Origin of the sequence: Phreatobacter sp., from assembly GCF_016793595.1 — a bacterium.
Lineage (GTDB): Bacteria > Pseudomonadota > Alphaproteobacteria > Rhizobiales > Phreatobacteraceae > Phreatobacter.
Genome location: NZ_JAEULY010000015.1, coordinates 392,153 through 447,380, shown reverse-complemented (window position 1 = coordinate 447,380; position 55,228 = coordinate 392,153). Strand labels below are relative to the sequence as shown.

General features: G+C 68.1%; 55 protein-coding genes, 1 pseudogene and 1 riboswitch (2 of these 57 cut by a window edge). Of the genes and pseudogenes, 23 read left to right on the top strand and 33 right to left on the bottom strand.

Translation table 11 applies throughout. The features are described 5' to 3' along the window. Positions 1-281, top strand: partial view of an extensin-like domain-containing protein gene (locus JNK84_RS17125; RefSeq protein WP_293425889.1) — the final stretch only. 433 nt of this gene lie to the left of the window's left edge; only the last 281 of its 714 coding nucleotides appear in the window; the start codon falls outside the window, past its left edge; its stop codon occupies positions 279-281. A 76-nt stretch (positions 282-357) separates the two neighbouring features. Here the strand turns inward: JNK84_RS17125 and hemW are convergent, their stop codons facing one another. The 3 genes from hemW to rph are packed head-to-tail and all read right to left on the bottom strand — an operon-like array spanning position 358 to position 2,909. Further along, positions 358-1,521, bottom strand: coding sequence for a radical SAM family heme chaperone HemW (gene hemW, locus JNK84_RS17120; RefSeq protein WP_441343266.1), 1,164 nt, complete (start codon positions 1,519-1,521; stop codon positions 358-360). Between the two features lie 30 nt (positions 1,522-1,551). Then, positions 1,552-2,199: a non-canonical purine NTP pyrophosphatase gene (locus tag JNK84_RS17115; RefSeq protein ID WP_293425887.1), complete on the bottom strand. Its 648-nt coding sequence runs from the start codon at positions 2,197-2,199 to the stop codon at positions 1,552-1,554. Next, entirely contained in the window at positions 2,196-2,909 is a 714-nt protein-coding gene (rph, locus tag JNK84_RS17110; protein ID WP_293425886.1) for a ribonuclease PH, read from the bottom strand. The genes JNK84_RS17115 and rph overlap by 4 nt, the downstream gene beginning before the upstream one ends. Positions 2,910-3,044: 135 nt before the next feature. Between rph and JNK84_RS17105 the strand changes: the two genes are divergently transcribed. From JNK84_RS17105 to JNK84_RS17095, 3 genes are all read left to right on the top strand, one after another. Beyond that, positions 3,045-3,851 (top strand): DUF1353 domain-containing protein, encoded by an 807-nt coding sequence (locus JNK84_RS17105; protein ID WP_293425885.1) that lies wholly within the window; start codon positions 3,045-3,047, stop codon positions 3,849-3,851. Positions 3,852-3,939: 88 nt separating this feature from the next. Beyond that, positions 3,940-5,022 carry a heat-inducible transcriptional repressor HrcA gene (gene hrcA, locus JNK84_RS17100; protein WP_293425884.1) on the top strand — a complete coding sequence of 361 codons (1,083 nt, stop codon included), beginning with the start codon at positions 3,940-3,942 and terminating at the stop codon, positions 5,020-5,022. A gap of 112 nt (positions 5,023-5,134) precedes the next feature. Next, complete coding sequence (locus JNK84_RS17095; RefSeq protein WP_293425883.1) at positions 5,135-5,518, top strand: VOC family protein; 384 nt, start codon at positions 5,135-5,137, stop codon at positions 5,516-5,518. Between the two features lie 82 nt (positions 5,519-5,600). Here JNK84_RS17095 and JNK84_RS17090 read toward each other — a convergent pair whose 3' ends face one another. Together JNK84_RS17090 and JNK84_RS17085 are read right to left on the bottom strand one after the other, a co-directional pair. After that, a complete protein-coding gene (locus tag JNK84_RS17090) occupies positions 5,601-6,224 on the bottom strand; it encodes an alpha-ketoglutarate-dependent dioxygenase AlkB family protein (protein ID WP_293425882.1) in 624 nt (207 codons plus the stop codon). Beyond that, positions 6,221-7,144, bottom strand: coding sequence for a hypothetical protein (locus JNK84_RS17085; RefSeq protein WP_293425881.1), 924 nt, complete (start codon positions 7,142-7,144; stop codon positions 6,221-6,223). Before JNK84_RS17085 ends, JNK84_RS17090 begins: the two co-directional genes overlap by 4 nt. Before the next feature lie 409 nt (positions 7,145-7,553). Between JNK84_RS17085 and dnaK the strand changes: the two genes are divergently transcribed. Together dnaK and dnaJ are read left to right on the top strand one after the other, a co-directional pair. Further along, a complete protein-coding gene (dnaK, locus tag JNK84_RS17080) occupies positions 7,554-9,452 on the top strand; it encodes a molecular chaperone DnaK (protein WP_293425880.1) in 1,899 nt (632 codons plus the stop codon). 77 nt (positions 9,453-9,529) lie between these two features. After that, positions 9,530-10,663, top strand: a complete 1,134-nt coding sequence (gene dnaJ / locus JNK84_RS17075) for a molecular chaperone DnaJ (protein ID WP_293425879.1) — start codon at positions 9,530-9,532, stop codon at positions 10,661-10,663. 9 nt (positions 10,664-10,672) lie between these two features. On the opposite strand, the gene JNK84_RS17070 is transcribed toward dnaJ, so the two are convergent. From JNK84_RS17070 to argB, 3 genes are read right to left on the bottom strand one after another with little or no spacing between them, the layout of a single operon-like run. Further along, positions 10,673-11,389 (bottom strand): pyrimidine 5'-nucleotidase, encoded by a 717-nt coding sequence (locus JNK84_RS17070; protein ID WP_293425878.1) that lies wholly within the window; start codon positions 11,387-11,389, stop codon positions 10,673-10,675. A 2-nt stretch (positions 11,390-11,391) separates the two neighbouring features. Continuing rightward, positions 11,392-12,417: a DUF1036 domain-containing protein gene (locus tag JNK84_RS17065; RefSeq protein ID WP_293425877.1), complete on the bottom strand. Its 1,026-nt coding sequence runs from the start codon at positions 12,415-12,417 to the stop codon at positions 11,392-11,394. Next, entirely contained in the window at positions 12,386-13,279 is an 894-nt protein-coding gene (argB, locus tag JNK84_RS17060) for an acetylglutamate kinase (RefSeq protein WP_293425876.1), read from the bottom strand. The genes JNK84_RS17065 and argB overlap by 32 nt, the downstream gene beginning before the upstream one ends. A 299-nt stretch (positions 13,280-13,578) precedes the next feature. On the opposite strand from argB, the gene JNK84_RS17055 reads away from it, so the two are divergent. The 5 genes and pseudogenes from JNK84_RS17055 (at position 13,579) to thiC (ending at position 18,711) form a co-directional block, all read left to right on the top strand. After that, the gene (locus JNK84_RS17055; RefSeq protein ID WP_293425875.1) at positions 13,579-13,935 is read left to right on the top strand and encodes a hypothetical protein; all 357 of its coding nucleotides are present in this window, start codon (positions 13,579-13,581) and stop codon (positions 13,933-13,935) included. A 1,001-nt stretch (positions 13,936-14,936) separates the two neighbouring features. Further along, positions 14,937-15,419, top strand: a pseudogene (locus JNK84_RS23570) (methyl-accepting chemotaxis protein); the annotation flags it as partial. Positions 15,420-15,554: 135 nt separating this feature from the next. Further along, positions 15,555-16,163, top strand: coding sequence for a thiamine phosphate synthase (locus JNK84_RS17045; protein ID WP_293425873.1), 609 nt, complete (start codon positions 15,555-15,557; stop codon positions 16,161-16,163). A gap of 95 nt (positions 16,164-16,258) precedes the next feature. Further along, positions 16,259-16,382: riboswitch (TPP riboswitch) on the top strand. Continuing rightward, on the top strand, positions 16,374-16,775 hold the full coding sequence (locus tag JNK84_RS17040) for a hypothetical protein (RefSeq protein ID WP_293425872.1): 402 nt from the start codon (positions 16,374-16,376) through the stop codon (positions 16,773-16,775). It overlaps the preceding riboswitch by 9 nt. A 40-nt stretch (positions 16,776-16,815) precedes the next feature. Then, positions 16,816-18,711, top strand: a complete 1,896-nt coding sequence (gene thiC, locus JNK84_RS17035; protein ID WP_293425871.1) for a phosphomethylpyrimidine synthase ThiC — start codon at positions 16,816-16,818, stop codon at positions 18,709-18,711. A 107-nt stretch (positions 18,712-18,818) separates the two neighbouring features. On the opposite strand, the gene JNK84_RS17030 is transcribed toward thiC, so the two are convergent. Both JNK84_RS17030 and JNK84_RS17025 read right to left on the bottom strand, forming a co-directional pair. After that, on the bottom strand, positions 18,819-19,034 hold the full coding sequence (locus JNK84_RS17030; protein ID WP_293425870.1) for a hypothetical protein: 216 nt from the start codon (positions 19,032-19,034) through the stop codon (positions 18,819-18,821). A 35-nt stretch (positions 19,035-19,069) separates the two neighbouring features. After that, positions 19,070-19,498, bottom strand: coding sequence for a hypothetical protein (locus JNK84_RS17025; protein ID WP_293425869.1), 429 nt, complete (start codon positions 19,496-19,498; stop codon positions 19,070-19,072). 255 nt (positions 19,499-19,753) lie between these two features. Between JNK84_RS17025 and JNK84_RS17020 the strand changes: the two genes are divergently transcribed. After that, positions 19,754-20,764, top strand: coding sequence for an NADP-dependent oxidoreductase (locus JNK84_RS17020; protein ID WP_293425868.1), 1,011 nt, complete (start codon positions 19,754-19,756; stop codon positions 20,762-20,764). Between the two features lie 7 nt (positions 20,765-20,771). Here the strand turns inward: JNK84_RS17020 and JNK84_RS17015 are convergent, their stop codons facing one another. From JNK84_RS17015 to JNK84_RS17005, 3 genes are all read right to left on the bottom strand, one after another. Continuing rightward, a complete protein-coding gene (locus JNK84_RS17015; protein WP_293425867.1) occupies positions 20,772-20,984 on the bottom strand; it encodes a DUF1059 domain-containing protein in 213 nt (70 codons plus the stop codon). Between the two features lie 111 nt (positions 20,985-21,095). Then, positions 21,096-21,665 carry a VOC family protein gene (locus JNK84_RS17010; protein ID WP_293425866.1) on the bottom strand — a complete coding sequence of 190 codons (570 nt, stop codon included), beginning with the start codon at positions 21,663-21,665 and terminating at the stop codon, positions 21,096-21,098. Between the two features lie 127 nt (positions 21,666-21,792). Further along, on the bottom strand, positions 21,793-23,070 hold the full coding sequence (locus JNK84_RS17005) for a hemolysin family protein (RefSeq protein ID WP_293425865.1): 1,278 nt from the start codon (positions 23,068-23,070) through the stop codon (positions 21,793-21,795). A 222-nt stretch (positions 23,071-23,292) separates the two neighbouring features. On the opposite strand from JNK84_RS17005, the gene dapD reads away from it, so the two are divergent. The 4 genes from dapD (at position 23,293) to dapE (ending at position 26,312) form a co-directional block, all read left to right on the top strand. After that, a complete protein-coding gene (gene dapD, locus JNK84_RS17000; protein ID WP_293425864.1) occupies positions 23,293-24,135 on the top strand; it encodes a 2,3,4,5-tetrahydropyridine-2,6-dicarboxylate N-succinyltransferase in 843 nt (280 codons plus the stop codon). A gap of 27 nt (positions 24,136-24,162) precedes the next feature. After that, positions 24,163-24,630, top strand: coding sequence for a DUF805 domain-containing protein (locus tag JNK84_RS16995; protein ID WP_293425863.1), 468 nt, complete (start codon positions 24,163-24,165; stop codon positions 24,628-24,630). Between the two features lie 84 nt (positions 24,631-24,714). After that, positions 24,715-25,155, top strand: a complete 441-nt coding sequence (locus tag JNK84_RS16990; protein WP_293425862.1) for a DUF805 domain-containing protein — start codon at positions 24,715-24,717, stop codon at positions 25,153-25,155. Further along, positions 25,152-26,312 carry a succinyl-diaminopimelate desuccinylase gene (dapE, locus tag JNK84_RS16985; protein WP_293425861.1) on the top strand — a complete coding sequence of 387 codons (1,161 nt, stop codon included), beginning with the start codon at positions 25,152-25,154 and terminating at the stop codon, positions 26,310-26,312. The genes JNK84_RS16990 and dapE overlap by 4 nt, the downstream gene beginning before the upstream one ends. Here the strand turns inward: dapE and truA are convergent. The 4 genes from truA to JNK84_RS16965 are packed head-to-tail and all read right to left on the bottom strand — an operon-like array spanning position 26,297 to position 29,102. Continuing rightward, entirely contained in the window at positions 26,297-27,094 is a 798-nt protein-coding gene (gene truA / locus JNK84_RS16980; protein ID WP_293425860.1) for a tRNA pseudouridine(38-40) synthase TruA, read from the bottom strand. The two genes, dapE and truA, sit on opposite strands and share 16 nt — an antisense overlap. 15 nt (positions 27,095-27,109) lie before the next feature. Next, positions 27,110-28,042, bottom strand: coding sequence for a methionyl-tRNA formyltransferase (gene fmt, locus JNK84_RS16975; protein WP_293425859.1), 933 nt, complete (start codon positions 28,040-28,042; stop codon positions 27,110-27,112). Beyond that, complete coding sequence (gene def / locus JNK84_RS16970; protein WP_293425858.1) at positions 28,039-28,557, bottom strand: peptide deformylase; 519 nt, start codon at positions 28,555-28,557, stop codon at positions 28,039-28,041. Before def ends, fmt begins: the two co-directional genes overlap by 4 nt. A gap of 59 nt (positions 28,558-28,616) precedes the next feature. After that, positions 28,617-29,102 carry a MarR family winged helix-turn-helix transcriptional regulator gene (locus tag JNK84_RS16965; RefSeq protein WP_441343259.1) on the bottom strand — a complete coding sequence of 162 codons (486 nt, stop codon included), beginning with the start codon at positions 29,100-29,102 and terminating at the stop codon, positions 28,617-28,619. Between the two features lie 207 nt (positions 29,103-29,309). Here JNK84_RS16965 and JNK84_RS16960 point away from each other — a divergent pair, with 207 nt between their 5' ends. Genes JNK84_RS16960 through JNK84_RS16950 form a run of 3 tightly spaced genes read left to right on the top strand, consistent with a single transcriptional unit; the run spans position 29,310 to position 32,820 of the window. Then, complete coding sequence (locus tag JNK84_RS16960; protein ID WP_293425857.1) at positions 29,310-30,350, top strand: branched-chain amino acid ABC transporter permease; 1,041 nt, start codon at positions 29,310-29,312, stop codon at positions 30,348-30,350. Then, a complete protein-coding gene (locus JNK84_RS16955; protein WP_441343258.1) occupies positions 30,347-32,110 on the top strand; it encodes a branched-chain amino acid ABC transporter ATP-binding protein/permease in 1,764 nt (587 codons plus the stop codon). Before JNK84_RS16960 ends, JNK84_RS16955 begins: the two co-directional genes overlap by 4 nt. Then, positions 32,107-32,820, top strand: a complete 714-nt coding sequence (locus JNK84_RS16950) for an ABC transporter ATP-binding protein (RefSeq protein WP_293425855.1) — start codon at positions 32,107-32,109, stop codon at positions 32,818-32,820. The genes JNK84_RS16955 and JNK84_RS16950 overlap by 4 nt, the downstream gene beginning before the upstream one ends. Before the next feature lie 564 nt (positions 32,821-33,384). Here JNK84_RS16950 and pobA read toward each other — a convergent pair. The 14 genes from pobA to JNK84_RS16880 form a co-directional block, all read right to left on the bottom strand. Continuing rightward, positions 33,385-34,557 carry a 4-hydroxybenzoate 3-monooxygenase gene (pobA, locus tag JNK84_RS16945; protein ID WP_293425854.1) on the bottom strand — a complete coding sequence of 391 codons (1,173 nt, stop codon included), beginning with the start codon at positions 34,555-34,557 and terminating at the stop codon, positions 33,385-33,387. A gap of 61 nt (positions 34,558-34,618) precedes the next feature. Then, a complete protein-coding gene (locus tag JNK84_RS16940) occupies positions 34,619-35,779 on the bottom strand; it encodes an ABC transporter substrate-binding protein (RefSeq protein WP_293425853.1) in 1,161 nt (386 codons plus the stop codon). 86 nt (positions 35,780-35,865) lie between these two features. Beyond that, positions 35,866-37,725 (bottom strand): feruloyl-CoA synthase, encoded by a 1,860-nt coding sequence (locus JNK84_RS16935; RefSeq protein ID WP_293425852.1) that lies wholly within the window; start codon positions 37,723-37,725, stop codon positions 35,866-35,868. Between the two features lie 61 nt (positions 37,726-37,786). Next, complete coding sequence (locus tag JNK84_RS16930; RefSeq protein ID WP_293425851.1) at positions 37,787-38,584, bottom strand: crotonase/enoyl-CoA hydratase family protein; 798 nt, start codon at positions 38,582-38,584, stop codon at positions 37,787-37,789. Between the two features lie 192 nt (positions 38,585-38,776). After that, positions 38,777-39,568, bottom strand: a complete 792-nt coding sequence (locus JNK84_RS16925) for an ABC transporter ATP-binding protein (RefSeq protein WP_293425850.1) — start codon at positions 39,566-39,568, stop codon at positions 38,777-38,779. 62 nt (positions 39,569-39,630) lie between these two features. Next, complete coding sequence (locus JNK84_RS16920) at positions 39,631-40,896, bottom strand: ABC transporter substrate-binding protein (protein WP_293425849.1); 1,266 nt, start codon at positions 40,894-40,896, stop codon at positions 39,631-39,633. A 40-nt stretch (positions 40,897-40,936) separates the two neighbouring features. Continuing rightward, a complete protein-coding gene (locus JNK84_RS16915; RefSeq protein WP_293425848.1) occupies positions 40,937-42,010 on the bottom strand; it encodes a branched-chain amino acid ABC transporter permease in 1,074 nt (357 codons plus the stop codon). Positions 42,011-42,017: 7 nt separating this feature from the next. Next, a complete protein-coding gene (locus JNK84_RS16910; protein WP_293425847.1) occupies positions 42,018-42,905 on the bottom strand; it encodes a branched-chain amino acid ABC transporter permease in 888 nt (295 codons plus the stop codon). Continuing rightward, positions 42,905-44,854 carry an AMP-dependent synthetase/ligase gene (locus JNK84_RS16905; protein ID WP_293425846.1) on the bottom strand — a complete coding sequence of 650 codons (1,950 nt, stop codon included), beginning with the start codon at positions 44,852-44,854 and terminating at the stop codon, positions 42,905-42,907. Before JNK84_RS16905 ends, JNK84_RS16910 begins: the two co-directional genes overlap by 1 nt. Further along, complete coding sequence (locus JNK84_RS16900) at positions 44,851-45,696, bottom strand: ABC transporter ATP-binding protein (RefSeq protein WP_293425845.1); 846 nt, start codon at positions 45,694-45,696, stop codon at positions 44,851-44,853. The genes JNK84_RS16905 and JNK84_RS16900 overlap by 4 nt, the downstream gene beginning before the upstream one ends. Before the next feature lie 7 nt (positions 45,697-45,703). Continuing rightward, positions 45,704-47,311 carry an acyl-CoA carboxylase subunit beta gene (locus JNK84_RS16895; RefSeq protein WP_293425844.1) on the bottom strand — a complete coding sequence of 536 codons (1,608 nt, stop codon included), beginning with the start codon at positions 47,309-47,311 and terminating at the stop codon, positions 45,704-45,706. Position 47,312: 1 nt separating this feature from the next. Next, positions 47,313-47,810, bottom strand: coding sequence for an acetyl-CoA carboxylase biotin carboxyl carrier protein subunit (locus tag JNK84_RS16890; RefSeq protein WP_293425843.1), 498 nt, complete (start codon positions 47,808-47,810; stop codon positions 47,313-47,315). After that, positions 47,810-49,291: an acetyl-CoA carboxylase biotin carboxylase subunit gene (locus JNK84_RS16885; protein WP_293425842.1), complete on the bottom strand. Its 1,482-nt coding sequence runs from the start codon at positions 49,289-49,291 to the stop codon at positions 47,810-47,812. The genes JNK84_RS16890 and JNK84_RS16885 overlap by 1 nt, the downstream gene beginning before the upstream one ends. Next, positions 49,288-49,896: a TetR/AcrR family transcriptional regulator gene (locus tag JNK84_RS16880; protein WP_293425841.1), complete on the bottom strand. Its 609-nt coding sequence runs from the start codon at positions 49,894-49,896 to the stop codon at positions 49,288-49,290. The genes JNK84_RS16885 and JNK84_RS16880 overlap by 4 nt, the downstream gene beginning before the upstream one ends. Before the next feature lie 191 nt (positions 49,897-50,087). Here JNK84_RS16880 and JNK84_RS16875 point away from each other — a divergent pair, with 191 nt between their 5' ends. Then, positions 50,088-51,293: an acyl-CoA dehydrogenase family protein gene (locus tag JNK84_RS16875; protein ID WP_293425840.1), complete on the top strand. Its 1,206-nt coding sequence runs from the start codon at positions 50,088-50,090 to the stop codon at positions 51,291-51,293. A 6-nt stretch (positions 51,294-51,299) separates the two neighbouring features. On the opposite strand, the gene JNK84_RS16870 is transcribed toward JNK84_RS16875, so the two are convergent. Together JNK84_RS16870 and JNK84_RS16865 are read right to left on the bottom strand one after the other, a co-directional pair. Continuing rightward, positions 51,300-51,533: an enoyl-CoA hydratase-related protein gene (locus tag JNK84_RS16870; protein ID WP_293425839.1), complete on the bottom strand. Its 234-nt coding sequence runs from the start codon at positions 51,531-51,533 to the stop codon at positions 51,300-51,302. Positions 51,534-51,589: 56 nt separating this feature from the next. After that, the gene (locus JNK84_RS16865) at positions 51,590-52,096 is read right to left on the bottom strand and encodes an enoyl-CoA hydratase/isomerase family protein (protein WP_293425838.1); all 507 of its coding nucleotides are present in this window, start codon (positions 52,094-52,096) and stop codon (positions 51,590-51,592) included. Positions 52,097-52,203: 107 nt separating this feature from the next. Here JNK84_RS16865 and JNK84_RS16860 point away from each other — a divergent pair, with 107 nt between their 5' ends. The 3 genes in view from JNK84_RS16860 to JNK84_RS16850 are tightly spaced (at most 4 nt apart) and all read left to right on the top strand, a layout consistent with a single transcriptional unit that may run on beyond the window. Then, positions 52,204-52,983 carry an enoyl-CoA hydratase-related protein gene (locus JNK84_RS16860; RefSeq protein WP_293425837.1) on the top strand — a complete coding sequence of 260 codons (780 nt, stop codon included), beginning with the start codon at positions 52,204-52,206 and terminating at the stop codon, positions 52,981-52,983. Next, on the top strand, positions 52,980-54,773 hold the full coding sequence (locus JNK84_RS16855) for an acyclic terpene utilization AtuA family protein (protein ID WP_293425836.1): 1,794 nt from the start codon (positions 52,980-52,982) through the stop codon (positions 54,771-54,773). Before JNK84_RS16860 ends, JNK84_RS16855 begins: the two co-directional genes overlap by 4 nt. A gap of 4 nt (positions 54,774-54,777) precedes the next feature. Continuing rightward, positions 54,778-55,228: the 5' portion of an SDR family oxidoreductase gene (locus JNK84_RS16850; RefSeq protein ID WP_293425835.1), read on the top strand. The gene runs 395 nt beyond the window's last position; the window shows 451 of its 846 coding nt (coding positions 1-451); its start codon is at positions 54,778-54,780; the stop codon falls past the right edge of the window.

The window sequence follows — 55,228 nt, the reverse complement described above, 5'->3', positions numbered from 1 at the left end:
GCACCTATTCCTGCCGAAACATCAACCACGCGCCGGCCGGCCGGCGCAGCCGCCACGCGACCGCCGACGCCATCGACATCGGCGGCTTCGTGCTGGCGGACGGGCGGCGGCTGACGCTGCTCGGCGACTGGTCGTCGGAGGATGCGGCCCGCGTCGCCTTCATGCGCCATGCCCGCGATGCCGCATGCCGATGGTTCGACGTAACGCTCTCGCCCGTCTTCAACGCCCTGCACCGCGACCATTTCCACCTCGACATGGGAGGCGGGCGGGCCTGCCGCTAATCGGCCATAGCGCTTCTGAGCGAAGTGGGTACCGGTTCGCGTGAAGAGAAGCGCGCGATCAGCGTGCAAAACGCGTTCAGTCCAATCGCGCGAGGTCAGCGACGACAGCGTCGAGCACGGGAAAGCCGAGCGGCGTCACCTTGAGCCGCTCGCCGGGCAGGCGCTGCACCAGACCCTCGCCTTCGAGGAAATCGATGCGCTCGGGATCGAGCGACTGGCCCGACAACGCCTCGTAGCGGGCAAGGTCGATGCCCTCGGCGAGCCTCAAGCCCATCACGAGGAATTCGTCGGCATTCTCGATCTGGACGAGATGCTCTTCCGCAATCATCCCCGAACCCTGCCGCTCCACCAGGTCCAGCCAGGTCTCCGGATGTCGCTCGGTCGAGGTCGCGACACGGCCGTTGCCGAGTGTCAGGCGGCCATGCGCGCCGGGGCCGGCGCCGACGAAATCGCCGGAACGCCAGTAGATCAGATTGTGCCGGCACTCCGCGCCCGGCCGGGCGTGGTTGGAGATCTCGTAGGCCGGCAGTCCCTCCGCCGCGCAGATGCCCTGTGTCAGGTCGTAGAGCACGCGCCCTGTCTCCGGGTCGGGCATGGCGAGCTTGCCGGCCTTGTGCAGCGCCTCGAACACAGTGCCGGCCTCGATGGTCAGCTGGTAGAGCGACAGGTGTTCGGCGGCCTCCGATATGGCGCGCCGGAGCTCTGCCTCCCACGCCTGCGCCGTCTGGCCGGGCCGGGCATAGATCAGGTCGAAGGAATAGCGGTCGAAGTGGCTCCGGGCGACATCGACCGCGCGCAGCGCCTCGTCCACCGAATGCATGCGGCCGAGGCTCTTGAGATCCTTGTCGTCGAGCGCCTGCACGCCGAGCGAGACGCGGTTGACGCCGGCCGCGCGGAAGCCCTTGAAGCGCTCGGCCTCGACGCTGGTCGGGTTGGCCTCCAGCGTCACTTCGCAATCGGCGGCGACCGGCCAGAGCCGCGCGATCTCGTCCAGCACCGCGCCGACGGTCGCCGGCTCCATCAGCGAGGGCGTACCGCCGCCGAGGAAGATGGAGGACACCGTGCGCCCCGGCGTCCGTCGCGCGTTGGTCGCCAGTTCCCGGGCGAAGGCCGCGACGAAGCGCTGCTGGTCCGGCGCGACATGCCGCACGTGGCTGTTGAAGTCGCAATAGGGGCATTTGGAGGCGCAGAACGGCCAGTGGACATAGATCCCGAAGCCGGGATCGCCCTTGGTGCCCATGCCCGGAAGGTCGGTCGTCATCGGCTGTATCTAGGCTTTGCCCGCCGCGTCACCAAGCACCGAATCCGCCAGCTTCATGAAGGCGCGCGCCCGGTGCGACAGGCCCTCGCCCTTCAGCGGCAGGCCGTGTTTGGCCTCGGGACCCATCTCGCCGAAGGTCAGGGCGTGGCCGTCGGGAAGGAACATCGGGTCGTAGCCGAAGCCCTTGTCGCCGCGCGGCGGCCAGACGAGCGTGCCGAACACCCGGCCTTCGAAGATCTGCTCGGTGCCGTCGGGCCATGTCAGGCACAGCGCCGAGACGAAATGCGCCTTCGCGCCGGTGGTCGCGACGCCGCGCAGCGACAGCTCGCGATCGACCCGCGCCATGGCGGCGGCGAAATCGCGGGGATTGCCGGCCCAGTCGGCGGTGAACAGGCCCGGCGCGCCGTCGAGCGCGTCGATGGCGAGCCCGGAATCGTCGGAGATCGCTGGCAGGCCGGTGGCCGTGGTCGCCGCCCGCGCCTTGATCGCGGCGTTCTCGGCATAGAGCGTGCCGGTTTCGGCCGGCTCCGGCAGGCCGAGTTCGCCCGCCGAGGTCAGCGCGATGCCGTGAGGGCCCAGAAGGTCGCGGAACTCGGCGAGCTTGCCCTTGTTGTGGGTCGCGACGACGAGCTTCAGGCCGGGGCCGAGACGGGTCATGCCACCGCCGTCTTCTGGAGGTCGACGAGCCTGGCGCAGCCGTCCTTGGCGAGCGCCAGCAGCCGCAGCAGTTCCTCGTCGGTGAACGGCGTCTTCTCGGCCGTGCCCTGAATCTCGACGATGCCGCCCTTGCCGGTAATGACGAAATTGGCGTCGGTATCGGCCTCCGAGTCCTCGGCATAGTCGAGGTCGAGCACCGGCGTGCCCTCGTAGATGCCGCAGGACACTGCCGCCAGATGGTCGCGGATCGGGTTCGCCTTCAGCATGGAACGCGCCGTCATCCAGGCGATGCAGTCATGCAGCGCCACCCAGGCGCCGGTGATCGAGGCCGTGCGCGTGCCGCCATCGGCCTGGATCACGTCGCAGTCGATGGTGATCTGCCGCTCGCCCAGAAGCTGGAGATCGACCACGGTGCGCAGCGAGCGGCCGATCAGGCGCTGGATTTCCTGCGTGCGTCCCGAGGGTTTGCCGGAGGTTGATTCGCGGCGGGTACGCTCCAGCGTCGCGCGCGGCAGCATCGAATATTCAGCCGTGACCCAGCCGCGACCCTGACCGCGCAGCCACGGCGGCGGCTTTTCCTCGAGCGAGGCCGTGCAGAGCACGTGGGTATTGCCGAACTTCACGAAGCACGAGCCTTCGGCGTAGCGGGCGACCGCACGTTCCAGCGAGACGGGGCGCAGCGCGTCGGGCGCGCGTTTGGAGGGTCGCATCGGGGTGTCCGGCATTCGTTGAGATCGCGGGGTCATAGGGCGGGACGGCTCGCGCGGCAAGGACATGCCGGTTCGGGCGCTGCCGGTCGATCCGTATTCCCACCAGTAGATGAAGAGGCGAAGAAGCCATAGGAAATGGTGCAATTCGCCGGTTCTGCTCGTTCACGTTGCGCGGGGTATGTCATGAGGCGAGGTTTTCGAATTGCATGCTGGCTATTGCTTGCGGCGCTTGGGGGGCCCCTCTTCGCGCCCGCATCGGCATGGGCGCAGGCCCGCTTCGTCGGCGTGCTGAAGCTCGTGCCGGACGGGTGCGCCGCTTCCGGAAAGTGCCGCCTCGACGAGAATTTCGGCTTCATCGATGCCAACGGGCTGGGCTGGGAGGCGAGGAAGGGTCTTGAGACCGATGGCGCCTCGATCCCGTCCTGGGCGCAGCCATTCGTCGGCGCGCCCTTCGACGAGGCCTTCATCCGGGCGGCCGTGATCCACGATCACTATTGCATCCGGCAGGTCCGGGAATGGCGCGTCACCCATCGGGCCTTCTACGAGGGGCTGCGCGCGAGCGGTGTTCCCGAGGGCAGGGCCAGCCTGATGTACTATGCGGTCCTTGTCGGTGGCCCGAAGTGGATCGAGCTGATACCGGGAGCGCCCTGCGGCACTGGCGGAGCCTGCATCAATCAGGTCGATGTCAGCACACAGGTGCGGGGCTCGTTCATCGCCATGAATGACGAGGGACAGGCTCTGGTGAGGCGGCCCGCCCTTTACGCGACGCCTGGCTTCTCCGCCGCGATGGAGAGATTCCAGGCGGAACACGCGGCCAATCCGGCCGGACCGACCCGGGAGCAGGCAGAGGCCGCCGCCGCGCGCGATATGAGCGGAGACTTCTTCTTCCGGAATGGCCGGTCCATCGGGACCAGCCTGCGGGTCCGGATCGAGGTTCGGTAGGCTTGATCGTGGTTATGCGGCCGGGCAGGTCTGCTCGCGCTTGATCTAATGTCCCGGCCGAACCAAATTCGGTGGCGGAGGTTACCCCTTGTCTGCCGAAGTTCCGCGTCCGCCGACGAACGTTTCCGCCCTCGCCCAGCTGGACGAGCGTTCGCGCGAGATATTCCGCCAGATCGTCGAGAGCTACCTTGCCACCGGGGAGCCGGTCGGCTCGCGCAATCTGTCGCGCATCATCCCGATGCAGCTGTCGCCGGCCTCGGTCCGCAATGTCATGCAGGACCTGGAGGAAGCCGGGCTCATCTATGCGCCGCACACTTCGGCCGGTCGCCTGCCGACCGAAACGGGCCTGCGCTTCTTCGTCGATGCGCTGATGCAGTTCGGCGACCTCGCCGAATCCGAGCGCAACGCCATCGAGGCGCAGGTGGCGGCCTCGGCGCGCCAGCAATCCATGGAAAGCGTGCTGTCGGACGCCTCCCAGCTCCTGTCCGGCATGTCGCGCGGCGCGGGCGTCGTGCTGACGTCGAAGTCGAACGTCCGGCTGAAACATATCGAATTCGTCCGCATCGAGCCGGAGCGGGCGCTGGTCGTGCTGGTCTCCGAGGACGGGCAGGTCGAGAACCGCATCGTGCCGATTCCGGCGGGCATGCCGCCCTCGGCGCTGGTGGAAGCTTCGAACTTCCTCAACGCCCATATCCGCGGCCGCACCCTTGCCGATGCGCGCATCGAGCTGCAGAAGTCGCTGGCGACCGCCAAGGCCGAACTGGACGGGCTGACGCAGAAGCTGGTCGAGGCGGGTCTCGCCTCCTGGTCGGGCGGCGAGCCCGACGAGCGCCGCCTGATCGTGCGCGGCCAGGCGAACCTGCTCGACGACCTCCGGGCCATGGAGGACCTCGAGCGGATCCGTCTGCTGTTCGACGATTTCGAATCCAAGCGCGAGCTGGTCGACCTGCTGGGGCGGGCGGAGACCGCCGAAGGCGTCCGCATCTTCATCGGTTCGGAGAACAAGCTGTTCTCGCTGTCCGGCTCCTCGATGATCGTCGCGCCCTATCGCGATGCCCAGAGCCGGATCGTCGGCGTGCTCGGCGTCATTGGCCCGACCCGGCTGAACTATGCGCGCATCGTGCCGATGGTCGACTACACGGCGCGGGTGCTGTCGCGGCTGATCAAATAGGGCCGACCGGGGAGGCATCGCGCCTCATTGTCGCCCGCCTGCAATCGGACCATGCTGCAATGCCGTTGACGGTGGGGAATGCTCCCTCCGCGCGCATCTGAGGGAGGACCGCATGAGCGGCAAGTTCAACTGGAACGAGTTGATGACCGATGACATCAACCGGGCCAAGGCCTTCTACGGGCAGGCGCTCGGCTGGACCTTCGAGCTCTTCCCCATGCCGGACGGCGAGTACTGGATCGCCAAGGCCGCCGACGGCACGCCGACAGCGGGCCTCATGCCGATGGACCCGGAAGACAAGGAATCGCAGCCCGGCTGGCTCTCCTACGTGCAGGTGGAGGATCTCGACGGCCGCCTCAACGCGGTACGCTCGGGTGGTGGCAATGTCCTGCAGGAGCCGCTCGACATCCCCAATGTCGGCCGTATCGCCGTGGTCGAGGATTCCTCCGGCGCGGTTCTCGGCTTCATGATGACGGCGACCGCTCCGCCGACGGCGTGACGGCGCCTGAAGACTCAAGCCGTGGATGGCCGGGCCAGGCCCGGCCATGACGCGGAAGCGGTATCGATACGCGGTTGTTCCCTCAGGCGGCCGGTTTGGTCACGCGCCGAAGCGTGAGGTTGATCCGGCCGCCATCCTTCAGGAGCGCGCTCGATCCCGGCACCAGCCGGTCGACGCCGTGAAAGGCGAGGCGCGCCGCGCCGCCGAAGGTCAGCACGTCGCCCGAGGCGAGCTTCACCGATTGCGTCCCGCCGCCGCGCGTCGTTCCGCCGATGCGGAAGATGCCGGTTTCGCCGAGCGATACCGAGACCACCGGCGCGTCGAAATCCTCCTCGTCGCGGTCCTGGTGCAGACCCATTTTGGCGCCGGGCGCATACCAGTTGACGAGGCAGGCCTCCGGCGGGTGCGGATAGCCGGAGACGCGATCCCAGATCGCCACGATCTCGGCCGGGATCGGCGGCCAGGGCCGGCCGGTCTCGGGATGCAGCGGCTGGTAGCGGTAACCCTTGATGTCCGACACCCAGCCGAGACCGCCGAGATTGGTCATCCTGACCGAGAAGGGTTTGCCCGTTCGCGGCATGACCGGCTGGAACAGCGGCGCCCCGGCGATGAGCTCCCGCAACATGGCGACCATGGCCTGCTGCGCGCTCGCGTCGAGATAGCCGGGATACCAGGTGCAGCCCGGGACGACGGGCAGCGGCGTCATCGGAGCGGCAGTGGTGCCGAGGCGGGTGCCGGCGCGGGCGGCCGCGGCTGGGCCGGTCGGGGCGCGGCGGGGCGCCGGGCGGCCGGCGGCGGGGCATCGGTGGAAATGCCGAGCCGCGAGGCCAGCGTTTCCGCGCGCGCCTCGGTATATTTGAGCTGGCAATAGCCGGGGCCGATATCGGACGTGCCGTAGTTGCGGCAGACCCGCTCGCGATTGGCCGGGAAGCCCGCTTGTTCCTGCAGGAAGGTGCGGCCTTCCGGCGTCGTGCGCAGGCGCTGCTGAAGCGCGCGGCGGGCATCGTTCAGCCGCCGCTCGGCAACACCGCGCGCGCGCTCGATCTCGCGGTCGGCGGGAATTTCGCGGTCGCCTGGCCCCCAGATGCCGGTCGGGTCGACCACGCATTCGTCGGCGAAGCGGCAGGCGCCCTCGGGAGCGGAGACGAAGGCGACCTCGGAAAGGACGTCGATCATCATCGTGCAGCCGGGGAACGCGGCCTCGAACCGCGCCATGCCCTGTGGCCGGCCGACGGGCTTCAGCGTCACCGTCTGGCCGTTGTTCAGGTCGGGCGTGCAGACGTTGCGGATATCGTTGCCGCGCCGGCCGACGCCGGTGGCGGTGATCGTATAGCCCGTGCCCGCCCGCGTGATCACCATCGAGCCCTGCTGCCCTAGGAAGCGCAGCGTGCGGCCGGGCAGGACATCCTCCCAGCGCCTGAGGCCGGAGGCGCCGATGCTGCGTGGCACCGCGCCTCCCGGCTGCTCGGCCCCGGGAGCGCGGGGCCCCGCCGGCCGCGAGCTCGGCGCGGAAGCGCCCTGCGGCGTCGGCGCGACCGCTCCGGGAAGCTGGAGCTGCGCGCGCGCCCCGTCTGCTCCGCCGAAGGCGAAGGCGAGGGTGGCGACCAGGGCGACGGCAGGCAGCATCGATGATTCCGAACAGCAGACAGGGGACGACACATAGCCCGGCCGGCGGGCCGGGTCATCCCCGCCTGCCCATTCGTCATGCATGGCCCGCCCGATGTTGCGCCGGGGCCGCACTGCGGGCTCATGAGACCGGTGGCAGGACAGGTCGCGGCGCCACGCGCGCAATGCAGTCCGGCGGGCATTTACTTCACAGCGACGTGACAAGGATGCTTGCGGCGACAAATCGCCCCCCCTATATCCGGCCCAACCGGCGGAACACCGAATTTTCGGGCCGTTCCGCCGAACCCAACCCCAGAGATGCTAGGAGGGGTCGGCGCAAGCGGTCTTGAGGGGAAATCGTCTTCCCTCCGGGCACGTGAGCCCCGCGGGTGCTTCGGGCCCGGCCGATCCGCTTGAAAAGGAGAAGACCATGGGCAAGGTCATCGGTATCGACCTCGGCACGACCAATTCTTGCGTGGCTGTCATGGAAGGCAGCACGCCGAAAGTCATCATCAATTCGGAAGGCGCCAACACGACGCCGTCCATCGTCGCTTTCACCGACGAGGAGCGCCTCGTCGGCCAGCCGGCCAAGCGCCAGGCGGTGACCAATCCCGAGCGCACCATCTTCGCGGTGAAGCGCCTTATCGGCCGTCGCTACGACGACCCGACCGTCGCCAAGGACCAGAAGCTCGTCCCCTACAAGATCGCCCGCGCCGGCAACGGTGACGCCTGGGTCGAGGTCGAAGGCAAGAGCTACTCGCCCTCGCAGATCTCCGCCTTCACGCTGATGAAGATGAAGGAGACGGCGGAGGCCTATCTCGGCCAGAGCGTCGATCAGGCGGTCATCACCGTTCCCGCCTATTTCAACGACGCCCAGCGCCAGGCCACCAAGGATGCCGGCAAGATCGCCGGTCTCGAAGTGCTGCGCATCATCAACGAGCCCACCGCGGCGGCGCTCGCCTACGGCCTCGACAAGAAGTCGGCCGGCACGATCGCGGTCTATGACCTCGGCGGCGGCACGTTCGACGTCTCGATCCTCGAGATCGGCGACGGCGTCTTCGAGGTGAAGTCGACCAACGGCGATACGTTCCTCGGCGGCGAGGACTTCGACATGCGCCTCGTCGACTATCTGGCGGCCGAGTTCCAGAAGGAGCAGGGCATCGACCTGCGCAAGGACAAGCTCGCGCTCCAGCGTCTGAAGGAAGCCGCCGAGAAGGCCAAGATCGAGCTGTCGTCCTCGACGCAGACCGAGATCAACCTGCCCTTCATCACGGCCGATGCCTCGGGTCCGAAGCATCTGCAGCTGAAGCTCACCCGCGCCAAGTTCGAGGCGCTGGTGGACGACCTGATCCAGCGCACCATGGAGCCCTGCAAGAAGGCTCTGAAGGACGCCGGCATCTCCGCGGGCCAGATCGACGAGGTCGTTCTCGTCGGCGGCATGACCCGCATGCCGAAGGTGCAGGAAGTCGTGAAGCAGTTCTTCGGCAAGGAACCGCACAAGGGCGTCAACCCGGATGAGGTCGTCGCCATCGGCGCGGCCATCCAGGCCGGCGTTCTGCAAGGCGACGTCAAGGACGTGCTGCTGCTCGACGTCACCCCGCTGTCGCTCGGCATCGAGACGCTGGGCGGTGTCTTCACGCGCCTCATCGACCGCAACACCACGATCCCCACCAAGAAGAGCCAGGTCTTCTCCACCGCCGACGACAGCCAGTCGGCCGTGACGATCCGGGTCTTCCAGGGCGAGCGCGAAATGGCGGCCGACAACAAGATGCTGGGCCAGTTCGACCTGATGGGCATTCCGCCGGCTCCGCGCGGCATCCCGCAGATCGAGGTGACCTTCGACATCGACGCCAACGGCATCGTCAATGTCCAGGCCAAGGACAAGGGCACCGGCAAGGAGCAGCAGATCCGCATCCAGGCCTCCGGCGGCCTCTCGGACTCCGACATCGAGAAGATGGTCAAGGACGCCGAGGCTCACGCCGCCGAGGACAAGGGCCGCCGCGAGCTCGCCGAGGCGAAGAACCAGGCCGATGGCCTCGTTCACTCGACCGAGAAGGCGCTGGCCGAGCATGGCTCCAAGGTTGCCGAAGGCGATCGCAAGGCCATCGAGGACGCGCTCGCCGCGGTCAAGGAAGCCGTCAAGGCCGAGGATGTCGAGGCTCTGAAGGAGAAGACCAACGCACTGGCTCAGGCCTCCATGAAGCTCGGCGAGGCCATGTATGCGGCCCAGCAGGCGGAGGCCGGCGCCGAAGGCGATGCTCCGAAGAAGGACGATGTCGTCGATGCCGACTTCACCGAGGTGAAGGACGACAAGAAGAAGAGCGCGTAAGGCCCATCCGGCTTTACCATCGAGCCCCCGGATCACATCCGGGGGCTGTCGCTTGAACAGGGGCGAAAGCGCGGTCGATGTCCAAGCGCGACTATTACGAAACTCTGGGGGTCGGCCGCGATGCCGATGACGGTGCGCTGAAATCCGCCTTCCGCAAGAAGGCGATGCAGTGCCACCCCGACCGCAATCCCGGCGATGCCAAGGCCGAGGCCGAGTTCAAGGAACTGAACGAGGCCTATCAGGTTCTCTCGGACGGCCAGAAGCGCGCGGCCTATGACCGGTTCGGCCACCAGGCCTTCGAGAATGGCGGCGGTGGCGGCCATCCCGGCTTCGGTGGCGACTTCTCCTCCTCCATGTCCGACATTTTCGAGGAGCTGTTCGGCATGGGCGGCCGCCGGCGCGGACCGGGTGGGCGCGAGCGCGGCGCGGACCTGCGCTACAACATGGACGTCACGCTGGAGGAAGCCTTCAACGGCAAGGCCGCCCAGGTGCGCATCCCGACCACCGTCTCCTGCGAAGCCTGTTCGGGCACCGGCGCCAAGCCCGGTTCCAAGCCCAAGACCTGCGGCACCTGCGGCGGCCACGGCCGGGTGCGCGCCAGCCAGGGCTTCTTCTCGGTCGAGCGCACCTGCCCGACCTGCCAGGGCCGTGGCCAGGTGATCGAGGACCCCTGCGGCAATTGTTCGGGCGCTGGCCGCATCACCAAGGAGCGCGTGCTCTCGGTGAACATCCCGGCCGGCGTCGAGGACGGCACCCGCATCCGCCTCGCCAATGAGGGCGAGGCCGGCTTCCGTGGCGGCCCGCCGGGCGACCTCTACATCTTCCTCTCGATCCAGCCGCATTCCTTCTTCCAGCGCGACGGGCAGGACCTCTACTGCCGCGCGCCGGTCTCGATGGTGACGGCCGCGATCGGCGGCTCCTTCGAGGTGCCGACCATCGACGGCGGCCGGGCGCAGGTGAAGGTCCCCGAGGGCACGCAGTCGGGCAAGCGGTTCCGCCTCGGTGGCAAGGGCATGCCGGTGCTGCGCTCGAAATCCGTCGGCGACCTCTACGTGCAGGTCGATGTCGAGACGCCGCGCGCGCTGACCAAGCGCCAGAAGGAACTGCTCGCCGAGTTCGACAAGGAAAGCTCCGGCGCGACCCAGCCGGAGACGGCCGGCTTCTTCGCCAAGGCCAAGGCCTTCTGGGAAGGGCTCGCCAAGGAGGGCTGACCCCCTCCTTCAGAGCCGCAGCGTCACCAGAAAGGCGGTCAGGTCGTCGGTGACGAAATCGACATGGTCGTCGTCGCGCCCCTCGAATTCCCAGGCCTCGCGGAACACCTCGCGGGTGCGTTCCGGCACCACCAGCACCGTCTTCATGCCGAGCGCGTGCGGCGCTTCGAGATTGCGCGGCAGGTCCTCGAACATGGCCGCGCGGGCGGCATCGACGCCGTGGTCGGCGAGGAACTTCTCGTAGGTGACGCGATGCGGCTTCGGCAGCAGCCCGGCATCGACGATGTCGAACACGCCGTCGAAATGGTTCTCGATGCCGAGCCTGCGCGTCACCGCCTGAACATGGCTGTGCGTGCCGGAGGTGAACACGAATTTCCGGCCGGGCAGGGCCGCGATCGCCGCGCCAAGCTCGGGATTGGCCTGCAGCGGCGAATGATCGATGTCGTGGACATAGGACAGGAAATCGTCCGGGCTCATGCCGTGCTCGATCATCAGCCCGCGCAGCGATGTGCCGTAGCGCTTGTAATAGTCCTTCTGGAGCCGGAAGGCCTCGTCGGTCGAGATGTTCAGGAGCTTCGCCACATAGCCCTTGATGCGCGCGTCGATCTGCTCCCAGAGCGACAGGTGCGCGGGATAGAGCGTGTTGTCGAGGTCGAAGATCCAGGCCTCGACATGGGCGAAGGCGGCGCGGGCTGCCTGGGGATGGGCCTCTTGCGGATCGGTCATCATCACTCCCGGAAGCGGACGGAGGCGCGGCGGCGGCCGTCGAAGGTGACGGCAAGGAACTGCACGCGCGTCGCGCCGTGGACGGCGCAGTCGTCCGCCCCGGCAATCTCGAACTCGGCGGGCCTGACGCAGCCCGGCACGTCGCCGCCGAAGGTGATGGGGCGGCCGTCCTTTTGTACTGGCTGACCCTCGGCATCCACGGCCTCGGCGAAGGAATAGACGCGAGCGGGCGTGCCCTCCAGCGGAGGTTTCAGGCAGGCGCCGGCCTCGATGCGGAACCAGCCGCGCGTCACGATCCGTCCGTCCTGATCGATGCCGAGCGCCGCCATGACCCGCCGCCCCGTATCGTTGCACCAGGCAAATCCCGGTCCCTCGCCCGCGCGCATGGCGGCGAGCAGCAGATCGAAGAAATCCGCCTGCATATTGGCCTCGGCCGGCAGGTTGCGGTCGGCGATGAAGGCGCGCAGCGCGGCCTCCGTCTTCGGTCCGTCGAGGCCGTCGATGGGACCTGGATCGTAGCCCATGCGGGTCAGAAGGCGCTGGATGCCGGCCCGCCGCGCCTGCGGCAGGTCGTAGTCGGCCTCCTCGGACAGGAACAGCACGGCGATGCCTTCGGCCACCGTCGGCCGCACCTCGGCGAAGGCGGCGAGGCGCGCGTTCGGCTGGTTGCAGGCGCGCGCGCCGGCGATCAGGAAGTCGCCCTCGCCGACGCAAAGGGAAAGCTGCGCCGGCTGGCCGAGATCGGTTCCCGCCGGCTCGCCCATCGGGTGCGAATGCAGGAACAGCCTGCCCGGCATGTCGGCGGTCTGGAGGATCGCCCGGCACTGGCCGGGATCGAGCCGGAACCAGCCGCGCGTCGCGGCGGCGTCCTCGACGATCAGTCCGATGGCGGCTTCGGTCACGACGCTCGTGCGGTTGCACAGGCGCGTCTCGGCGGAGGCCGGGGTGGCGAGGGCGGCGGCCGCGCAGGCCGCTGCCGCAAGCCCCGTCAGCACTTCACGCGTGAATGAGCGTGCCGGCACCGCCATCGGTGAGTAGCTCCACCAGAACCGCATGGGGGGTCTTGCCGTCGAGGATCACGACGCCCTCGACGCCGCGCTCGATGGCGTAGATGCAGGTCTCGATCTTCGGGATCATGCCGCCGGTGGCCGTGCCGTCGGCGATCAGCCGCCGGCAGTCCTCGACCGACAGCGACTTGATCAGGTTCTTGTCCTTGTCGAGCACGCCGGGCACGTCGGTCAGCAGCAGCAGGCGCTTGGCCTTCAACGCGCCGGCGATGGCGCCCGCGAACGTGTCGGCGTTGACGTTGTAGGTGTCGCCCTCGACCGAGGTCGCCACCGGCGCCAGTACCGGCACGAGATCCTTGCCGAGCACCGTGTCCAGCACCTTGGTGTCGACCTTGTCGGGCTCGCCGACGAAGCCGAGATCGACGGCCTTCTCGATATTCGAATCCGGATCGCGGGTGGTGCGGGTGACCTTGGCCGCCTTGACCATGTCGCCGTCCTTGCCGCAGAGGCCGATAGCCTTGCCGCCGGCGGCGTTGATGAAGCCGACGATCTGCTTGTTGATCGAGCCGGCGAGGATCATCTCGACGATTTCCACCGTCTGCTTGTCGGTGACGCGCAGGCCGTCGATGAATTCGCTCTTGATGCCGAGCTTGGTTAGCATCTGGCCGATCTGCGGCCCGCCGCCATGGACGACCACCGGATTGATGCCGGACTGTTCCAGCATGACGATGTCGCGGGCGAAGGAGCGCGCTCCGCTCTCGTCGCCCATGGCATGGCCGCCATATTTCACCACGACGATCTCTTCGTCGTATTTCTGCATGTAGGGCAGCGCCTCGTTGAGAACGCGGCCGATATCCTGGGCATCGAGGGGCGTATGCGACATGGGCGGCTCCGGCCGCCGCGTCTTCCCGCGCGGCGTGGCCGGGTCTTAGCCGATTTGGCCTGCGCGGTGAAGGCAGCGCAGGCGCTGGGCGCCGATGCATGGGAGCGCCGCACGGCCGGGTGGTGCGAGGCTTTGCCGGTAGTCCGAGCCGCCGTCGCATTGCCGCGGTCGAGCACTTTTCGGCGCCCGCGTGCCGACGGCCGCCTTAACCGAAATGCAACCATGCGACGGTACTTGGTTACGCAGGGCCGTTTCCGCATTGGTCGCCCGCATCAACCTCCAGAGCGACCTGCCTACCCTTGCCCCGCGCCTTCCTGCAATCTCGACCCGACGGCCGGGCACGCCGCCTGCTCCCGCTCATCATCCTTGCGAGCCTGATGCTTCCGGCGCTGGTTGTGGTCATGCCGCGCGAGGGGCGGCCGGTGGCGGTATTCGCCTGGTCGGCTGAGCCCGGCGGCGCTGCCGCCATCGCCGCCCGCGCCAACGGTGAGCTGCGCGCGGCGAACCGGGGTAACCGCATCGTCATAGCCTCGTCCGGAACCCCCGGCTTCGTCGCCCGCCTCTATGGCGCGGGCGCTGCCCTTGTGCTCGACGCGTCGCTGGCTGTCGCCTGTCTGTCTCCCTTCCTCGCCCTTGCCAAGGACCCCGCCCGATGATTGCCGCCGTGGCCGCCGCATCGATCATGCCGTCATCGACCCTCGACCGGCTGCGCTTCGCCGTCGCCCCGGTCATGCAGGGGGCCGTCCTGGGCATTGCGACCGTCATCCTGGCTGTCGCCTGTCTGCGCGGCCCGAACGCCAATGTCATCGTCGCGCTCTGCGCGGTGGCGGTCGCCGGCCTCGGCCTGCTGGCGATTGGCAGGCGCCGGATCGACATCGCCGCGCGCGCCGGATCCGCCGTTTCGGCGGCGGCTCTCGTCGCCCTGCTGACCTTCGCGCTCGAAGGCTCGGTCTATCAGATCGACATGCACATGATGTTCTTCGCCGGCCTCGCCATCGTCGCGCTGTGGTGTTGCTGGCGTGCGATCGCGGCCTTCACGGCGGTGGTCGCGGTTCACCACCTCGGCCTGAACCTCCTCTATCCCCTGGCTGTCTTCCCGCAGGGCGGCGATTTCGGCCGTGTCGTCATCCACGCCGTGATCCTGGTTGCCCAGGCCGCGGCGCTTGCCTGGCTTTGCAACCGCCTTGCCACTTCGTTCGCCGTGTCCGATGCGGCCGTCGTCGAGGCCAACCTCGCCACCGAGCGGATGGAGGCGGCGGCCTCCAGCGAGCGGGCGCTCGCCTCGGCGCGTGACGATCAGCGGGCCCGCCTCGACGGCGCCATCGCCGATTTTCGCAGCCATGTCGCCGGCGTGCTTGGCGCGGTCCGTGCCGGCATGGGCGAACTCGGCCGGTCGTCGGGCACCCTGCGCGCCGCGGCCGACAGCACCGCCGGGATGACCGGTCAGGCCGCCCGGTCCTCGCGCGCAGCGGTCGAGACCATCGGCGCGGTTGCCGCCGCCAGCGACCAGCTCTCGACCTCGGTCGACGACCTCGCGGGCAAGGTCCACGAGACGGCGTCGGTGTTGCGCGAACTGGCGGGAGAGGCGGCGGCCGCCAATGGCAGCATCAGCGAACTGTCGGGCGCCGCCGAGCGCATCGGCACCGTCGTGGCGCTCATCCAGTCGATCGCGGAACAGACCAACCTGCTCGCGCTGAACGCGACGATCGAGGCGGCGCGCGCCGGAGAGGCCGGCAAGGGCTTTGCGGTGGTGGCCAGCGAGGTGAAGTCGCTGGCGGTGCAGACGTCCCGGGCGACCGGCGACATCGCCCAGCAGATCGCTTCCGTGCAGCGGCTCACCAGGGGCGCGGTCGGCGCCATCGACGGCATCTCCACCCGCATGGACCAGATCGATCGGAATGCCGGCGCGCTGGCCGCCGGCATCGAGGAACAGGCCATGGCCGTGCGCGAGATCAATCGCAGCATCGGCGAGATGCGCGAGCTCGCCGGAGTGATCGAGACGACCGTCGACGACATCGCGGAGAAGGCTCACGCCAGCGCGGCTTCCTCCGAGGCGATGACCCGCACCACGGCTTCGGTCGAGGCCTCCGCCGGCGGCCTCGGCGCGGCCGTGGAGGATTTTCTGGGCAAGGTCGCCTGACGCCTCGGCCAAGAGGGCGCCGAGCGAGCGCTGGTCTGCCGTTCGACCGCCGGTTCGTTCTTGACTTCGCCGCGCGGGGGCACAGGTTAGTGGGCCGGCCCATCCGGCGCCGGGCTTTCCCGAGGGCAGCCCGCCATGCCTTATCCCGACCGCTTCTATCCCGTCGTCGACAGCATCCGCTCGCTGATCGAACTGTCGAACCTCGGCGTCGGCACGATCCAGCTCCGGGTGAAGAATCTGGAGGAGCACCAGGCCGAGGCGCTCGCGCGCGAAGCCGTGGAATCGGTCGCCGGAACAGCGACGAAACTGGTGATCAACGACTACTGGAAGGCCGCCATCGCGGCCGGTGCCGCCCATCTCCATCTCGGCCAGGAGGATCTCGCCACGGCCGACGTGGCGGCGATCCGCCGCGCGGGCCTCACCCTCGGCCTGTCGACCCACGACGAGGCCGAGCTTGAAACAGCGCTCGCCCACAAGCCCGACTACATCGCGCTCGGCCCGATCTATCCGACTACCGTCAAGACGATGCGCTTCGGCCCGCAGGGTCTCGACCGCATCACCGCATGGAAGAAGCGCATCGGCGCCATCCCGCTGGTCGCCATCGGCGGCATCACGCTTGAGCGGGCGCCTCAGGTCTATGCGGCGGGGGCCGATTCCATCGCGGTCGTCTCCGACATCGCCAATGCCGATGACCCCGAGACGCGGGTGCGCGACTGGCTGGCGCACGAGCCGTCCGGGGAATAGCCACCGTCCCAAAAGACCTCCGCGAGGATTGCGGTTTTCCCGCACGCGCCCTGCGCGCGCCGCCTTGCGCTTCGCCTGCCAAAGGTCCAGATTGGACCTCGTCCAAGGGGGGCCCCGACGAAGGGGCTGAGAGGCTGCAACGTTCCGAAGGGAACCCCGTAGCGACCCTTGAACCTGATCCGGGTCATGCCGGCGGAGGGATGGGACGCAATGCTGACTTCGGTCTATCTGGCCAGACTTATCGGCCCCGTCATGCTGGCGGTGGGCATCGGCGCGCTGATCAACGCCGCGACCTTCCGCGCCATCGTCGCCGAATTTCTGAAGAGCCCGGCGCTGATGTACCTGTCCGGGCTCATGATCATGCCGGCGGGCCTCGCCATCGTGCTCGCGCACCGGGTGATCGCACCTGACTGGCGGCTGCTGGTCACGCTGCTGGGCTGGCTCATGCTGATCGGCGGCGCCATTCGCATCGCGCTGCCCGACACGGTCATCCGCATCGGCAGCCGCTTCAACGACATACCGGGCGCGCTGACCGTCGCGGCCGCCATCTGGCTGATCATCGGCGCGATCCTGACGATCGCCGGTTACTGGCCGCAGACGCCAACCCCCTGATTCTCACCCCTTCACGTCGCCCTCACGCGAGGATTCACCCATGAACGCCCCGGTCAAGGACATCAAGGCCGCCGTCACCACCGGCGCACTGCCGGCTTCCCGCAAGGTCTTCGCGACCCCGGACAGCGCGCCGTACATTCGCGTGCCGCTGCGCGAGATCGTGCTGACGGAAGGCTCTGGCGAGCCGCCGCTGCCCGTCTACGACACGTCCGGCCCCTATACCGACCCGAACGTCGTCATCGACGTGGAGAAGGGCCTCTCCCGCGTGCGGCAGGCCTGGGTGATCGAGCGCGGCGGCGTCGAGGCCTATGAGGGCCGCGAGATCAAGCCGGAGGACAACGGCAATGCCGGGCGGCACCTCGCCCGCGCCTTCCCCGTCGCCAATCAGCCCCTGCGCGGCGTCGGCAATGCGCCGATCACCCAGTACGAGTTCGCGCGCGCCGGCATCATCACCAAGGAGATGATCTACGTCGCGGAGCGCGAGAATCTCGGCCGCAAGGCGATGCTGGAACAGGCCGAGGCGAAGCTCGCCGACGGCGAGAGCTTCGGCGCCGCCGTGCCCGCCTTCATCACCCCGGAATTCGTCCGCGACGAGATCGCCCGCGGCCGCGCCATCATCCCCGCCAACATCAACCACGCCGAACTCGAGCCGATGATCATCGGCCGCAACTTCCTCGTGAAGATCAACGCGAATATCGGCAATTCCGCCGTCTCGTCCTCCATCGAGGAGGAGGTGGACAAGCTGGTCTGGTCGATCCGCTGGGGCGCCGACACGGTCATGGACCTCTCGACCGGCCGCAACATCCACAACACTCGCGAATGGATCATCCGCAACTCGCCGGTGCCGATCGGCACGGTGCCGATCTATCAGGCGCTGGAGAAGGTCGGTGGCGATCCCGTGAAGCTGACATGGGAGCTCTATCGCGACACGCTGATCGAGCAGTGCGAACAGGGCGTCGACTATTTCACCATCCATGCCGGCGTTCGGCTTCCTTACGTTCCCCTCACGGCCAAACGCGTCACCGGCATCGTCTCGCGCGGCGGCTCGATCATGGCCAAGTGGTGCCTTGCCCACCACAAGGAGAGCTTCCTCTACGAGCGGTTCGACGAGATCTGCGACATCATGCGCCGCTACGACGTGTCGTTCTCGCTCGGCGACGGGCTGCGCCCCGGCTCCATCGCCGACGCCAACGACGCCGCGCAGTTCGCCGAGCTTGAGACCCTCGGGGAGCTCACCAAAATTGCCTGGGAAAAAGGCTGTCAGGTGATGATCGAGGGCCCCGGCCACGTGCCGATGCACAAGATCAAGATCAACATGGACAAGCAGCTGAAGGAGTGCGGCGAGGCGCCGTTCTACACGCTCGGACCGCTGACCACCGACATCGCGCCGGGCTACGATCACATCACGTCGGGCATCGGCGCGGCGATGATCGGCTGGTTCGGCTGCGCCATGCTCTGCTACGTCACCCCGAAGGAGCATCTGGGGCTGCCGAACCGCGACGACGTGAAGACCGGCGTCATCACCTACAAGATCGCCGCCCACGCCGCCGATCTCGCCAAGGGCCATCCGGCGGCGCAGCTCCGCGACGACGCGCTGTCACGCGCGCGGTTCGAGTTCCGCTGGGAGGACCAGTTCAATCTCGGCCTCGACCCCGATACGGCCCGCGCGTTCCACGACGAGACCCTGCCGAAGGAGGCGCACAAGGTCGCGCATTTCTGCTCCATGTGCGGGCCGAAATTCTGCTCGATGAAGATCACGCAGGACGTGCGCGACTATGCGGCGACGCTGAACGATCCGGCCTTGCGCGCGACCGCCGGCGGCGACGCGCTCACCGCCGAGGCCGGCATGGCCGAGATGAGCCAGCGCTTTCTCAAGATGGGCGGCGAAGTCTATGTCGAGGCTGATGCGGTGAAGGCGAGCAATCGGGGGCTGTAGGCGGCGATCCGCTCACGCACAGACGTTGCAGGTCTCGACCGTCTGCCGTTCGATATTGCAGACGAAGACGAGCGTGACCTGCTCGCCGCCGCCGCTTCCCCACAGGCTCAGACCAATGGTGGCGGGCGGCGGCAGCCCGGACAATCCTGGAATATGGCGCCGCCGAGCTTTCCGATGAGGTGCAGCGGCGCGGGATCGTAGGGAACACCGGCAATCTCGTGCTGTAGCGGTCCGCCGAAGTGAGATGAGCCGAACTCCTGCACGGCGGCGAAGGAATACTTCATCCCATCCCGATGGACATGGACAAGTCCCTCCTGCGCCACAGGGCCCTCCTTCCCCGCGCCCTGCCGGATTCAGATCAGGCCGCCCTGGGCAAATCCGCCTCGAACTTCCTTGCCAATTCAGCGGTCGCGTCAGGCGTCATCGCCTCGCCGGACTCGCAGTCGAACACCCAGCCGCCGGTTGCGCGGGCATAGGCGCTGGCGGCCGCAAAGACGCCGAACAGTTCGTGCTCACTGCCACCCCAGCGGAAGGCGAGCAGATGAACCTCGTCCTTCACGAAGTCGACATATTCCGGATCGTCGCGCTTCATCGCCTGAGGGTCCCAGTGATTGACCTCGAAGCCGGCCAGTGCCGCGCCGAAATGGGCGGGTAGATAGCCATCCAGCGCGGTGAACGCGGCCCCTTCGTCCAGCTTCAGTCGAAAGCCTTCCTGATCGATAGCCGCCTGCCACTCCGCAATCGATGTAAGCTGCCGATCTGACAGCACATAGAGCTCCATCGACATGCCAAAGTCCTCCCCCGGCCGCGCGGCGCATCGCCCACGGCTTTCCCATCCTCTGTCTGACTGTCATGCAGATGCTGCCCCGGGCCTCCGCGCGAACTTGGATTGCGCGGGAAAGGCATTGCCGAGTGCATTGATGTTCTATTTTTGTTCTTGATCGCAAGTCAAGACATGGCCTGAGAATTTCGGGTCCGGACAATGCCCAATGGGGTTGTGACGTGCTTTGCTGTGCGGCCGAACCAGCAGGGACCAATCGCCATGCCCACATCCCGCCGCGTCGTCCTCGCCGCCCGCCCCGACGGCATTCCGCAGGCTGAGCACTTCCGCATCGAGACCGCCGACACGCCCGCGCTGAAGCCCGGCGACATCCTCGTGCGCAACCAGTTCCTCTCGGTCGAGCCGGCCATGCGCGGCTGGGTCTCGGCGGTGGCGAACTATGCGCAGCCGGTCGGTATCGGCGAGGTCATGCGCTCCTTCGCCTCCGGCGAGATCGTGGCCTCGGAGCATCCGGGGTTCTCACCCGGCGACAAGGTGACCGGCATGTTCGGCTGGCAGGAGCTGGCCGTCGTCCCCGCTTCCGCCGTCCAGCGCAAGGTGACGGAAACGGACCTGCCGCTCTCCACCTCGCTCGGCATCATGGGCATCAACGGACTGACCGCCTATTTCGGCCTTCTCGACATCGGCCTGCCCAAGCCCGGCGACACCGTGGTCGTCTCCATCGCCGCCGGCGCGGTCGGCTCGGCGGTCGGGCAGATCGCGAAAATCATGGGCTGCCGCACGGTCGGCATTGCCGGCGGCGCGGCAAAGGTCCGCCAGTGCCTTCAGGATTTCGGCTTCGACGCCGCCATCGACTACAAGGCGACCAACGACATCGCGGGCGCCGTGGCCGCTGCCTGTCCGAACGGCGTCGACGTCTATTTCGACAACACGTCAGGCGCGATTTCCGACGCCGTCATGCGCCATCTCGCCGTGAAGGCGCGCGTCGTCGTCTGCGGCACCGCCTCGGTGCCGAGCTGGGACCCGTGGCCCACGGGCCCGCGCCCCGAGCGTCACCTGCTGGTCAAGCGGGCGCGCATGGAGAGCTTCGTCATCTTCGACTTTGCCCACCGCTTCGGCGAGGCGCTGCCGCGTCTCGCGCAGTGGGTCCGCGAAGGCAGGCTCCGCTATGCCGAGGACGTACTGGAGGGCATCGAGGCGGCGCCCGACGCCATCGCCTCGCTCTATCGCGGCGAGAACCGGGGGAAAAGGCTGATCCGCCTGCACGCCTAGCAGGGAATCAGGCGGCGCGCGGCCGCTCCACCGGCGGCGTGCCGACATGCATCGAGCCCATGATCGCTTTCCGGAGGTCCGGCGTGTCCTGGTATTTGTGAACGGTCACCGCATGCTGGACGGCGGCCTCCAGCAGTTCCTTGTCGCTGTCGGCGCTGATCGCGATCGTGCAGGCCATCTCGCCGGGCATTTCGCGGCAGTCGATGAATTTGCGTGACATGGTTCCCTCCCGTCTGAGCCGGAACCAGCGGAAGCTAGTCCCGGCGCAGGCGGGGGCCAATGCGGAGCAACCCTGAAACAGGGGCGCGGGAAAAGCGCACCTGTTGCGTCATCACGCCTTCCGCGGGGCGTCCGCCAGCAACGCCTGAAGGTCGAGGCGGCGCGTCACCATGGCGAGCGTGCCATCGGCATTCTTCGGCCAGTCGGCGGGCTCGCGGTCCCAGTAGAGCTCGACGCCGTTGCCGTCGGGGTCGGTGAGGTAGAGCGCCTCGGAGACGCCGTGGTCGCTCGCCCCGTCCAGCCGGATGCCCGCCTCCACCAGCCGGCGCAGCGCGTCGGCGAGCGCCGCGCGATCGGGGTAGAGGATGGCGGTGTGGAACAGGCCGGTCGTGCCGGGCGCCGGCGGACGACCACCCTTGCTCTCCCAGGTGTTGAGGCCGAGATGGTGATGATAGCCGCCGGCGGAGAGGAACACCGCCTGATCGCCGTAGCGCTGGGTCACCTCGAAGCCGAGCACGTCGCGGTAGAAGCCGAGCGCGCGGTCGAGATCGGCGACCTTGAGATGGACATGGCCGATCCGGACGCCGGCCGTGATCGGGTCGCGGGGCGTCTCGGCGGAGACGATGGCGCGATCATTCTTCTCGGCGGACTTTTCAGAGACGGCAGCTTCAGAAACGGACATGGCAGGCCTCCTCGGCGCGGGGGATCGGCGGACCGATGTCCGCCCTCGCCGGTGAACATGCGCCGCGATGGGTCGCGGCGCGAGTCCAGCAATCCGATTCTTGCAAATGCGCAAGCCGGGCTTGCGGTCAGGACAGCCGGCTTGCCAGGATCTTGTCGATGCGCCGGCCGTCGAGGTCGAGCACCTCGAAGCGCCAGCCGGCCTTCTCGAAGCTCTCGCCGACCTGTGGCAGGCGCTGCATCTCGGCGAGGACGAAGCCCGCCACCGTCTGGAAGTCGGCGTCGCGATCGAGCGGAATGCCGAGCTGCGCGGCGAACTCGTCCGCCGCCATCCAGCCGGAAATGAGCAGCGAGCCGTCGTCGCGGGTGACGATGGGCAGTTCCTCGTCGGCCGCCTCGGGGAGCGCGCCGATGATCGCCTCCAGCACGTCGTTGGCGGTGACGATGCCCTCGAAATGGCCGTACTCGTCGAACACCAGCGTCATGTGCACATGGCTGCCGCGAATGGCGCGCAGCACATCGAGCGCATGGGTGCGGTCGAGCACGATCGGCGCCTCCTGCACGAGGCTGGCAAGGTCCGGCCGGGCGCGGGCGGCAAAGGCTTCCAGCACATCCTTCGCCAGCACCACGCCGATGATCGAATCGGCGTCGCCGTCCTGCACCGGCAGGCGCGAGCGGCGCGAGGCGCGCACGCGCTGGCGGATGGTCTCCAGCGGCTCGGCGAGATTGACCACCTCCACCTCGCGGCGCGGGGTCATCAGGGCATTGGCGGTGCGGTCGGCGAGGCGCATGACGCCGGCGATCATCTCGCCTTCGTCGCGCTCGATGACGCCGGCCGTCTCCGCCTCGGCGATGATCGTCTTGACCTCTTCCTCGGTCACGCCGTCGCCGCCGCTGCCGCGCTGTCCGAGCAGCATCAGGATCAGCCGGCCGGAATTGTCGAGCAGCCAGACCAGCGGCGCGCCGAGACGCGAGAGCAGGTTCATGGCCGGCGCAACCTTCGCCGCGACGCGTTCGGGATCGCGCAGGGCGATCTGCTTCGGCACCAGTTCGCCGACGATCAGCGACAGATAGGTGATCAGCACGACGACGACGCCGACGCCGAGCCATTCCGCGACGTTCTGCGACAGGCCGACATCCTGCATCCACGTGGACAGGCGCACGCCGAGCGTCGCGCCCGAGAAGGCGCCGGAGAGCACGCCGACGAGGGTGATGCCGATCTGGACGGTGGAGAGGAAACGGCCGGGATGTTCTGCGAGGCGGATCGCGACTTCCGCGCCCCTGCTGCCCTGATCGGCCAGCACCTTCAGGCGGGCGGGCCGGGACGAGACCACCGCCAGTTCCGACATGGCGAGGACGCCATTGACGACGGTGAGGACCAGGATGATCGCAATTTCGAGTAACACGAATGCTCGCAAGGGTGCGGTCGCCGCGCTCGATATCGGCCCGCTTCTGGCTGCTGCATACAGGATCGGGGGGGCTTCTGGCTATGCGGCGCTGCGCGCATCGCCGCCCTGCCCGATTGCGCGCGGCATCGCTTGACAGGGGCGGGAGGCCCGGAGACAAGGCCCGGGCATTCGATATTGAGCCAAGATACCAAGCCTAGTCAGCCAGCGCGGAACCCTCCCATGTCGCACGCCCAGCTCCAGTCCGTCATCGAGGCCGCTTTCGAGAACCGCGCGTCGGTGGACGCTTCGACGAAGGGCGAGATTCGCGACGCCGTGGAAACGGCGCTGAATCTGCTCGATTCGGGCGAGGCGCGGGTCGCCCAGAAGTCCGGCGGCGAGTGGGTGGTCAACCAGTGGCTGAAGAAGGCGGTGCTGCTGTCGTTCCGCCTCAACGACATGACCCCGATCTCCGGCGGCCCCGGCGGCTCGACCTGGTGGGACAAAGTGCCGTCCAAGTTCGATGGCTGGGGCGCGGCCGAGTTCGGCAAGGCCGGTTTCCGCGCCGTGCCGAACTGCGTCGTGCGTCGCTCCGCGTTCATCGCCAGGAACGTCGTTCTGATGCCGTCCTTCGTGAACCTCGGCGCCTATGTCGACGAGGGCACCATGGTCGACACCTGGGCCACCGTCGGTTCCTGCGCCCAGATCGGCAAGAACGTCCACCTCTCCGGCGGCGTCGGCATCGGCGGCGTGCTTGAGCCGCTGCAGGCCAACCCGACCATCATCGAGGACAATTGCTTCGTCGGCGCCCGCTCAGAGGTGGTCGAGGGCGTCGTCGTCGGCGAGGGTTCGGTCATCGCCATGGGCGTGTTCATCTCGTCCTCGACCAAGATCGTCGACCGCGCGACCGGCGAGGTCTTCGTCGGCCGCGTGCCGCCTTATTCGGTGGTCGTTTCCGGCAACCTGCCCGGCAAGCCGCTGCCGGACGGCACGCCGGGCCCGTCGACCTATTGCGCCGTCATCGTCAAGCGCGTCGATGCCCAGACCCGCTCCAAGACCGGCATCAACGAGCTGCTGCGCGACTGAGCGCGGCGCGGGCAAGGGCGGCCGGCCATGGCGCGGATCGACTGGACCGACCGGCAGATCTGGCTGGAGCCCGGCGCCTGGTCCTACCTGTTCCTGTCCTTCGAGGGGCGCATCCCCCGCCTGCCGTTCTGGGGGGGGGCGGTGGTGCTCAACGTCTTTGCCTATATCGGCGACCGCCTCGCCATGGATTTCGGCGGCCACCCCGCCGCCGCCGTGGTGGGGCTCGCCTTCCTCTATCCCTCGCTCGCGCTGTCGATCAAACGCGCGCATGACCGCGGCCATTCCGACCTCTATCTCCTGTTCTTCTTCCTGCCGGCCTTCCTCGTCAGCTTCCTGCAGGTGCTCGGCTACATGGATTCGCAGGGGCCGATGGGGCCGGTCCTGTTCATCCTCGGCCTGTGGGTGCTCGCGGCGCTGATCGCTCTGGTCATCGATCTCGGCCTGATGCGCGGCGAGGAGGGTTCCAATCGTTACGGGCCGGACCCCCTTCAGTGACACGCCGCTGAAACCTTCGGCGTTGACGAGGTAATCCGATGCCCGCCAGTGTCTGGCGGGGCGACTGAACGATCGGAGACTGCAATGCAATTCATGGGTATCGACTTCCAGAAGCTTCTGCTCACCGTTGACGGCCGCATCGGCCGGCAGACTTTCTGGATCGGTTTCGCCGCGCTGATCGTGGCCGGCATGCTCAATGGCCTGATCATCGGCTCGATCAGCCTGATTCTCGCGACGCTCGTCAGCCTCGCCCTCGCGGTGCCGGCCTATTGCGTGTCGATCAAGCGCTCCAACGATCGCGGCCATCCCCAGATGTTCGTCCAGGGCTTCTTCATCGCGTCGATCGCCTTCCAGGTCCTGACCCTGACCGGCATTTTCGGCTTCCTCGGCTATTTCATCGCCGGCCTGTTCGGTCTGGTCATCGGCGCCGCCGCCATCTGGCTGCTGATCGATCTTGGCGCGCTGGAAGGCACCAAGGGCGCGAACGCCTACGGCCCCGATCCCCTCGAGACGGTTCAGGCATGAGTGCAGATCCGGTCGCGCTGACGCGCGCCCTCGTCCAGTGCCCGTCGGTCACGCCTGAGGAGGGCGGCGCTCTCGCCGCCCTCGAGGCCGTTCTGCGGCCGGCGGGCTTCGCCGTCGAGCGCGTGACCTTCTCCGAGCCCGGCACGCCGGACGTCGAGAACCTCTACGCCCGCATCGGCGTGGAGGCGCCCTATCTCCTGTTCGCCGGCCATACCGACGTCGTCCCGCCGGGCGATGCCGGGCGGTGGAGCCACGGCCCCTTCGCCGGCGAGATATCAGGCGGCGAACTCTATGGCCGCGGCACGGTGGACATGAAGGGCGGCATTGCCTGTTTCCTCGCCGCCGCCCTCGATCATCTCGCCGCGAACGGCGGCAGGCCGAAGGGCTCGATCGGCTTCCTGATCACCGGCGACGAGGAAGGCCCTTCCGTCAACGGCACGGTCAAGCTCCTGGAATGGGCGCATGGGCGCGGCGAGCGCTTCGACCACTGCATCGTCGGCGAGCCCAGCAACCCGGAGGCGCTCGGCGACATGATCAAGATCGGCCGGCGCGGCTCGCTCTCGGCCATCGTCACCGTCGAGGGCCGGCAGGGCCACGTTGCCTATCCCGATCGCGCGGCCAATCCCATTCCCGTTCTTGTCGATATTCTCGCCCGGCTCACGGCGAAGCCGCTCGATGCCGGCAATGCGCATTTCCAGCCATCGAACATCGAGATCACCTCGGTCGATGTCGGCAATGCCGCGACCAACGTCATCCCGCAGAGGGCGGTGGGGCGGTTCAACATCCGCTTCAACGACGAGCATACGCTGGATGGGCTGAAGAGCTGGATCGAGGGCGTGGCTGCGGCCTGCGCGAAGCCCGGCATCGCGCCGTCCGTCGCCTATGCCCGCGGCAATTCGCAGAGCTTCATCACCAAGCCCGGCCCCTTCGTGGAGATGATCGCGGCAACCATCGCCGAGGTCGCCGGCCGGCGGCCGGAGCTCTCGACCTCCGGCGGCACGTCGGATGCGCGCTTCATCAAGGACTATTGCCCGGTCATCGAGTTCGGCCTCGTCGGCCAGACCATGCATGCCGTGGACGAGCGCGTGCCGGTCGCCGACCTCGTCGCGCTGACCGCCATCTATCGCCGGATCATCGACCGCTATTTTGGCGCCTGACCGCTCTCCGGAGCATCCGCCAGCGGCACCCACGTCGCCGGATAGTCCACCTGCGTCAGGTAGAGCGCATGCGGCGGGCCGACCGTTCCGCAGGCCTTGCGGTCGCGCGCCTCCAGCGCCTCGGCGACATCGGCGGCGGTCCAGAGGCCCTCGCCGGCGAGCTTGATCGTCCCGACCATCGACCGCACCTGATTGTGCAGGAACGAGCGCGCATCGAGCCGGCACTCGATGCCTGTTTCCGTCCGGGTAATGTCGAAGCGGTCGAGGTTCTTCACCGGCGATTTCGCCTGGCACTCGGTCGAGCGGAACGTCGTGAAATCGTGCCGGCCGACCAGCACGCTCGCCGCCTCCTGCATGCGCGCGACGTCGAGCGGCTTCGGCGACCACCACGCGCGTTTGCGGTCCAGCGTCAGCGGCGGCCGGCGGTCGATGATCCGGTAGAGATAGTGCCGCCTGACCGCCGAGAAGCGCGCGTCGAACGCGTCCGGCATCTTCTCGGCGGCGACCACCGCGATGGCGTCGTCCTTGAGATAGCGGTTGGTCGCGTCGCGCACGACCCGGTTCGGCCAGTCGCGCGACAGGTCGACATGGGCGACCTGTCCGGTCGCATGGACGCCGGCATCGGTGCGTCCCGCTCCGGCGACCGTCACCGCCTCGCCGGAGAATTCCGCGATGGCGCGGGCAAGCTCGCCCTGCACGGACTTGCCGAAGCTCGCCCCCTGCATCTGCCAGCCGATATAGGGCTCGCCGTCATATTCGATGGTCAGCTTGTAGCGCGGCATCGGAGCGTTTTCCGGCTAGCCGAGGATCGTGCCGGGGCCGATCTTCGCACCGTTGAGGAAATCGGCGGCCTTCATCGCCTTCGATCCGGCGCGCTGCACTTCCACCAGTCGCACCGCGCCCTCCCCGCAAGCAATCGCGAGAGTGTCGTTCAGCACCGTGCCCGGCGCGCCGCTGCCCTCCGCCAGCGATGCGCGCAGCACCTTGACGCGTTCGCGGCCCTTGCCGAGATCGGCCTCGAACCACGCGCCGGGGAACGGCGACAGCCCCCTGATCCTGTTGTGAACTTCGGCCGCCGGCTTCCGCCAGTCGATGCGCGCCTCGGTCTTGTCGATCTTGGCGGCATAGGTCACGCCGTCCTCCGCCTGCGGCGAGAAGGCGAGGGAGCCCCGGTCGAGCGCGGCCAGCGCCCGCACCATCAGGTCGGCCCCGAGCACGCTCATCCGGTCGTGCAGGTCCTGCGCGGTCATGTCGGGCGTGATCGCGATGCGCTCGACCATGCCCACCGGCCCGGTGTCGAGCCCCTCGTCCATCTTCATGACCATGACGCCGGTCTCGGCGTCGCCCGCCATGATGGCGCGCTGGATCGGCGCGGCGCCCCGCCAGCGCGGCAGCAGCGAGCCATGCAGGTTGAGGCAGCCGAGGGCGGGTGCGTCCAGCACCGGCGCGGGAAGGATCAGGCCATAGGCGACGACGACGGCCACGTCGGCATTGAGCGAGGCGAAATCGGCTTGCGCCGCGGCGTCCCGCAGCGTTCGCGGCGTGAAGACCGGGATGCCGAAGCGATCGGCAAGTTTGTGGACGGGGGTCTTCTGCTCGTCCATGCCGCGACCCGCCGGCTTCGGCGCCCGCGTATAGACCGCGACCACGTCATGGCCCTGGCCGATGATCTCGGAGAGCGTCGGGACCGCGAAGTCCGGCGTTCCCATGAAGACGACGGAAAGACTCACGCCGTCGCCTCGCGCTTGGCCGCCTTGGCGTATTTCTTCATCACGCGGTCGCGCTTCAGCCGCGACAGGTGGTCGATGAACAGCACGCCGTTGAGATGGTCGAACTCGTGCTGGACGCAGGTCGCCAGCAGGCCCTCGCACATCATCTCGACCGTTTTGCCCTCGAGGTCGAGATAGCGGACCATGCATTTCGCCGGCCGCTCCACTGCCTCGTAATATTCGGGGATGGAGAGGCAGCCTTCCTCGTAGACGGAGAGTTCGTCCGAGGTCCAGGTGATCTCCGGGTTGATCAGTACGATCGGCGCCTTCGGCTCTTCCTTGCGGGCGAGGTCGATGGTGAATATCCGCTTCGGCACGGCGATCTGGATGGCCGCGAGCCCGATGCCGGGCGCCTCGTACATGGTCTCCAGCATGTCGTCGGCGAGCTTGCGCACGGCGGCGTCGACGCCGGCCACCGGCTCGGAAACGAGCTTCAGGCGGGTATCGGGAATGACGATGATCTCGCGGAGGGCCATGGGAGAGGGTCTTCGGGCGGCGGACGGAGCGCCTGAGTTAAGCGCCCGCGCCGCAAGGGTCAATCGGCAGCGGCTGGCCCCAGCAGCGCCAGCAGGCGCATGAGCTCCGCCCGCTCGGTCTCGTTCAGGCGCGCCGCGATGCGCGCCTCGTGGGCCGCGACGATGGTCCGCCCCTGCCGGAGCAGCGCCTCGCCCGCCTCGGTCAGCGCCAGTGCGTGGCTGCGCCGGTCGGTCTGCGAGCGATGCCGCCGGGCGAGCGCGCGCCGCTCGAACTCGTCCATCATGGCGACGAAGTTCGGCCGCTGGATGCCGAGCGCGGCTGCGATCTCGCGCTGGCTGCGGCCGGGATTGGCCGCGATCAGCACGAGGGCGCTGAACTGCGCCGGCTTCAGGCCGAGCGGCGCGAAGCTCGCCAGGAAGTCCTCGAAGACCTTGAGCTGGGCCCGCCGCAGCCGGTAGCCGAGAAGGCCGCCGAGCATGCCTTCCGACAGGCCGCCTGCATCCTCGCCGCTCTTCGCCGCTCTGGCCGCCGCTGCCACCGTCATGTCAGGCTCGCTCCCGTCGGGAATTGCCGTCGCGGGGACAGTTGTGCTCCCTCGCCAGATAATTATAGTTCATATCTAATTCACGCGGAAGCGCCCGATAGAGGCGAAACGCGAAAGGGAGGATGATGACCGTGACGGCCCAGCCGTTCCCTACGGACTGCGCGGCGGCGCGCCCGGCAACCCGGGCGGCGCGGGGCGGGACCGTCCATGGATAGCACGATCCTCCTGTTCCTGCTGCAGGACGGCCTGACCAATGGCGCGATCTACGCGCTGCTCGGTCTGGCGCTGGTGCTGGTCTTCGCGGTGACGCGGGTGATCTTCGTGCCGCAGGGCGAGTTCGTCGCCTATGGCGGGCTCACCTTCGCGCTGCTGGAGGCCGGCAAGCTGCCCGGCACCGCCTACATGGTCGTCGCCTTCGGGGCCGCTGCCTTCGCCATGGAGATGGTGTCGCGGCGGCGCGATCTCGGTCTCAGGGTTGTCGCGCGCGAGGCCGCCTTCAAGCTCGGCCTGCCGTTCGCCATCCTGTTCCTCGCCAAGGCAATCGTCGCGGCACAGCCGGGCGCCGCGGTCAATCTGCTGCTCACCATCGCCATCGTCGCCCCCATCGGTCCCTATCTCTACCGCGTCGCCTTCCAGCCCATCGCCGACGCCTCGGTGCTGGTCCTCCTGATCACTGCCGTCGGCGTCCACCTCGCCATGACCGGCATCGGCCTCGTCTTCTTCGGCGCCGAGGGCCTGCGCGCGCCGCCGCTCTCCTCGGCCGTCCTGCCGGTCGGTCCCATCGTCGTCACCGGCCAGAACCTCGGCATCTACGCCATCACCGCCGCGCTGATCGTTGCGCTCTACCTGTTCTTCGGCCGCACCATCACCGGCAAGGCGCTCCGCGCCACCGCCATCAACCGCATCGGCGCGCGCCTCGTCGGTATCCGCCTCGCGCTCTCCGGGCGCATCGCCTTCACGCTGGCGGCGGTCATCGGGGCGGTGTCCGGCGTGCTGATCGTGCCGATGACCACGCTCTACTACGACACCGGCTTTCTCGTCGGCCTGAAGGGTTTCGTCGCCGCCATCATCGGCGGCCTCGTCAGCTATCCGCTCACCGCGGCGGCCGCCCTCCTCGTCGGCGTCGTCGAGGCCTTCGCCTCCTTCCATGCCAGCGACTGGAAGGAGGTCATCGTCTTCACCCTGCTGCTGCCGGTGCTCCTCATCCGCTCGTGGACCGATCCGCATTCGGACGAGGAGGAGGAGTGATGCACCGCCTCACCCTTCCCCTGTTCGCTCTGGTCGTCGCGCTGATCCCACTGGTTCCCGGCGTCTCGGTGTTCTGGATCACGCTGCTCGACAATATCGGCCTCGCCTCGCTGGTGGTCATGGGCCTCGTCCTCCTCACCGGCGTCGGCGGCATGACCTCCTTCGGCCAGGCCGCCTTCTGCGGCTTCGCCGCCTACACGACCGCCGTCATGACCGCGAAGTTCGGCTGGTCGCCGTGGGCGAGCCTGCCCGTGGCGCTGGTGGTGACAGGGCTCGCCGCCGTCGTGCTCGGCCTCGTCACCGTGCGCCTCTCCGGCCATTTCCTGCCGCTGGGCACCATCGCCTGGGGCATCGCGCTCTACTATGCGTTCGGCAAGCTGGAGATCCTCGGCCGCCACGACGGCATTTCCGGCATCCCGCCGCTGTCGCTGTTCGGCTGGTCGCTGGTCGATCCGCGCGCCGCCTACTACGTCATCTGGGGCGCGGTTCTGGGGGCTGCGATCCTGACCATGAACCTGCTCGACAGCCGCACCGGCCGCGCCATCCGCGCGCTGCGCGGCGGCCGGGTGGCGGCGGAAGCCTTCGGCATCGAGCCGGCGCGCATGAAGCTCGCGGTCTTCGTCTATGCCGCGCTGCTCGCCGGCCTCTCGGGCTGGCTCTACGCCCACGTTCAGCGCGCGGTGAACCCGACGCCCTTCGGCGTCCATCCCGGCATCGAATATCTGTTCATGGCGGTGGCCGGCGGGGCGGGCCAAGTCTGGGGCGCCATTGTCGGCGCGGGCCTCGTCACCTTCCTGAAGGACGCGCTCCAGCGCATCGTGCCGGCCCTGTTCGGCACGTCGGCGCAGTACGAGACCATCGTCTTCGGCCTCCTGCTGGTCGTCATCCTGCAGGTCGCCAAGGACGGGCTCTGGCCGCGCATCGCCGGCCTGTTCCCGCCGCCGCCTCCCGCGCCGGTCGACACGGACGCCGAACCGCTGCCCGAGCCTGCGCGGGCAACCGCCGAGCCGCTTCTGGAGGTCTCCGGCGCCCGCAAGACCTTTGGCGGCCTCGTCGCCGTCAACGATGTCTCGCTGAAGGTGAAGCGCGGCGAGATCGTCGCGCTGATCGGGCCGAACGGCGCCGGCAAGAGCACCACCTTCAACCTGATCACCGGCGTCCTGCCGGCAAGCGGGGGCACCATTGCCGTCTCCGGCGAGCGCATCGACGGCGCGCGTCCGCAGGCCATCGCGGCGCGCGGCGTCGCCCGCACCTTCCAGCACGTCAAGCTGCTGCCCGAGATGAGCGTGCTCGACAATGTCGCCATCGGCGCGCATCTGCGCGGTGAGGCCGGCTTCATCAGCGGGCTGCTGCATCTCGACCGCGCCGAGGAACGGCGCATGCTGGGCGAGGCCGCCCGGCAGATCGTGCGTGTCGGCCTTGCCGAGCACATGCACAAGCCGGCGGGGTCGCTGGCGCTGGGACAGCAGCGCATCGTCGAGATCGCCCGCGCCCTCTGCCTTGCGCCGGACCTCCTGCTGCTCGACGAACCCGCGGCGGGCCTGCGCCATTTCGAGAAGGCGGCGCTCGCCGATCTCCTGCGCCAGTTGCGCGCCGAAGGCGTCGCCGTGCTGCTGGTCGAGCACGATATGGGCTTCGTCATGAGCCTCACCGATCATGTCGTGGTGCTCGATTTCGGCACCCGCATCGCCGAGGGGCCGCCCGCCGAGATCAAGCGCAACCCGGCCGTGCTCGCCGCCTATCTCGGAGCCGAGGCATGACCGCGCTCCTCGCCATCGAGGGCCTGTCCGTCGCCTATGGCCGTGTCGAGGCGGTCAGCGACGTCTCGCTCGCCGTCGCCCCCGGCGAGATCGTCACCGTCATCGGCGCCAACGGCGCCGGCAAGTCGACGCTGCTCAATGCCGCCATGGGCCTGCTGCCGGCGCGCGGCCGCATCGTTTTCGACGGCGGCGACATCGGCTCCGTCGAGGCCGAGGATCGCGTCGCGCTCGGCCTCTGCCTCGTCGCCGAGAAGCGCGAACTGTTCGGTGCCATGACGGTCGAGGACAACCTGATCCTTGGCGCCTTTCGCACCGGCCGCAGCCTCGCGGCCGAGACGCTGGCCGAGGTTTTCGCACGCTTTCCGCGCCTCAAGGAGCGCCGCGCCCAGCTCGCCGGCACGCTGTCCGGCGGCGAGCGGCAGATGCTTGCCATGGGGCGGGCGCTGATGAGCCGCCCGCGCCTCCTGATGCTCGACGAACCGAGCCTCGGCCTCGCGCCGAAAGTGGTCGCCGACATCTTCGCCATCATCCGCGATTTGCGTGCCACCGGTGTCGCCATCCTGCTGGTCGAGCAGAACGCCCGCGCCGCGCTGAACGCCGCCGACCGGGCCTATGTCATGGAGCTGGGACGCATCGGCCTGCAGGGTCCGGCCGCAGAACTCGCCAGCGATCCCCGCATTGCCGAGAGCTATCTGGGGCTTGGCGGCTGAGGGCCTGCACCGGCGACAATGCCCTTGAGACGGTCGATGCTTCGCCGGAGCCAGCCGTCGCCGTAGCGCTCGTCGTAGGACATTCGCGATCGGTCTTTGCTCCTATCGATTTCATTCCACGCGACTATGCATCCCGCGGTCATAAGCAGAAGGCCAAGACCCACGCTGGATGTGATCTCAAACATCCACGCGACCGCTGTGGCCACCGCGATGGCGGCAAGCACCAAGAATTTGAACCGAAGATGCCGCCAAAGAGAATCAAAGAAGCCCATCGATTGCTCCGCGCATCGGCACTTTAGGCTCCAATTACTACTTGACCGGTAATCCATCGGCAGAAAAACGGTGCTTCCCGTCATGGCCGGGCTTGTCCCGGCCATCCACGACTTGAACACAACGATGAAGGAAGGCGTGGATACCTGGCACGCGGCCGGGTATGACGAGGTCAATTCCGGCAGGTCGGCATCAACCCGATGATCAAGGCGTACCTGTCGAACATGCCTGAAATCTACCTGACCAGCGTTACGCTGTCAAGGATTTTGATCCTAGGTATTTATCCCGCAACCTTCAGTGCGGCAGGCCCACATAGTTTTCCGACAGGGAGGTCATCGCCGCCTGCGACGCCACCAGATAGGCGAGGTCCGCCTCCTGGATCTTCTGGTCGAACGGCGTCGCGTCGGGAAAGCGGTGCAGCATCGTGGTCATCCACCAGGAGAAGCGCACGGCCTTCCAGATGCGGTTCAGCGCGCGGTCCGAATAGCGGTCGAGCCCGTCATCGGATTTCTCGGCGTAGTGGCCGATGATCCCTTCCGACAGGTAGCGCACGTCGCTGACCGCGAGGTTCAGGCCCTTGGCGCCGGTCGGCGGCACGATATGGGCGGCATCGCCCACCAGAAACAGCCGGCCGAAGCGCAGCGGCTCGGCGACGAAGCTCCGGAGTGGCGCGATCGACTTCTCGAAGGACGGACCGGTGGTGATCTTCTCGGCCGTCTGCGGGTCCACCCGCCGTCGTACCTCGTCCCAGAAGCGCTGGTCGGACCAGTCTTCCACCTTGTCGCCGATCGGGCACTGCACGTAGTAGCGGCTGCGGGTGTTCGAGCGCATCGTACACAGTGCAAACCCACGCGGCGAATTGGCATAGACCAGCTCGTGGTCGGCCGGCGGCACCTCGGCGAGGATGCCGAGCCAGCCGAACGGATAGACCCGCTCGTAGGTGGTCAGCGCCGCCTGCGGCACGCTCTGGCGGGAGACGCCGTGGAAGCCGTCGCAGCCGGCGATGAAGTCGCAGGCGATCTCGTGGGTGACGCCGTCCTTCACATAGGTCACCCGCGGCGAGGCGCCGTCGAAATTGTGCGGCGTGACATTCTGCGCCTCGTAGATCGTCGGCGCACCCGAGGCGGCCCGCGCATCCATCAGGTCGTGGGTCACCTCGGTCTGGCCGTAGATGGTCACCGTTTTGCCGGACGAGGCCGTCAGGTCGATGCGATGCAGCTCGCCGTCGAAGGCGAGCGACAGGCCGTGATGGACGAGGCCATCGCGGTCGAGGCGTTGCCCGAGGCCGGTCTCGCGCAAGAGGTCGGTCGTGCCCTGCTCCAGCAGGCCGGCGCGCACCCGCGCCAGCACATAGTCGGCGCTGCGGTTCTCCAGAATGATCGTCTCGATCCCGGCCCTATCAAGGATATGTCCGAGCAGCAGCCCGGACGGTCCCGCGCCGATAATGGCCACCTGCACGCGCTTCATCGAAATGCCCTTGAACTCATCGCGGAAGGCGGAGCGGCGGTCGGCCGCCGCTCCGTCATTGTCAATTCACCAGCGCCCAGTTGCCGTCCTTCACCGTGATGAGGATGCGGGCGCGGTCGTCGACGCCGTAGCGGTCGGTCTCGGTGAAGTTGAACACGCCCTGGCTGGCGAGAATGTCCTTCTCGGTCAGCATGGCCTTGCGGATCGCCTCGCGGAACTCCTGCGTGCCCGGCCGCGCCGCCTTGATCGCAACCGGCACGACGCGCTCCAGCACCTTGTAGGCGTCGAAGATATGCGCGCCGAACTGGGTGCGGGTGTGCTGGCCGTATTTGCCCTCGTAGGCGGTGACATAGGCGAGGCCCGGCGCCTTCGTGGCCGCGCCGGCAGGCAGCAGTTCCGGCGCGATGACCGGGCCCGAGGCCATGATCACGCCCTCGGCCGAACGTCCCGCGATGCGGATGAAGTCGCGCGTCACCGCGCCGTGGGTCTGGTAGATCGGCCCCTGATAGCCGCGCTCGCGCAGCGCGATCTGCGGCAGTGCCGCGCCCGTGCCGGAGGCGGCGACCAGCACGGCCTGCGGCCGCAGCGAGACGATCTTCAGCGCCTGGCCGGCGACCGAGGTGTCGGCGCGGGCGTAGCGCTCGTCGGCGACGAGCTGCATGCCGCCGGGTTCGGCCTGCGCCTTGAATTCGCGCAGCCACAGGTCGCCCCACGAATCCGAGAAGCCGATCATCGCGACCGTCTTCACGTTGTTCTTCTTCATGTGCTCGAACAGGGCCTTGGCCATCAGCGCCACCGGCTGCGGCATGACCACGCTCCACTTCTGCCGCTCAGGCGGCACCGGGATCGGCGCGAAGGAGAAGTGCGGGATCTGCGCCTCGGCCGCGACATTGGACACGGCGATGCCGGGCGGGGTCGTGGACGAGCCCATCAGCACGTCGACCTTGTCCTGCGTCGCGAAGCGGCGGGCATTGGTGGTGGCGGCGGTCGGGTCGCCGGCATCGTCGAGCACGATGGGGCGGATCTTCACGCCGGCGATCTCGGTCGGCATCAGCTCGACCGAATTGCGGATCGGAATGCCCAGCGCGGCGGCCGGCCCGGTGATCGAAATGGTGATGCCGACCGTCATCTCGGCGGCCTGGCCGAAGGCGCGGCCGGAGAGCCCGGCAAGGCCCAGGGCCGTGCCGCCAAGAAGCGTGCTGCGTCGTGAAAGCGTGATCATCTGAAATCCTCCCGGGGGGTGTCGATGAGCTGCTTGCATGCAGCCCTTTGTCATTTCCGTCAGACAAGCATCCGCCGCCGCCTTTGTCATCGCCCCTCGGCGGAAATGACGCGGGCAGGGCGGGGTTCGGCATAGAGCTCCTCGACCAGGCCAGTGCGCCCGGCGATCACCGCGCGCTGGTTGACCGAGCCCTTGTCGGTCACCTCGCCCCGGTCGATGGAGAGCGGCCCGTCCAGCAGGAGGATGCGGGCGATCCGCGTGGCCGAGCCGGTGGCCGCCGCCGCGAAGGCCGTGAGCCTTTCCGCATAGAGGTCGCGCAGGGCGGCGTCGGCTGCCATGACCTTCAGGTCGGTGGTGTTCTTGAGGTGCGGGCAGGCCTCCCGCACGCCGTCGGGATCGAGGAGGACGATCCCGGCGAGGTCGTCGCGGTCGAGGCCGGCGATCACCACGTCGCGGGTCATCGGTGCGGTCGCCGCGATGAAACGCGCCCTTAAGGGGCCGACGCTGACCCACGTCCCGGTCGCGAGCTTGAAGTCCTCGGCGATGCGGCCGTCGAAATCGAAGCCGCGCGAGAAGTCCGACGGGTCGACCGGCCGCAGTGCGTCGCCGAAGCAGTAGAAGCCTTCCTCGTCGAAGGACTTGGCGGTGACATCGGGCTGGCGCCAGTAGCCGGGGGTGACGTTCGGACCCTTCACTCGCGCTTCCAGCTTGCCGCCGGACGGCACCAGTTTCAGCGCGTTGCCGGCGACCGGCAGGCCGACATGGCCGGAGCGGCTGCCCTGCGGCGTCACCGACAGCGAGAAGGGCGCGGTCTCGGTCGCGCCGAGGCCGGTCAGCATGGGCAGCCGGTGGCCGATCTCCATCACCGCGAGCTCGTCCAGCGCGCGCCAGACATGGGTCGAAAGCGAGGCGCCCGCGAAGAACAGGCATTGCAGCCGCGAGAAGAAGGTTCGCCGAAGGGCAGCGTCGGCGCGCAGATGCGCCACCAGCGACTCGTAGCCCTTCGGCACGTTGAAATAGACCGTCGGCGCGATCTCGCGCAGGTTCCTGATCGTCGCCTCGATGCCGCCGGGCACCGGCTTGCCGTCGTCGATATGGAGCGTGCCGCCATTGTAGAGCACGAGACCGTAATTGTGGTTGCCGCCGAACGTGTGGTTCCACGGCAGCCAGTCGACGATGACCGGCGGCTCCTCCTTCAGGAAGGTCAGCGTCTCGCGCAGCATGACCTGATTGGCGCAGAGCATGCGCTGGGTGTTGATCACCGCCTTGGGATTGCCGGTGGAGCCGGAGGTGAGCAGGAACTTGGCGATGGTCTCGGGGCCGACGGCGGCATGGGCCGCGTCTACGGCAGCATCGTCGATCTCGGCGGTCAGCGCGGAGACCAGCGTCGCCGAGCGACCGGACAGGCTGCCCTGACCGATCGCGACTTCCGTCCCGCCGGGCACGGCCGCCGCGATGGCCGGCGCAAAGGTCTTCGCGTCGTCCGCGAAAACGAGGCCCGGCGTCAGCAGCTCCATCACGTAGCGCAGCTTGGCGAAGTCGCTCGACACCAGCGAATAGGCCGGCGACACCGCGCAGAAGGGCACGCCCGCCATCAGCGCGCCCAGCGCTAGAAGCCCGTGACTTACCGAATTGCCCGAGAGAATGACGAGCGGCCGCTCGGCCGAGAGCCTGCGGCGTATCAGCGCTGTCGCGATGGCGCGAGCCGCCCGCAGCGCCTCGGCATAGGTGACCGGGCGCCAGCTCTCGCCCACGCGCTCGGCGATGAACACCCGGCCGGGCGTTTCGCGCGCCCAGTGCAGCAGGCGGTCGGTGATCCGGTCGGGATAGGGCGGCAGCGCCTCGCGCGGTCGCAGCAATATCGTGCCGTCCGGCCGATGCTCGACATCGACCGCCGGATCGTTGAACCGGAGCGGGCGCAGCGGATGCGCCGTCACGGCATTCATGGCGTCCTCCCTGTCCTCCTCGTGCCGCGCCTCTTGTCGGGCGCGTGCACCTTGTTCCGGTCTAGCCGGGCCTGACCTTGCCCGCCTTCTTCGCGAGGAAATCGCGCATGCGCGTCTTGGCCTCGTCGTCGCCCTGCGCCACGGCGGCCATCAGCGATTCCATCAGCAGGCCCGCCTGCGGGTCGCTGTCGGCGATGCGCGGCAGCGCCTGGATGACGGCGAAATTGGTCATCGGCGCATTGCCGGCCATCCTGGCGGCAAGCTTCTGCGCGAGGTCGAAGCCCTCGCCGGCACCGGCGAGATATTGCGAGAAGCCGAGCGGCACGCCCTCCTCGGCGGAATAGGTGCGGCCGGTGAGCATCATGTCGGCCATCCGCGCCACGCCGACGAGGCGCGGCAGGCGCACCGAGCCGCCGCCGCCGACGAAAATGCCGCGCTGGCCCTCGGGCAGGGCGTAGAACGTGCCGGTTTCCGCGACGCGCACATGGCAGGCGGCCGCCAATTCAAGACCGCCGCCGATCACCGCGCCCTTCAGCGCCGCGACCACTGGCACGGGGCCGAACTGGATACGGTCGAAGGTGCGGTGCCACATGCGCGAATGCAGCATGCCGTCGGTGACGTCGCGCTCGGTCAGTTCGGAGAGGTCGAGCCCGGCGCAGAAATGATCGCCGACGCCGTGGATGACGACCGCGGCAACGCCCTTGGGCAGCGTGGCGAAGCAGCCTTCGAGCGCGAGGACCGTCGCGTCATCCAGCGCATTGCGCTTGGCCGGCCGGTTCAGCCCGACCGTCATGACGCCGCCGCTCACCGTGATGGCGAGCGGACCTGACGCTGGCGCGGCGGCCACGGATATCGGCATGGTCCGGCTCCGGATAGCGATAACAGTTATGTTGCATAACTAAATCCGGACGGCAAGGCGCCGGAGCCTGCGGCTCGCGTGGCGGCCGCCGTTCAGGTCTCATGCTCAATGTGGAAGGGCGTGCCGCGAGTGCCCCCGGGGCGATTCCGGGGCGCGACGAAATCCGGATGCCGGCCGCGCCGAACCTCCGGCTCAGGCGAGCCAGCGCTTGCGGCGGCGATAGTGCTTCACCGCGTGGTAGTCGACCCGCTGGTGGCCGCCGAGATAGGCCTCGGCGACATCGGGATTGGCGCTCAGCACCTCGGCCGTGCCGTTCATCAGGATGCGGCCATTCTCGATCAGATAGCCGGAATGGGCGATCTCCAGCGCCGCGGTCGCGTTCTGCTCGACCAGCAGCACCGCGACGCCCTGCTCGGCGTTGATCTTCTTCACGATGTCGAAGATCTCGTCGACGAGGAACGGCGCGAGGCCGAGGCTCGGCTCGTCGAGCATCAGCAGCTTCGGCTCGGTCATCAGCGCGCGGGCGATCGCCAGCATCTGCTGCTCGCCGCCCGAGAGATAGCCGGCCTTGGCTTTGGCGCGCTGGGCAAGGCGCGGGAAGGTCGCGAACATCTGTTCGATCAGCCGGTTCACCTTGGCGCGGTCGTTGTGCATGGAGGCGGCCGCCAGCAGGTTCTCCTGCGGCGTCAGATGGCCGAACACGCGCCGGCCCTCCAGCACGTGGGCAATGCCGCGCCGGACACGGTCCGGCGGGTCGAGCGCCAGAATGTCTTCGCCGGCGAAGACGACCTCGCCGCGCGAGACCTCGCCGCGCTCGGGCTTCAGGAGGCCGCTCACCGACTTCAGCACCGTGCTCTTGCCCGCGCCGTTGGCGCCGAGCAGCGCCACCAGCCCGCGCTCGGGCACTTCGATGGAAACGCCCTTCACCGCGAGGAAGACGCGGTCATAGGCGACCTCGACATTGTTGAGCATCAGAAGCGACATGGACGGCCTTCGCTGTGGCGGAACCGGGCCGCGCGAACGCGGCCCGATCAGTCAGATGCGGCTCACTTGCCGGTGCGGCGGAACTCTTCCGAGTACTTCTTCACCTCGCCCCAGACGACGTCCTGGTTGGCCGTGAACCAGCCGGTGATAGGCACGAACTTGGTGCCGTCCCACTGGGAGATGCGGCCCTGCCCGCCGCCCTGATGGTCTTCCTTGGTGACGGTGGTGGGCGGCAGCATGCCGTCCGCCGTGAAGTTGGAAATCGAGCGCAGGCCCTCGTTGAGCCAGGCGCCGGTGATAGGGCCGTTCGGCGCCTTCTCGAACGCCTTGCGCACGCCCTCGACCATGAGCGAGGCCATCTGGACACCGTAATTGTAGTAGGCCGTGCCGATCTTGGCCTCGGGACCGGCGCCTTTGCCCTTGGCGACCACCTCGGCAAGGATGTCCTTGATCGGCTTCGGGTCGCGGCCGGAGGCGCAGGGCTCGACCTTCATCACGCCCTTCGCCGCCGCCTTGCCGACCACCTCCATGTCCGATTCCGACATCCAGACGGACGAGGACACACGGTCCATCGGCAGGCCGTTGCGGATGGCTTCGGTCATGGCGACGGTCTGGCCGACGCCGGCGCCCCAGAACATCACGAAGTCCGGGCGCGCGCGGCGCACCTGCGGCCAGATCGCCGCCTGGTCGTTGCCGGGCGGCGTATAGGGGAAGGTCACCAGCTCGAAGCCCTGGCGCTGGGCCAGAACCTGGAGGATCGGCAGCGGCTCCTTGCCGAACGGCGTGTCGATGTGGACGAAGACGATCTTCTTGCCGCGCAGGCTGCCGCCCGCGACCTTGGCGAAGTGGTCGACGATCAGGCCGGCCTGCGTCCAGTAGTTGATCGACAGCGGCAGCACATAGGGGAAGGCCGAGCCATCGGCCGCGTCCGAGCGGCCGGAAAAGGCGGTGATCAGGTTGATCTTGTCCTCCAGCGCGCGCGGCACCAGTGCGCGGGCGACCGGCGTCGACAGGGGATCGCAGAGCACCGCGCCCTCGCGCTTGCCGCGCTCATAGGCTTCGATGGCGCGCGGCAGGTCGTTGGCGTGGTCGGAAACGTCGGCCTGGATGCGGTGGCCGTTCACGCCGCCGCGCTCGTTGATCAGCGTGAAATAGTCCCGCTGGCCCTGGCTGTATTCCGAGGTCACGAACGTATAGATGCGCGTGAAGTCCTGGGCCATCGTGAAGCGGATGACCTTGTCCTGCCCGAAGGCGTGGGACGGGATCAGGGCCGGGGCGGCGAGCGTTGCCGCCGAGCCCGACACGAAGATGCGACGGTTGACTGCCATTGGGTGTTTCCTCCGCCCCGTTGTGATTTGTTGAAGGTCGTCACCGCTGGGCGTGGCGGAACGGCCAGACGAGCATGTAGTTCCTCAGATTGGAGTAGATCTTGGCGAGGCCGAGCGGCTCGTAGAGCAGGAAGCCGATGACCAGCGCGCCGTAGGCGATGAGCGGGATGTGGGCGCGCAGGTCGATGGGGATGGCGAGCCCGAACGAGGTCGCGACGAAGCCCGTCAGGTTGTTCAGCACGATCGGCGCGAACAGGATCAGCGCCGCGCCGAAGAACGGCCCGAGCACGGAGCCGAGGCCACCGACGATGACCATGGCGAGCAACTGGATCGACAGCTCGATATGGAACTGGTCCGGCGAGATGGCGCGCAGGTAGCAGACCGCGAGAACCGAGCCGACCACGCCGCCGATGAACGACGAGACCCAGAAGGCCAGCAGCTTGTACTTGAACACGCTGACGCCGAGGATCTGGGCGGCGTAGTCCTTCTCGCGCACGGCGGCCAGCGCTCGGCCGAAGCTGGTGCGGCCGACATTCAGCATGAACAGCGTGATCAGGAAACAGATGAACAGCGCGAAGTAATAGGTCTCGGTGTCGCCACGCAGGCTGATCCCGAGGAAGCGCACCGGCGGCACCTGGATGGTCGCCAGCGAGCCGCCGGAAATGGCCGGCGTCTGCGAAATGACGAAATCGACGATGTACTGCATGGCGAGCGTCGCCATGGCGAGGTAGATGCCTTTCACCCGCAGCGCCGCCGCGCCGAAGACGATGCCGATGGACGCCGACAGGAGGCCGCCGCCGATCATGGCGATCTCCAGCGGCACGCCCGCGCGCACCATATGGACCGAGCCATAGGCGCCGATGGCCATCACCGCGCCGTAGCCGAGATGGATCTGTCCCGCGCCGCCCATCAGGAGGTTGAGGCCGAGCGCGGCCGAGGTCCAGATCAGCCAGGGAATGAGGTAGCCGGCAAGGTAGAAGCGGTCGAGCAGGAAGGGCGCCGCGACCAGAATCACCAGAACGGTGACGATGAGGAAGCGGTCGAAGCCGAGGGGAAAAAGCTGCCTCTCGTCCTGGTAGCGGGTGTGGCGGATGCCGGCGCGGCGATAGAACATGGTGGCCTCACACGCGCTCGATATGCTCGCGGCCGAACAGGCCGTGAGGCTTCAGGAGAAGCGTCAGGAGGATGATCACCGAGGCGACGATATCGCGGGTGCCGCCGCCGACCAGCGGGTCGATGATGCCGGTCGCGAGGCTCTCCGCCACGCCGACGATCAGCCCCGCCAGCAGCACGCCCGGAATGGAATCGAGCCCGCCGAGAATGGCGATGGCGAGCGCCTTCACGAGCAGAAGCGACAGCGACCAGTCGACGCCCTGCGTCGCGCCCCAGAGGATGCCGGCGGAGGTCGCCATGACCGCGCCGAGGCCCCAGGCCACCGCGATGGCGCGCTCGACCCGGATGCCGACCGACCACGACGCCGTCTGGTCGTCGGCGACCGCCCGCATGACCACGCCGTAGCGCGAGTTGAAGAAGGCGAGCGACAATACGATCAGGCCGAGCGAGATGACGCCGCCAATCAGCGTCGCGCGGTTGATCAGGAGCTCGCCGAGAAACAGCGGCGCCTGCGGAATGCCGATGTCGAGGCGCTTCACCGCCGCGCCGAACACGCCGGGCATCAGGCCGCGCAGCATGATCTCGATGCCGAGCGTGAGCATGATGGTCATGATCACCGGCTGGCCGATCATGCGGCGCAGCGCGAGGCGCTCCACCATCATGCCGGCGAAGAACATGACGACCAGCGCCAGGGCGATGGCGATCCACATCGGCGCGCCGAGCCCGGCCGCGATCGCCCAGGTGACATAGCCGCCGGTCATCGCCATCGCGCCCTGCGCAAGGTTGACGAGGCCGGAGGTCTTGTAGATCAGCACAATGCCGAGCGAGACGAGGGCGTACATCAGCCCGACGAAAAGGCCGGAAACGGCGAGTTCCGCGATGAGGATATAGTCCATCAGGCCGGAACCTCCGTTATCGTCAGGGTGCGGCGGATGACGCCGCGCTCGCCGCTTTCGTAGGTGATCGTCGCGTCGTAGACGGTCTCCCGCGCATCGCTGTAGAGCGCCGCGATCAGCGGCTCGTAGGTCGTCTCGATGATGTTGCGGCGGAGCTTGCGCGTGCGCGTGATCTCGCCGTCGTCGGCATCGAAATCCTTGTGCAGGTTGACGAAGCGGCGCACCCGCAGCGTCGCCGGCTGGGTCTCGTTGACATGGGCGACGACGCTGCCGATGAGCTCCTGTACCTGAGGCTTCTGCGACAGGTCCGCATAGGAGGTATAGGAGATGCGCCGCTCCTCGGCCCAGTGGCCGACCGCCTCGAAATCGATGCAGACGATGGCGGTGAGGATGTCGCGGCCGGCCCCCAGCACAGCGACGTTGCGGATGTAAGGCGAGAACTTCAGCCGGTTCTCGATGAAGTTCGGGATGTAGCGCTCGCCGTTCGCGGTGCGCACCACTTCGCTGACGCGGCCGAGCACGATCAGGTCGCCGTCCTCGTCCAGCCGTCCGGCGTCGCCGGTATGCAGCCAGCCGTCGGCGATGGCCTTGGCCGAGGATTCCGGATCGTCGTAGTAGCCGTCGATGACCGAGGGCGAGCGGACGAGGATTTCACCCGAGTCGTCGATCCTGATCTCGACGCCCTGCATGGGACGGCCGACCGTGTGCAGCTTGACCGTGCCCTCGCTCTGGGCGGCGGTCAGCGCGCAGGTTTCGGTCTGGCCGTAGAACTGCTTGAGCCGGATGCCCAGCGCCCGGAAGAACAGGAACGTGTCCTCGCCCAGCGCCTCGCCGCCGGTGAAGGCGCGCTCGGCGCGCGCAAGGCCGAGATAGTCGCGCAGCGGCGCATAGACGAGCGCGTCGCCGACCGCGTGGACGAGGCGCTCCGGCAGCGTCGGGCTGCCGCCTGCGAGGCGCTTCTTCTCCAGCGCCACGGCGCGCGGCATGAACGTGTCGAACAGCTTCCGCTTCAGCGGCGTGGAGTTCTTGATGCCGACCTGGATGCGGGTCAGCATCTGGTCCCAGGCGCGCGGCGCCGCAAGATAGAAGGTCGGCGAGACCTCGCGCAGGTCGTGGAGCACCGTTTCCTGCCGCTCGGGGATGTTGATGGTCGCGGTCAGCATCAGTCCCGCGCCGAGCGTGAAGACGAAGTCGCCGACCCAGGCCGTGGGCAGATAGGCGAACAGTTCCTCGTGCTGGTGGAAATAGCCCGAGGCGGCCGCGTTCAGCACGCCGCGCGTGACGTTGCGGTGGCGCAGCGGGATGCCCTTGGGCTGGCCGGTCGTGCCGGATGAATGCAGCAGCACGGTAATGTCGTCGGCACCCGGGCGTCCCACCAGTTCCGCGACCAGACCGGGCTCCCGCTGCAGGCGCGCGCGGCCTTCCGCGATCAGCGCCTCGATGGAGAGAATGCCATCGTCCCCGTAGGCGGCGAGACCGCGCTCGTCGTCATAGGCGATGGTGGTCGGCCGGCCGATCTTGCCGCGCAGTTCCAGCAGCTTGTCGACCTGCTCCTGATCCTCGGCGAAGGCGACGGTCGGCGCGCCGTGGCGTGTGGCGGCGATCAGCTCGTCCAGCGGAATGTCGGGATAGCAGGGCGAGGGATAGGCGCGCAGCATGTTCGCGGCCATCATCGCGTAGTAGAGGCGCGGGCGGTTGTCGCCGATCACAGTGAGAGCGGCGCCGGCTTTCAGCCCACGCGCTTCGAGGCCGGCGGCGATGGCGGCCGTCTCCTCCAGCACCTCGACCCAAGTCTGTTCCTGCCAGACGCCGTACTTGCGCTCGCGGAACGCGACCCGGCCGCCGAACTCGGCGGCGTTGCGGGCGAGCGCCGCGACGAGCGTCGCCGGCTGGCCGTCCTGCATCTTCGGCCAGGCGATGGCGGCGGGCGGTGTCGCGTGCGCGGTCATGACGCCACCGCCTGCTGCTGGTGGCGCTTGGCGGCGCGCTCGCCGAGATAGGCGGAGACCACCTTCGGATGCGCGATGGCCTCCTGCGGCGGACCCTCCGAAATGATCTCGCCGTAGCTCAGCACCACGACGCGGTCGCAGATGGCGGTCACCACGTCCATGTGGTGCTCGATGATAAGGATGGTGACGCCGCGCTCCTCACGGGCATCGAGGATGAAGCGCGCGATATATTCCTTCTCCTCCTGGTTCATGCCGGCCATGGGCTCGTCGAGGATCAGGAAGCGCGGCTCGGCGACCAGTGCGCGGGCAAGCTCCACCCGCTTCTGCAGGCCGAGCGGGATGACATCCACGGGCTCGTCGCGGATGTCCTGGAGCTGCATGAACTCGATGACCTCCTCGACGATGCGGCGGTTGGCGAGTTCCTCCCTCTGCGCCCACCACCAGTAGAACAGCGTGCCCAGCGCCGAGGGGTGCATGTGGGTGTGGCGGCCGATCAGGATGTTGTCGAGCACGCTCATGCCCTTGAACAGGGCGAGGTTCTGGAAGGTGCGCGCGACGCCCTTGCGGGCGATGAGGTGGGGCGCGACATGCGTGATGTTCTCGCCGAACAGCGTCACCGTCCCGGCCTCCGGCGGATAGAAGCCGGTGACGACGTTGACGAGGGTCGTCTTGCCCGAGCCGTTCGGGCCGACGAGGCCGAAGATCTCACCCTCGCGGACGTTCAGCGTCGCGCCCTTCAGCGCCTTCAGGCCGCCGAAGGAGCGCTCGATGGCGTCGCAGGCAAGGACGACGGGACGATCCGCAAGGGAATGGCTGGACGTCGGTGTGCCGTTTGTGGTCATCGCGCCCTCACATCCTGAAGACGCCGTAATGGGGATCGCCGCCCGGCGCGTTGAGCGCGGCCGAAAGGGTGATCGCCAGTGCGTTGCGGGTATCGACGGGGTCGAGAATGCCGTCGTCCCAGATCTCCGAGGTCGAGTAATAGGCGCTCGACTGCCGCCGGTACTCCTCCAGGATCGGTTCGCGGATGGCGGCGATGCCGGCCGCGTCCAGCTTCTCGCCGTGGCGGGCGAGCTGGCGCAGCTTGATGTCGGCGAGCACGTTGGAGGCCTGCTCGGCGCCCATCACCGAAATCTGGCTCTGCGGCCACATGAACAGGAAGCGCGGATCGAAGGCGCGGCCGGACATGCCGTAATTGCCGGCGCCGAACGAGCCGTTGACGACGACGGTGATCTTCGGAACCTCGAGGCCGGCCACCGCCATGATCATCTTGGCGCCGTCCTTGGTGATGCCGCGATGCTCGTAGTCGCGGCCGACCATGTAGCCGGTGATGTTCTGCAGGAACAGGATCGGCGTCTTCTTCTGGTCGCAGAGCTGCATGAAATGCGCGCCCTTGAGCGTGGAGTCGTTGAACAGGACTCCGTTATTGGCCAGGATTCCGACAGGACAACCCCAGACATTGGCGAATCCGCAGATGAGGCTGGTGCCATAGGCCGGCTGGTATTCGTGGAAGCGCGAGCCATCGACGATGCGGGCGATCACCTCGCGCATGTCGAACTGCACCTTGATGTCGCGCGGAATGATCCCGTAGAGCTCGGCCGGGTCGTAGGCCGGCGGCTCAGGCGCGGCCCATTCCACGGCTGCCTTGGCGCGCTTCGGGAAGGTGCCGACGATTTCGCGCGCGATGGCGATGGCGTGCCGCTCGTTGGTCGCGGGATAGTCGGCGGTACCGGAAATGCGGGTGTGGACGTCGGCGCCGCCGAGTTCCTCGACGGTGACCTCCTCGCCGGTCGCTGCCTTCACCAGCGGCGGGCCGCCGAGGAAGATCGCGCCCGTGCCCTTGACGATGACATTGTATTCGGAGAGCGCCGGCACATAGGCCCCGCCCGCCGTGCAATGGCCGAGTACGATGGCGACCTGCGGAATGCCCATCTTCGACAGGATCGCCTGATTGCGGAAAATGCGCCCGGCGAGATAGCGGTCGCCGAAGAGTTCGGCCTGCAGCGGCAGGAAGCCGCCGGCGCTGTCGCAGAGATGCACCACCGGCAGGCGGTTCTCGATGGCGATGTCGAGCGTCCGGACGATCTTCTTCACCGAGAGCGGATACCAGGCGCCGCCCTTCACGCTGGCATCGTCGGCGTGGATGATCACTTCGCGGCCGGAGACGATGCCGATGCCGGAGACGATGCCGGCGCCGGGAACGTCGCCCTCATAGGCCTGGTTGGCCGCAAGCGTCGACAGTTCCAGGAACGGCGTGCCGGGGTCGAGCAGCGCCTCGATCCGGTCGCGCACGAACATCTTGTTTTGCCGCGCGAGGCGATCGAGGTCGCGCTGTGGGCGCTCGCGGCGCGCGCGATCCTGAGCCGATTTCAGGCCAGCGGCGAGGCCGCGATTGTGCGCGACGTTGGCGGTAAACTCCGCCGAGCGCGTATCGATGGACGAGACGATCCGGCGCATGTCAGGCCGCCTCCGCCGCAAGGGTTACGAGAACCGCGTCGCGGTCGAAGCTCTGGCCGGCCGAAACATGGATGTCGGCGACGACGCCGTCGTGCCAGGCGCGGATGGTGGTCTCCAGCTTCATGCTCTCGATGACGACGAGCGCATCGCCGGTCGCGACCTTCTGCCCGGCGGTCACATCGATCCGCACGACGGTGCCCGGCATGGGCGCGCGCGCGACATCCGCGCCGCTGCCCGCATCGCCATCGGCGAAGCGTCGCGCGGGATCGAGATGGCGCAGCATGTAATTGCCGCCGGCCACGTGGACATGAATGGTCTCGCCGTCGAGGACGACAAGCGCCTTCTCGGTGAGGCCGTCGATGTCGAGCACCGCATCGGAACCACGCTTGGCCAGAGCGACACGCGCTTCGCCTGCGTCGCCATGCAGCCGGTAGGTGTCGCCGTCCCGCGCGAGCCAGACCTCGGTCTCGATGCCGCCGATCTCGAAGGCGTGGCGCATCAGTTCCTCCACCCGCCCATGGCGGCATATAGCGGCGGCACGGCATCCGCGCCGTCGCGGATCGCGCGCGTCGCCAGCGCCGCGATGGCCACGAGCCTGCGGCGCAGGTCGGGAGCGATCTCCGGATCGGCGGCAAGCGCGGGATTGGCGTCGAGCCAGCCGGTATGAACTTCGCCAGCGGCGAAGGCGGGATCGGCGACGAGCCGGTCGAGAAAGCCGATATTGGTCTCGCAGCCGAGCAGGGCGAAGTCGGCCAGCGCCTTGCGCGCCCGCGCGATGGCCTCGCCCCGGTCCGGCGCGTGGACGATCAGCTTCGCGAGCATGGGGTCGAAATTGGTGGTGACGCGCTGGCCCTCGGCGATGCCGATATCGACGCGCACGCCCTCACCGGACGGAAGCCGCAGCGCCAGCACCGAGCCGGTCGTCGGCGTGAAGCCGCGTGATGCCGACTCGGCATAGATGCGCAGCTCGATGGAATGGCCGTTCGACCGGATGTCGTTCTGCGCGAAGGTCAGCCTTTCGCCGGCCGCCACGCGCAGCTGCGCTTCGACCAGGTCGATGCCTGTGACCATTTCGGTCACCGGGTGCTCGACCTGCAGGCGCGTGTTCATCTCGAGGAAGTAGAACTCGCCGCGGCCGTAGATGAACTCGACCGTGCCGGCATTGCGATAGCCGGCCGCGCGGGCAATGCCGGCCGCCGCATCGCAGATGCGCCGGCGCTCGTCGGCGCTGAGGCCGGGCGAGGGCGTCTCCTCGACGATCTTCTGGAAGCGCCGCTGGACCGAGCACTCGCGTTCGCCGAGATGGACGACGGTGCCGTGGGCATCGCCCATCACCTGCACCTCGATGTGGCGCGGCTGCTCGACGAAGCGCTCGACATAGAGCCGGCCGTCGCCGAAATAGCGCTCGCCCTCGCTGCGTGCCTGCGCGATCTCCTGTTCGAGCACCGCCATGTCGCGGACGATGCGCATGCCCTTGCCGCCACCGCCGGCGGACGGCTTGACCAGCAGCGGGGCGCCGAGTGCGCGGGCGCGCGCCACGAACGTCGCGGGATCATCGTCCTCGATCGCCGATGGCGCGACGGGAAAGCCCTTGTTCGCGACGAAGGCGCGGGCGCGCACCTTGTCGCCCATCAGGTCGATGGCCTCCGGCGTCGGGCCGACGAAGGCGATGCCCGCCTGCGCGACCGCGCGCGCGAAGGCCGCATTCTCCGACAAAAACCCGTAGCCGGGATGGATGGCGCCTGCGCCGGTCTTGCGCGCGGCGTCGATGATCTGCGCGCCGTCGAGATAGGCGGCGACGCCGGTCTTGCCGTGGATCGGAACGACGACATCAGCGGCCGCCGTCGCGGGCGATCCGTGGTCGGCCTCATGGGCGACGACGACGGTGCGCAGCCCCAGCCGCTTCGCCGTGCGGATGATCCTGAGCGCGATCTCGCCGCGATTGGCGACCAGCAGCGCATCGAAGGGAAGGGCGCTCATTGGCCGGTCCTTTCCGGTCGCGCCATCAGGCCGTAGCGCAGCAACTCGACCAGGCCCCCGGCGGTGGCGTCGATGTCGAGGGGGCGGCCATTCACGGCGGCCCAGGTGCGGTGCTCGATGGCGCCGAAGATCACGTCGCGCACGAGGCGCATCTCGATGTCCGCGCGCACCTCGCCCTTGGCGATTCCGCTTTCGATGATGCCCACGAGGATCGACGTGTAACGCCGGTTGAGCTGCTGCACGGGCGAGCCCTGATAGTCGGCGGCCGTCCGTACTTCCGAAATGAACAGGCGGCAGGCGTCGGTATCGTGGACGAAGGCCTCGATATGCCGATGGATGATGTCGTGCAGGCGTTCCTCGAAGGGGGCATCGCGCGCGGCAATGGCTTCGAGGTCGACCATGGTGCGCTCGTAGAACTCGGTCAGCACCGCGTTCAGGAGATCGCGCTTGCTCGCGAAGTAGCGATAGACGAGGCCGTCGGAGACGCGCGCCGCGCGGGCGATGTCGGCAATGGATGTGCCCTCGAAGCCGCCCTTGGCGAAGGCTCCGCGCGCCGCGGCAAGGATCGAGTCGCGCCGATCCTGCATCTTCTGAGCGCTGATCACGGGCATGCGCGTGCAGCAAGCGCGGTGGTGCCGCGCTCCTCCCTGTCCGTTGCGTTCCTCCTCGGCTGCGCCTCTGTCGAATGCCTTCCTCGCGAAAGGCCCGGGCGCTTGCCAAGATGGGAATACTGAATATCATTCACTGAAGCATGTCAACACGCCGCAACAGGCGGAACCGTCCTGGGGAGGACACCATGACCACGGCCACCGCCGAGGGGCGCAACAGCCCCTATTCCGCCTTCGACCTGACGCCCGACCAGCGCGAGATTCTCGATCTTGCATCGCGCTTTTCGCAGGACGAGCTGCTGCCGCTGCAGCAGCGGATGGACGACGAGGAATGGTGGCCGCCTGAGGCCATGCCGAAGCTCGCGGAGATGGGTTTTCTTGGCGTCACGGTGCCCGAGAGCCTCGGCGGCTCGGGCTCGGATTTCTTCACGTCGGGCCTGATCACGCAGGGGCTCGCGCGCTACAATCCGGCCGTCGCGCTGTCCTACGTGGCGCACGAGAACCTTTGCCTCAACAACATCGCGCGCAATGCCGGCGAGGCGGTGAAGAAGCGCTTCGTGCCCGGCCTTTGCGACGGCACGAAGATCGGCGCGCTGGGGCTGACGGAGCCCGGGGCGGGCTCCGATGCGCTCGGCTCCATGGCGACGACGGCGCGCCGCGACGGCGACGACTACGTGCTCAACGGCCGCAAGCTCTACATCACCAACGGCCCCGTGGCGGACCTCGTCCTCGTCTATGCCAAGACCGACAAGGCGAAGGGCGCCAAGGGCATTTCCGCCTTCGTGGTGGAGAAGGGCACGCCGGGCTTCGCTGTGGCGCAGAAGCTCGACAAGATGGGCTTTCGCGGTTCGACCACGGCCGAGCTGACCTTCGACGATTGCCGCGTGCCGGCGACGAACATGGTGGGCGATGAGAACCGCGGCGTTGCCGTCGTGATGAGCGGCCTCGACCTCGAACGCGCCATCGTCGCCATGATCAATGTCGGCATGGCCGAGCGCGCGCTCGATCTCGCCATCGACTATGCGAAGACGCGCCAGCAGTTCGGCAAGACCATCGGCGAGTTCCAGCTGGTGCAGGGCAAGCTGGCGGAGATGTATGTCACGGTCGAGGCGATGAAGTCGCTCTGCTACCGCACGCTGGCGCAGGCCAACGACCTCGGCGAAGGCGACGGCGGGCGCGGCGAGATCCACAAGGTCACCGCCGCCGCCATCATGTTCGCCGCCGAGGGATGCACGCGGGTCATCGGCGATGCGGTTCAGATTTTCGGCGGCGCCGGCTATATGCGCGAGACCGAGGTCAACCGCCTGTATCGCGCCTCGAAGCTGCTGGAGATCGGGGCAGGCACGACCGAAATCCGCAAGCTGATCATCGCGGGCGAACTGCTGCGGAGCTGAGCTTCGTCAGTTCGCGAACTTCGCCGGTCGCCGCTCGATGAAGGCTGTGATGCCCTCGCGGAAATCGGCCGTGCCGGCGCGCTCCACGAACGACGCCTTTTCCGCATCGAGCTGGGCGTCGAACGAGGCCGACACCGCATCGCCGACGAGCCGCTTCACCGCGGCCGTGGTTGCGGCGGAAGCTCCCTCGAACGTCGTGGCAAGGGCAATCGCGGCCTGTTCCGCCTCGCCGGCGGGCACGACCCGGTTGACGAGGCCCCAGGCGAGCGCGGTCCTGGCGTCGACCCGCTCGTTGGTCAGCAGAAGGTCGAGCGCGCGCCGGCGCCCGACAAGTTGTGCCAGCGACCATGACAGGCCACATCCGGGCTGGTGCCGAGCTTCGTATAGGCCGCGAGGAAGGTCGCATCCTCCGTCGCGACGACCAGGTCGCAGCCAACCGCCAGCGAGAAGCCGCCGCCCGCGACCGGTCCATGGACGGCCGCGATCACCGGCTTCGGCATCAGCGCGATGCCGCGCAGGGCGGTGTGGAACAGGTCGATGAGGTCGGCTGCCGATTCCGACGCACCCGCGAGATCGCCATGAAACAGGCTGAGATCGCCGCCGGCGCAGAAGGACCGGCCGGTGCCGGACAGCACCACCGCCCGAACGGCGTCGAGATCGGCCGCCGCATCGACCGCCGCGACGAGGCCACGGCCCATGGCCGGATCGAGCACGTTGAGCTGCTTCGGGCGGTTCAGCCTGATGACCGCCACCGAGCCGACAATATCGAACAGGACGGGGCTGTCGGGCGATTGATCGGTCATGGCTTCCTCCATCCGGCTGGTGGCGCCAGCCTCTCATGCCCTTGCAAGACGAGCAATTTGCGGTACAGTCCATGAAAAATGAATGATATTCAATAGGGAGAGAAACGATGGGCGAGGTCCGCCTTGAGCAGCGCGGTGCGGTGCTGTGGCTCGTCATCGACCGCGAGGAAAAGCGCAACGCGCTGGATGATGCGGTTCTTGCCGAGCTGATCGCCGGCGTCGAGGAAGCCGGCCGCCGCGAAGGTGTCCGCGCCCTGGTGCTGACTGGCGCGGGCGGAAAGGTCTTCTGTGCCGGCGGCAACCTGAAATCCGATGCGGACGGCGATCCCTTCCGCGTCGATCCGAACCGTCTCGACAATCCGGTTGCGATCCTTCTGCGCGCGCTCGAGAACTGTCCCGTGGCGACCATCGCGCGGGTCAACGGCCACGCGCTCGGGGGCGGTTTCGGTCTCGTCTGCGCCTGCGACTTCGCCATTGGCGCGGACCATGTCCGGCTCGGCACGCCGGAAGTCACGCTCGGCCTGTTCCCGCTGATGATCCTGCCCTCCATGCTGAGGGTCCTGTCGCGCCGCGATGTCATGCGCCTCTCGGCCACCGGCAAGCCGGTCTCGGCGGCGGAAGGCGTTGCCATCGGCGCATTGAGCGAGGCCGTGCCGGCGGCTGATCTGGACGCCCGTATCGACGAACTGGTCGCGACGCTTTCGGGCGGCGCGCCGACGGCCATGCGCTTCGGCCGCAGGGCCCTGAACACGATCGCCGAAATGCCCTATCTCGACGGCGTCGAATATGCCCAGCGCGTGCTGCCGCTGCTGGCCAGGACCGACGATGCCGTGGAGGGCTTCAAGGCGTTCAACGAGCGCCGCCAGCCCCGCTGGGTGGCGTCATGAGCGCGGAACGGATCGTCCGCATCGGCGGTGCTGCCGGGTTCTGGGGCGACAGCCCCGAGGGCGCCCGCCAGCTCGTGACGCGCGGCAATATCGACTATCTCGTCTTCGACTATCTCGCGGAGATCACGCTGGCGCTGCTCGCACGCATCCGCGCGAGGAAGCCCGATCTCGGCTATGTCCCGGACTTCGTGGAGGTCGTCGGTGGTCTGCTGCCGGAGATCACGGCGCGCGGCATCAAGGTCGTCTCGAATGGCGGCGGCATGAACCCTCAAGGCGCGGCGGTGGAACTCGCGCGCCGGTCTGCCGCGCTCGGCCTGTCCCCGAAGATCGCCGTCGTCACCGGCGACGATGTGCTGCCCCAGATTGAGGCGATCCGCGCGGCGGGAACAACGGAGATGTTCACGGGCGCGCCGATGCCGGAGCGTTTCGCCAGCGCCAATGCCTATCTCGGGGCGGGCCCCATCGCGGCGGCGCTCGCCAAGGGTGCCGATATCGTCATCACCGGCCGTTGCGTCGATTCCGCCGTCACGCTCGGCGCGCTGATGCATGAGTTCGGCTGGGGCGCGGGTGACTATGACAAGCTCGCTGCGGGCAGCCTTGCCGGTCACCTCATCGAATGCGGCGCGCAGGTGACGGGGGGCATCGCCACCGACTGGGCCGAGGTGCCGGGCTGGGACGATATGGGTTTCCCGGTCGTCGAGTGCCACGCCTCTGGCGAATTCGTGGTGACGAAGCCGGATGGCACCGGGGGCCGCATCACGCCGCTGACGGTGGCCGAGCAGATGCTTTACGAGATCGGCGATCCCGCCGCCTATCTCCTGCCCGACGTCGCCTGCGACTTCCGCACGGTGACGATGGTGCAGGACGGGCCGGATCGCGTCCGCGTCGCGGGTGCCAAGGGCCGCCCGCCTTCCGGCATGCTCAAGGTCAGCGCGACTTACCCCGACGGTTTCCGCACCATCGGAACGGTCACGATCGGCGGGCGCGATGCCGCGGCCAAGGCGGCGCGCGCGGGCGAAGCCATCCTGAAGCGCGCCAGCCGCCTGATTGCCGAAGCCGGCCACGCCGATTTCACCGAGACCTCCGTCGAAGTGCTCGGCAGCGAGGCGACCCATGGCGACAACGCTCGGCCCGAAGCGCGCGCCAGCCGCGAGGTCGTTCTGAAGATCGCCGCGCAGCACGCGCAGGAGAAGCCGCTGGCGATTCTCGCTGGCGAAATCGCGCCGGCCGCCACCGCCATGGCGCAGGGGCTCACCGGCTTCTTTGCGGGCAGGCCTGGCGTGCAGCCGGTGTTTCGCGGCTATTCGTTCCTCGTGCCGGCCGACAGTGTCACGGCGAGGGTGGCCATTGGCGACGAGAGCTTCGTCGTCGAGGCCCCGAAGGGAGGGCCAAGCGATCCCGCGCCGGTCGAGATGGCAGGGGTGGCGACGGTTCGTGGCGAAGCAGCGACGCTGCCGCTCGTTGCCCTCGCGGTCGGACGCAGCGGGGACAAGGGCAATTCCGCGAATATCGGCGTGATCGCGCGCCGCGCCGATGACCTGCGGCTGATCAAGGCGGCGCTGACGCCCGAAGCGGTCAAGAATTACTTCCGCCAGACCGGCGTCACCCGCGTCGAGCGCTTCGACCTGCCCGGCATCGCCGCGCTCAATTTCGTGCTGCACGACTGCCTCGGCGGGGGAGGCGTCGCCTCGCTGCGCATCGACCCGCAGGGCAAGGCCTTCGCGCAGATGCTGATGGACTTCCCCGTTCCCGTTCCCGCCGGCTACGAGCCGCCGGCCCGCGGAGGCTGACCTGATGACCGATGCCGCATCCCACGATCCGCTCACCGCGCCGCTGACCTATCGCGAGGACCTGCTGAAGGATCAGGTCGTGCTTGTTTCGGGAGCCGGCAGCGGTATCGGCAAGGCCATCGCCATCCAGTGCGGCCGGCTGGGTGCGAAGGTCGTGATCTGCGGCCGCAAGGTCGAGAAGCTGGAGGCGACCGCCGCCATGCTGCGTTCCATCGGCGCGGAGGCGATGGTGCGGCCGGCGACCATTCGCGACGCGGAGGATGTCGACCGGATGCAGGCCGAGATCTGGGACCGTTTCGGCCGGCTCGATCATCTCGTCAACAATGCCGGCGGCCAGTTTCCGCAAGCTGCCATCGACTATTCGGTGAAGGGCTGGAACGCCGTCATCGACACCAATCTCAACGGCTCCTGGTACATGATGCAGGCGGCCGCGAAGCGCTGGCGCGACGCCGGGC

Bases quoted from the DNA above. Each gene is read 5' to 3' on its own strand.
- hemW (WP_441343266.1), bottom strand. From the start codon at position 1,521: ATGGGCACCAAGGGCGATCCCGGCTTCGGGATCTATGTCCACTGGCCG.
- JNK84_RS17115 (WP_293425887.1), bottom strand. From the start codon at position 2,199: ATGACCCGTCTCGGCCCCGGCCTGAAGCTCGTCGTCGCGACCCACAAC.
- rph (WP_293425886.1), bottom strand. From the start codon at position 2,909: ATGCGACCCTCCAAACGCGCGCCCGACGCGCTGCGCCCCGTCTCGCTG.
- JNK84_RS17105 (WP_293425885.1), top strand. From the start codon at position 3,045: ATGGTGCAATTCGCCGGTTCTGCTCGTTCACGTTGCGCGGGGTATGTC.
- JNK84_RS17095 (WP_293425883.1), top strand. From the start codon at position 5,135: ATGAGCGGCAAGTTCAACTGGAACGAGTTGATGACCGATGACATCAAC.
- JNK84_RS17090 (WP_293425882.1), bottom strand. From the start codon at position 6,224: ATGACGCCGCTGCCCGTCGTCCCGGGCTGCACCTGGTATCCCGGCTAT.
- JNK84_RS17085 (WP_293425881.1), bottom strand. From the start codon at position 7,144: ATGCTGCCTGCCGTCGCCCTGGTCGCCACCCTCGCCTTCGCCTTCGGC.
- dnaK (WP_293425880.1), top strand. From the start codon at position 7,554: ATGGGCAAGGTCATCGGTATCGACCTCGGCACGACCAATTCTTGCGTG.
- dnaJ (WP_293425879.1), top strand. From the start codon at position 9,530: ATGTCCAAGCGCGACTATTACGAAACTCTGGGGGTCGGCCGCGATGCC.
- JNK84_RS17070 (WP_293425878.1), bottom strand. From the start codon at position 11,389: ATGACCGATCCGCAAGAGGCCCATCCCCAGGCAGCCCGCGCCGCCTTC.
- JNK84_RS17065 (WP_293425877.1), bottom strand. From the start codon at position 12,417: ATGGCGGTGCCGGCACGCTCATTCACGCGTGAAGTGCTGACGGGGCTT.
- argB (WP_293425876.1), bottom strand. From the start codon at position 13,279: ATGTCGCATACGCCCCTCGATGCCCAGGATATCGGCCGCGTTCTCAAC.
- JNK84_RS17045 (WP_293425873.1), top strand. From the start codon at position 15,555: ATGCCTTATCCCGACCGCTTCTATCCCGTCGTCGACAGCATCCGCTCG.
- JNK84_RS17040 (WP_293425872.1), top strand. From the start codon at position 16,374: ATGCTGACTTCGGTCTATCTGGCCAGACTTATCGGCCCCGTCATGCTG.
- thiC (WP_293425871.1), top strand. From the start codon at position 16,816: ATGAACGCCCCGGTCAAGGACATCAAGGCCGCCGTCACCACCGGCGCA.
- JNK84_RS17025 (WP_293425869.1), bottom strand. From the start codon at position 19,498: ATGTCGATGGAGCTCTATGTGCTGTCAGATCGGCAGCTTACATCGATT.
- JNK84_RS17020 (WP_293425868.1), top strand. From the start codon at position 19,754: ATGCCCACATCCCGCCGCGTCGTCCTCGCCGCCCGCCCCGACGGCATT.
- JNK84_RS17015 (WP_293425867.1), bottom strand. From the start codon at position 20,984: ATGTCACGCAAATTCATCGACTGCCGCGAAATGCCCGGCGAGATGGCC.
- JNK84_RS17010 (WP_293425866.1), bottom strand. From the start codon at position 21,665: ATGTCCGTTTCTGAAGCTGCCGTCTCTGAAAAGTCCGCCGAGAAGAAT.
- dapD (WP_293425864.1), top strand. From the start codon at position 23,293: ATGTCGCACGCCCAGCTCCAGTCCGTCATCGAGGCCGCTTTCGAGAAC.
- JNK84_RS16995 (WP_293425863.1), top strand. From the start codon at position 24,163: ATGGCGCGGATCGACTGGACCGACCGGCAGATCTGGCTGGAGCCCGGC.
- JNK84_RS16990 (WP_293425862.1), top strand. From the start codon at position 24,715: ATGCAATTCATGGGTATCGACTTCCAGAAGCTTCTGCTCACCGTTGAC.
- dapE (WP_293425861.1), top strand. From the start codon at position 25,152: ATGAGTGCAGATCCGGTCGCGCTGACGCGCGCCCTCGTCCAGTGCCCG.
- truA (WP_293425860.1), bottom strand. From the start codon at position 27,094: ATGCCGCGCTACAAGCTGACCATCGAATATGACGGCGAGCCCTATATC.
- def (WP_293425858.1), bottom strand. From the start codon at position 28,557: ATGGCCCTCCGCGAGATCATCGTCATTCCCGATACCCGCCTGAAGCTC.
- JNK84_RS16965 (WP_441343259.1), bottom strand. From the start codon at position 29,102: ATGACGGTGGCAGCGGCGGCCAGAGCGGCGAAGAGCGGCGAGGATGCA.
- JNK84_RS16960 (WP_293425857.1), top strand. From the start codon at position 29,310: ATGGATAGCACGATCCTCCTGTTCCTGCTGCAGGACGGCCTGACCAAT.
- JNK84_RS16950 (WP_293425855.1), top strand. From the start codon at position 32,107: ATGACCGCGCTCCTCGCCATCGAGGGCCTGTCCGTCGCCTATGGCCGT.
- pobA (WP_293425854.1), bottom strand. From the start codon at position 34,557: ATGAAGCGCGTGCAGGTGGCCATTATCGGCGCGGGACCGTCCGGGCTG.
- JNK84_RS16940 (WP_293425853.1), bottom strand. From the start codon at position 35,779: ATGATCACGCTTTCACGACGCAGCACGCTTCTTGGCGGCACGGCCCTG.
- JNK84_RS16935 (WP_293425852.1), bottom strand. From the start codon at position 37,725: ATGAATGCCGTGACGGCGCATCCGCTGCGCCCGCTCCGGTTCAACGAT.
- JNK84_RS16930 (WP_293425851.1), bottom strand. From the start codon at position 38,584: ATGCCGATATCCGTGGCCGCCGCGCCAGCGTCAGGTCCGCTCGCCATC.
- JNK84_RS16925 (WP_293425850.1), bottom strand. From the start codon at position 39,568: ATGTCGCTTCTGATGCTCAACAATGTCGAGGTCGCCTATGACCGCGTC.
- JNK84_RS16920 (WP_293425849.1), bottom strand. From the start codon at position 40,896: ATGGCAGTCAACCGTCGCATCTTCGTGTCGGGCTCGGCGGCAACGCTC.
- JNK84_RS16915 (WP_293425848.1), bottom strand. From the start codon at position 42,010: ATGTTCTATCGCCGCGCCGGCATCCGCCACACCCGCTACCAGGACGAG.
- JNK84_RS16910 (WP_293425847.1), bottom strand. From the start codon at position 42,905: ATGGACTATATCCTCATCGCGGAACTCGCCGTTTCCGGCCTTTTCGTC.
- JNK84_RS16905 (WP_293425846.1), bottom strand. From the start codon at position 44,854: ATGACCGCGCACGCGACACCGCCCGCCGCCATCGCCTGGCCGAAGATG.
- JNK84_RS16900 (WP_293425845.1), bottom strand. From the start codon at position 45,696: ATGACCACAAACGGCACACCGACGTCCAGCCATTCCCTTGCGGATCGT.
- JNK84_RS16895 (WP_293425844.1), bottom strand. From the start codon at position 47,311: ATGCGCCGGATCGTCTCGTCCATCGATACGCGCTCGGCGGAGTTTACC.
- JNK84_RS16890 (WP_293425843.1), bottom strand. From the start codon at position 47,810: ATGCGCCACGCCTTCGAGATCGGCGGCATCGAGACCGAGGTCTGGCTC.
- JNK84_RS16885 (WP_293425842.1), bottom strand. From the start codon at position 49,291: ATGAGCGCCCTTCCCTTCGATGCGCTGCTGGTCGCCAATCGCGGCGAG.
- JNK84_RS16875 (WP_293425840.1), top strand. From the start codon at position 50,088: ATGACCACGGCCACCGCCGAGGGGCGCAACAGCCCCTATTCCGCCTTC.
- JNK84_RS16865 (WP_293425838.1), bottom strand. From the start codon at position 52,096: ATGACCGATCAATCGCCCGACAGCCCCGTCCTGTTCGATATTGTCGGC.
- JNK84_RS16860 (WP_293425837.1), top strand. From the start codon at position 52,204: ATGGGCGAGGTCCGCCTTGAGCAGCGCGGTGCGGTGCTGTGGCTCGTC.
- JNK84_RS16855 (WP_293425836.1), top strand. From the start codon at position 52,980: ATGAGCGCGGAACGGATCGTCCGCATCGGCGGTGCTGCCGGGTTCTGG.